Origin of the sequence: Pantoea sp. BAV 3049, assembly GCF_009765445.1 — a bacterium.
Classification (GTDB): Bacteria; Pseudomonadota; Gammaproteobacteria; order Enterobacterales; family Enterobacteriaceae; genus Erwinia.
This window is the reverse complement of sequence record NZ_WHOY01000031.1, coordinates 1345316-1402674: the sequence shown is the minus strand read 5'-3', so window position 1 is coordinate 1402674 and position 57359 is coordinate 1345316. Positions and strand designations below refer to the sequence as shown.

Here is a 57359-nt window from a genome sequence, read left to right as displayed (position 1 = left end):
TGGTGGTGCCGCAGTCAAAAAATACCGTGTCACCAGGCTGGATGAGTGCCGCCGCCAGCTGACCTAACCGGCGCTTCTTCTCCACGTTGTGGGTCTGCTGATCGGTAACAAAGTAGTGACCCTGGCTGTTTTTCGGATCGCTGACGATATACCCGCCAAGCAGCACCACCGCAGAAGGCTGTTCGCTGATATCGCGGCGGATGGTCATCTCGGAAACGCCAAGCAGCTGCGCCGCCTCTTTCAGGTGGATCTTGTCGGTTCGCTGCAGCGCGAGCGCCAGTTTTTTTACGCGCTCGTCGCGCCGGGTTTCCATGGTCGGTGATTCCTGATGATCGGTTAATAGCCTTCGCCGGTAGCGCTGCTGTCCTGCACGATGGTGACGCCTGAGCTGGTGCCAATGCGGCTGGCACCCGCCTGGATCATGATTTCTGCGGTATGCCGGTCACGAACTGCGCCTGATGCTTTCACTTTCACCTCCGGCCCGACCGTTTCATGCATCAGGCGAACGTGCTCTTCGCGCGCTCCGCCGGTGCTGAAGCCGGTAGAAGTTTTCACGAAGGCGACCTTCAGCTCCCGACAAATTTCACAGATTTTAATGATTTGCGCCTCGCTGAGCAGGCAGGTTTCCAATATTACCTTCAATGGGATCGGGCCGCAAACCTCCCGCACCGCCTGTATGTCAGCCGTGACCGCCTGCATCTCACCGCTTTTCAGCCAGCCGACGTTAATCACCATATCGATCTCCTGCGCGCCGGCCTCGATTGCGGCTTGCGCCTCAAAGGCTTTGGCGCGGGTCAACCCGGCCCCCAGCGGAAATCCGATCACTGAACAGACCCTGACGTTACTGCCCTTCAGCTTTTCCACGGCCAGCGGGACGTAGCCGGAATTCACGCAAACTGCATAGAAATGGTGCTGCAGCGCTTCTTCACACAACCGGTCAATTTGCTGAGTAGTGGCATCGGCAGCCAGCAGGGTATGGTCGATAAAGCTGGCATAGTCACGGGTGGATAACGTCATGATCTTCTCCTCGCAGTCAATGTGAATGTTAAAATAATAACATTTTCAGATTGCCGTCAATGCCTTGTTTATGGCGTTTATCTGGAATTTTTAGCGTGAGACAGCTGTCACAAAATTCACATATGATCGTTGTTATTGTTATTTCTAAAACATTTAATGAGCGGAATTTACAGGGGGAATCACAATGGATATTGCCGTTATCGGCTCGAATATGGTCGACCTGATCACCTATACCAACAGCATGCCGAAAGCTGGCGAGACGCTGGAAGCACCCGATTTCGCTCTGGGCTGCGGCGGCAAAGGGGCCAATCAGGCTGTGGCAGCAGCAAAGCTCGGCGCTGCTGTGATGATGGTCAGCAAAGTGGGCGAAGATCTGTTTGCTGAAAATACGGTGAAAAATCTGCAGCAGTTTGGCGTGGAAACTCGCCATGTGACTGTTGCAGCAGGAACTTCCAGCGGCGTGGCGCCGATTTTTGTCGATGACCAGTCGCAGAACCGCATCCTGATCATCAAAGGGGCTAACGCGCACCTCTCTCAGGCTGACATTGATGCTGCCGCAGCGGACCTTAAGCGTTGCCGCCTGATGGTGCTGCAACTGGAGATCCCGCTCCCCACGGTTTATTACGCCATCGATTTTGCCCGCCAGAACGATATTCAGGTGATCCTCAATCCGGCCCCGGCGGTTGCCGGGCTGGATATCGATTATGCCTGCCAGTGCGACTTTTTTATGCCGAATGAAACCGAGCTGGAGATCCTCACCGGCCTGCCAGTCGGCAGCGAAGAGGAAGTGCTGCGCGCCGGGCAGATGCTGCTGGCCCGTGGCCTGAAGAACCTGATTATCACTCTGGGCAGCCGCGGTTCGGTATGGATGCAGGGAGACACCGTCCATCGCTTCAGCCCGACGCCGGTCAAAGCCGTGGACACCAGCGGAGCAGGGGATGCCTTTATCGGCTGCTTTGCCCACTGCCTGGTAGAGCACGGCGATATTGCCCGTGCAATGGAGTCTGCTTCGGCTTATGCCGCCTGCAGCGTAACCGGTCGGGGAACCCAGCGTTCCTATCCCGATGCCGATACTTTTCACCGTTTTCTCAACGCCTGAGGATTCGCTATGCACCAGAACATTGTCCAGCAGCCTGACGGCTACCTGAATAAGACTCCGCTGTTCCAGTTTATTCTGCTGTCCTGCCTGTTCCCGTTGTGGGGCTGCGCCGCCAGCCTGAATGATATTTTGATCACCCAGTTCAAAAGTGTCTTCGCCCTGAGCGATTTTGCCAGTGCCCTGGTGCAGAGTGCCTTCTACGGTGGCTACTTCCTGATTGCGATCCCGGCCTCGCTGGTGATCCGCAGTACCAGTTACAAGGTGGCGATACTGCTGGGGCTGGCGCTGTATATCGCTGGCTGCGTGCTGTTCTATCCAGCCTCGCACATGGCGACTTACACCATGTTCCTCGCGGCGATCTTCGCTATAGCTATTGGCCTTAGCTTCCTGGAAACCGCCGCCAATACCTACAGCTCGATGATTGGTCATCGCGACCATGCCACGCTGCGCCTGAACGTCAGCCAGACCTTCTATCCAATAGGTGCGCTGATGGGCATCGTGTTGGGTAAATATCTGGTCTTCCAGGATGGCGACAGCCTGCACAGCCAGATGGCGGGCATGAATCCCGAACAGTTGCACCAGTTCCGCCTGACGATGCTGGAGCACACGCTGGAACCCTATAAATACCTGGTGATGGTACTGGTGGTGGTGATGGTGCTGTTCCTGCTGACGCGCTATCCGCACTGCAAGCCGCAGAGCGCGGAGAAAAAGCTGCCAGGGCTGGGAGAAACCTTCAGCTATCTGGCGAAAAACCGCCACTTTAAGCGCGGTATTGTCGCTCAGTTTGTCTATGTCGGGATGCAGGTGGCAGTGTGGTCGTTTACTATCCGCCTTGCGCTGAACCTGGGCGCAACTAACGAGCGTTACGCTTCTAACTTTATGATTTACAGCTTTATCTGCTTCTTTATCGGCAAGTTCGTCGCCAACTTCCTGATGACCCGATTCCGGGCTGAGAAGGTGCTGATTGCCTACTCGGTGGTTGGAGTGATCACGCTGGCCTATGTGATGCTGGTGCCGAACTTTACCGCCGTCTACGCCGCTGTGTTTGTCAGCGTGCTGTTCGGGCCGTGCTGGGCAACCATCTATGCCGGTACGCTGTCGACCGTTGATAACAAATACACCGAAGTCGCCGGCGCCTTTATCGTCATGGCGATTGTTGGGGCTGCATTTGTTCCTGCGCTACAGGGGCTGGTTTCTGACCGTCTGGGATCGATGCAGCTGGCCTTTAGCGTTTCGCTGCTGTGCTTTGCCTGGGTCGGTTTTTACTTCTGGGGCGAGCTGCGCCACAAAAAGCAGCCTGCCGCCACTGGCCGTCTCGCTGAGGAGGCTCGATGAAAACCCGACTTCCTCTGCACCGTTCACTGTTCGGCGACACGCCGCGCACGCTGCTGGAAAACGGTGACTTCAGCGTCAAACTGTTTCGCTATCCCGCCGGTATTGAAGCCGTGCGGCTGGAAAACAGCCGCGGCCATGTGATTGTGCTGCCTTTCTATGGGCAGATGATCTGGGATGCGGAGTTTGACGGGCAAACCCTGACCATGGGCAACGGCTTTACTCAGCCGCTGCCGGGTCAGGATATTATCGACACTTACGGCTGCTTTGCCTTCCATTCCGGCCTGCTGGCAAACGGCTGCCCGGCTGCAGATGACACTCATGCTCTGCACGGTGAAATGGCCTGTGCACGCATGGACAGCGCCTGGGTTGAGCTGGAAAATGACCGCGTGGCGCTGCGGGGTGAAACCAATTATATCAAAGGGTTTGGGCACCATTATCGTGCTTCACCTGGCGTGACGCTGCTGGCGGGGCGGCCACGGTTACGTATAGAGATGGTGGTGAGCAACCTCTCCGGCAGCGCGATGCCGTTGCAGTATATGTGCCATATGAATTATGCGTATGTGGAGAACGGCACCTTCAGCCAGAGCATCCCGGACAGTGCTTTCCAACTGCGCACGTCGATTCCCGGGCATGTCCATCCCACGCCAAACTGGCTGGATTATACCCGCCAGCTGCAGGCTTCGCCTCAGGCGTTCGACGGGCTGAACCGGCCGGAGATGTACGATCCGGAAATCGTCTTCTTTGCCGATAATCTGGCGCAGTACGGCAGCAAAGCGGAGTTTCAGCTGCACTCTCCGGAGGGCTACGGTTTCAGCACCATTTTTGATACCGCCCAGTTCAACTATGCCACGCGCTGGATCCTGCACAATGCCGACCAGCAGGTTGCCGCTTTCGTTTTACCAGCCACCTGCCGTCCGGAAGGATTTAATGCCGCGAAGCAGGCGGGAACGCTGATCTCGCTGGAGTCCGGCGAGCAGAGGCAGTTCTGCGTGGAAACCGGATTAATCGAGTAGCGTCGATAAGGTGGCGGGTGTTTCCGCCATCTCCTTTAGCAGGCAGACCAGCTCCACCCGTAATCGCCACTCTTTCCCGTCCAGTTGCCTGAAACAGCGAAGCCAGCGTACCCGACGCATATCGCTGGAATATGCACATTTCGTCACTGACTCCTTTCCCGAATGGCATCAATGCCGCAAAAATTCCATGTCATAATCTGACGAATAAATCATCACAGCCCCCCTGAATCATCCCTTTTGAAATTGATCATACTGGATAGCCGCTATGTCGAATAAAACGCTGTATGAGAAATTAATTGAGTCGCACGTGGTCCGTGAGCTGGACGATGAAGGCCATGTTCTGCTCTATATCGATCGCTCGATCCTCAACGAATATACCAGCCCGCAGGCTTTCAGCGGGCTGAGAGAGAGCGGGCGGGTTGTCCGTCACCCGGCAACCATCTTGCTCAATGTCGACCACGTGAACCCCACCAGACCCGAACGTGACGCAGAGATGACTGATGAAGGCGGGCAGCTGCAGGTGGATTATTTCAGGCAGAACGCCGCTGATTTTGGCATCGAACTCTTTGACGTACTGGATCCCCGACAGGGCATTGAGCACGTGGTCGCCCATGAACAGGGCATGGTGATGCCGGGCATGGTGATTGCCGCTGGGGACAGCCATACCACCACCTACGGCGCTTTTGGTGCGCTGGGATTTGGGATTGGCACTTCAGAAATTGAGCATTTACTGGCCACGCAAACACTGGTCTACCGCAAGCTGAAAACGCTGCTGGTGACGGTCAGGGGCGAGTTGCCCTATGCCTGTTCGGCCAAAGATATCATCCTCGAACTGCTGGAACGAATCGGCGCGTCGGGTGCCACCGGCTATGCGATTGAATTTGATGGCGAGGCGATTAGCGCCCTGAGCATGGAAGGGCGAATGACGCTCTGCAATATGGCCGTGGAAGCCGGAGCGCGTGGCGCAATTATCGCGCCAGACCAGAAAGTCTTTGACTACATTGCAGGCAAACCGCAGATGCCGGTAGGCGAGCTGTGGCAGCAGGCGCTCAGCGAATGGGCAACGCTACGCAGCGACCCGGACGCCGTATTTGATAAAACGGTGCAGATAGACTGTAGCGAGCTGGAACCCAAAGTCACCTGGGGGATCAGCCCGGATCAAACGACCACCATCTCCGGATCCGTCCCCGATCCGGAAAAAGAATCCAACCCGGCTAAACAGCAGGCGATCCGTAAGGCGTTGCAGTACATGGGACTGACGGCCGGAACGCCGCTTCGTGATATTCAGATCACCCATGCATTTATTGGATCCTGCACCAATGGCCGTATTGAAGATCTGCGTTCGGCTGCGGCGGTGATCCAGGGCCGCAAAATTGCCAGTCACGTCAGGGGCATCATTGTGCCGGGATCGTCGCAGGTTCGTCGTCAGGCCGAAGAAGAAGGGCTGGCGCTGCAGTTTATCAACGCCGGTTTTGAGTGGCGTCAGTCGGGATGCTCAATGTGTCTGGCAATGAATGAAGATGTGCTTGCGCCCGGCGATCGCTGTGCTTCAGGAACCAACCGCAACTTCCCCGGTCGGCAGGGCGTCGGGGCGAGAACTCACCTGATGAGCCCGGCGATGGTCGCGGCAGCCGCCATCAGTGGCCATCTTGAAGATGTGCGTACCGTACTGAATACCGGAGGAAAAAATGGAGTCATTTAAACAGGTTTCCGGCGTGGTCGCGCCGCTGCCGGACGCGAACATCGACACCGATGTCATTATGCCCAAGCAGTTCCTGAAAGGAATCGATCGTCAGGGGCTGGATAAAGGGGTGTTTTTCGACCGCCGTTTTACTGCGGAAGGTGAGCTGAACGCCGACTTCATTCTGAATCAGCCCGGCTGGCAGGGGGCAACCTTTTTGCTGGTTGGCCCCAATTTCGGCTGTGGTTCCAGCCGGGAACATGCGGTCTGGGGATTAAGGCAGTTGGGGATCCGCGCACTGATCGGCACCAGCTTTGCCGGGATTTTTGACGATAACTGTCAGAAGAATGGCGTGCTCACCGTCTCGCTGGACGAGGGGGCTTATGAGCGCCTGAGCCAGTTGGTCGCGAACCCGGACAGCAATACGATTACCGTTTCGCTGGAGAAAGGAGAAATCACCGCAGGTGCGGCGACGCTGGTGTTTTCCGTCAGTGCGCTGAAGCGGGCAATGCTGTCAGGCGGCGAAGATGCTATCGGCTGGACAGGGCAATATCTTGCCGACATTGAGCAGTTCGAAGCGCGGCATTATGCCGGGAAGCCCTGGCTGAAACGCCCGACGCTCAACCCTCGCCGTTAACGAAGGAAGGATCGCATGAGTGCTATTACCGAACGAGGCGTTTCCTCCTTTGTTCCCGGATTCAGCCTGAAAGACGTTAGTCTGGCGAACGGCATTACCCTCAGAGTCGCGGTGGGAGGTGAAGGCCCGCCGCTGCTGCTGCTCCACGGCCATCCGCAAAACCATCTGACCTGGCGTAAAATCGCGCCGGAGCTGGCAAAAAATCACACCGTTATCATGGCCGATCTGCGGGGATATGGCGACAGTGATAAACCTGCCAGCGATGAGCAACACCGGCCCTATTCAAAACGGGTTATGGCACAAGATTGCGTGTTACTGATGGCCGCGCTGGGCTACCCGACTTTTGCTTTTGTGGGGCACGACCGGGGCGCGAGGGTGGGGCACCGGCTGGCCCTGGATCACCCGCAGTGCGTATCCTGTTGCACCTTCATCGATATTGCGCCGACAGCAACCATGTATGCGTTAACGGATCAGGCGTTTGCCACGCGCTATTTCTGGTGGTTCCTGCTGATCCAGCCTGCGCCAGTCCCCGAAACGCTGATTCAGCACGACCCGGCATTTTTTTTGCGCAAGCATATAAACGGCCAGTTAAAAACGCCCGGGGCAATGTCAGAGGAGATTTTCAGCGAATATCTGCGCTGCTATCAGCAGCCGGAGATGATCCACGCTGTCTGTGAAGACTATCGGGCGGCAGCCACGACTGACTTGCAGGATGATGCGGAGGATCAGGATAAGCGCATTCAGTGTCCTTTGTTACTGCTGTGGGGCGAACTGGGAACCGTCGGACAGCTTTACGATGTGCTGGCGACCTGGCGTGATAAAGCCCTCAACATTCAGGGTGAAGCACTGCCCTGCGGACACTCTCCGCAGGAAGAGATCCCCGAACTCTTCCTGCATAAACTTCAGCCATTCCTGAAAACAGTGTTATAAAACCCTATTATCCACTCTGTTTCCGGCGACTATGAAGAGCACCCCAGCAGGAAAAAACCACCTTCAGCCAGTGGCGGGCTGGCCTTCGATTGAAGATCTGCATGTTTTTGTCACGGTGGCCCGCAATGGCGGGTTCGCCAGAGCGGCGCTGGAATTAGGCCTCTCTCCCTCTTACATCAGCAAGCGTATTGCCACTCTGGAGAAACGGCTGGGCACCCGGCTTTTTTTTCGCAATAACCGCATTATGCGGCTCACACCGGAAGGCGAGAAGGCGCTGGAAGGAGCGGTGCAGATTGTCGGCAGCGTGGGGGATTTTGTCAGCGATCTCAACGGGCTGCGCGGCGAGCTGACCGGTAATATTATCCTCAGCTGCTCGTTCGGCTTTGGCCACGAATACCTGTCGCAGGCCCTGTCAGAACTGATGCTGCTGCACCCGGGACTCAACGTGAAGCTGGTGCTCAGCGACAGGGAGGTGGATCTCATCGATGAGGGCGTAGATATAGAAATTCTGGTAGGGGATGACATCAAAGACCTCTACATTGCCAGGCGGCTGGCAGCGAACCGGCGGATATTATGCGCGTCGCCGGACTATCTGCAGCGAGCCGGAACGCCTGCGAATGCAGACGAACTTGGCCGTCACGAATGCCTGATTATCCAGGAAAGAAGCTCGGCTTATGGTCACTGGGCGCTCACTAATGGCAGGGAGAATATTCTGTGTCGCGTCAACAGCCGCCACTCCTCCAACAGCGGCAGCGTGGTGCTGGCCTGGGCGTTGCGGGGACACGGCATTGTGCTTCGTTCGGCCTGGGACGTGGCAAAATATGTGCAAAGCGGCGAGCTGGTCCAGCTGTTACCCGAGTGGTATCAGGAAGCGAATATCTGGGCGGTTTATACGCAACGCTCATCCAGCTCCCTGCGGATTAAAACCTGCATTGATTTCCTGAGCGACTATTTTGCCAAACGCCTGCCGGAGGCAGGCGTAACGGGGCAGGCACGCTGAGCTGTCCGTTAATGAGGACCAGGGTCGTGAGGATAAACCCTGGCTTCTGACTTAAATCGCCACCAGACCCCGGACGCCGTCTGCCTCCATGCTTTCCCCACGACCGCGCTGGACGATTTCGCCGCGCGACATCACCAGATAACTGTCGGCCAGCTCGGCGGCAAAATCATAAAACTGTTCAACCAGCAGGATCGCCATATCGCCTCGCTGGGCGAGCTGGCGGATCACCGCACCAATCTCTTTGATCACCGACGGCTGGATCCCTTCCGTCGGTTCATCCAGGATCAGCAACTGTGGCTTGCACGCCAGCGCACGGCCAATCGCCAGCTGCTGCTGTTGCCCACCTGAAAGATCGCCCCCGCGCCGCTGTTTCATCTCTTTAAGCACCGGAAACAGCTGGTAAATCTCTTCCGGCACCTGCCTGGCCTGCGAACCTGAAAACCGTGCCAGTCCCATCAGCAGGTTTTCTTCCACCGTCAGCCGGGGAAAAATCTCGCGCCCCTGAGGAACATAGGCAATCCCGGCCTGCACCCGCTGGTGCGGTTTACGCCCGTTGAGGGTTTTATCCTGCCAGCGAATGGTACCGGACTTTGCCGGGATCAGCCCCATCAGGCATTTCAGCAGCGTGGTTTTGCCCACGCCGTTACGGCCCAGCAGGCAGGTGATCTCGCCGGGCTTCGCGTCAAATGAGAGGCCGCGCAGGATGTGGCTGCCACCATAATATTGATTCAGTTCAGATACTTGTAACATATCAGCGTCCCAGATAAACGTCGATAACCTGCTCGTTAGCCTGCACTTCGCGCAGCGAACCTTCCGCCAGCACCTGGCCCTGATGCAGCACCGTGACGTGGTCGGCGATGGTTTCGACAAAACCCATGTCATGCTCCACCACCATTAGCGAGTGCTGGCCTGCCAGGCTACGGAACAACTCGGCGGTGTAGTCGGTTTCCGCATCGGTCATGCCCGCTGCCGGTTCATCCAGCAGCAGCAGATGCGGGTCCTGCACCAGCAGCATGCCGATTTCCAGAAACTGCTTCTGCCCGTGTGACAGCAGGCCTGCCGGACGATGACGTTCCGCGCCCAGCCGCAGCAGTTTCAGCACCTCATCAATGCGGTCCTGCTGCTCGCCGTTCAGCTTGCTGCGCAGGCAGGCCCACACCGATTTGTCGGTTTTCAGCGCAATCTCCAGATTCTCAAATACCGTCAGGGCTTCAAACACCGTCGGCTTCTGAAATTTGCGGCCAATGCCGATGCGGGCAATTTCCACCGGCGAAAGGGTGGTGAGATCGGTGCTCTGATCGTAAAACACCCGGCCATTATCCGGCCTGGTTTTCCCGGTGATCACATCCATCAGCGTGGTCTTACCCGCGCCGTTTGGCCCGATAACACAGCGCAGTTCGCCAACGCCGATTTGCAGCGACAGGTTGGTCAGCGCCTTAAAGCCATCAAAAGAGACGTTGATGTTTTCCAGCTGCAACACCGGATCTGTCTGTTGGCGATGGCGGTCCGCCGGATGGGGCTGCGTAAAAAGTTGCTCAGTCATGCTTCCTCCGGCGGAGCAGGCCAATCACGCCCCGTGGTAAAAACAGCGTCACGAGGATAAACATCAGGCCCAGGAAAAACAGCCAGTATTCAGGGAAAGCCACGGTAAACCAGCTTTTGGCCCCGTTAACGATCCCGGCACCGAGCAGCGGACCAATCAGCGTGCCGCGTCCACCGAGAGCGACCCAGATTGCCGCCTCAATGGAGTTGGTGGGTGACATCTCGCTGGGGTTGATAATGCCGACCTGCGGCACATACAGCGCCCCGGCCAGCCCACAAAGCATCGCTGACAGCGTCCAGACGAACAGCTTGAAGCCTTTCGGATCGTAGCCGCAGAACATCAGGCGATTCTCGGCATCGCGCACGGCGGTCAGCACCCGGCCAAACTTACTGCGGGCCAGCGCAAAACCAATCCCGAGGCTGGCGACCAGCAGCAACACGGTGGCGACGAACAGCCCGATGCGGGTGCTGGGGGCGGTCACCGGGAAGCCGAGCAAAGTGGTGAAGCCGGTAAAGCCGTTGTTGCCGCCAAAGCCGGTTTCATTGCGAAAGAACAGCAGCATCCCGGCATAGGTCAGCGCCTGGGTCATGATCGAGAAATAGACCCCTTTGATTTTCGAGCGGAAGGCAAACCAGCCAAACACCAGCGCCAGTACGCCCGGCACCAGTACAATCAGGCATAATGCCCATGCAAAGTGCTGCGTTCCTGCCCAGAACCACGGCAGGTGGTCCCATGACAGAAAGGACATAAAGGCGGGCAGCCCGTCTCCGGCGGCCTGGCGCATCAGATACATCCCCATCGCATAGCCGCCCAGCGCGAAGAACAGGCCGTGCCCGAGCGACAGCAGCCCGGCATAGCCCCATACCAGATCCAGCGCCACGGCGACGATGGCATAGCAGAGGATTTTGCCGATCAGCGTCAGGGTATAGATCGACATCGCCAGCGGGTTATCCACAGGCAGCAGCGCGAGAAAGGGCAGCACCAGAAGGATCAGCAGGGCCAGCAGGCCGAGGCCGAGACTCAGGCGCGGCGCTTTTTGCGCCAGGGTGAGCGTCATGGGTTGTGCCATCAGTCAATCACCCTCCCTTTGAAGGCAAACAGGCCCTGGGGGCGTTTCTGAATAAACAGAACGATCAGCACCAGGATCAGAATCTTGCCGAGCACCGCACCGATTTGCGGTTCCAGCACTTTGTTCAGAATGCCCAGCCCGAAAGCGGCGACCACCGTTCCGGCCAGCTGTCCGACACCCCCGGTGACCACCACCAGGAAGGAGTCGATAATGTAGCCCTGGCCCAGCTCCGGGCCGACGTTGCCCAACTGCGACAGCGCCACGCCGCCCAGCCCGGCGATGCCGGAACCCAGCCCGAAGGCCAGCATATCCACCCGCCCGGTTGGCACGCCGCAGCAGTCAGCCATCGCGCGGTTTTGCGTGACGGCCCGCACGTTCATTCCCAGCCGGGTTTTATTCAGCAGCAACCAGGTGAGGAGCAGCACACCAAACACGAACAGGATTACCGCAATACGATTGTACGGCAGCACCAGGTTTGGCAGCACCTGCAACCCGCCTGACAGCCACGGCGGGTTGGCGACCTCCAGGTTCTGCGCGCCGAACAGCACCCGCACCAGCTGGATCAGCATCAGGCTGATCCCCCAGGTTGCCAGCAGTGTTTCCAGCGGGCGGCCATACAGGTGGCGGATAATGGTTCTTTCCAGCGCCATCCCAATCGCGGCGGTGACCAGAAAAGCCACCGGCAGCGCCAGCAGCGGATAGAATGCAAGCCACTCCGGAGCGAAGCGCTGGAACAGCGTCTGCACCATCCACGTGGAGTAAGCGCCGAGCATCAGCATCTCGCCGTGCGCCATGTTAATCACGCCCAGCAGGCCGTAAGTGATCGCCAGTCCCAGAGCGGCCAGCAGCAGCACCGAGCCCAGCGACAGGCCGGTAAACGCCTGACCAAGCAGATCGCCCAGCATCAGCCGCTGTTTAATCTGTTTCAGGCTGTCGACGGCGGCGGCGCGCACTCCGGCATCCGGTTCGTTTTGAGGTTGAGTCAGGCGGTTAAGCGCGGCCTGAGTCTGTGGATCGCTGGTTTCACCCAGCAGTTTCACTGCCTTCAGCCGCACCTGCGGGTCGGCATCACCGATCTGCAATCCGGCCACGGCCTGAGCCAGTACCGCATGCACGCCGCTGTCTTTTTCGGCGGCCAGACGCTGAGTCAGCAGCGGCAACTGATCGGCCTGCGCGTCGTTTTGCAGCTCACGGGCGGCGCTCAGACGGATCGCGACGGTATTACTGACCAGCTGATGGGCGGCCAGCGTGGTGGCAATCAGCACTCGCAGTCGGTTGTTCATAAACAGCTTTTTGGTGTCACCAGCCGGTTTTTCCACGTTGTCGAGCGGCGTCAGCTTGCCATCCGCCTCGCTGAACGGCTGTTTGTTTTCATCCAGCACCACATTTTCCTGATGCAGTGCCTGCAGGAAAGGAAGGCGTGCGGCATCCGGCGCGGCGGCCCATGCCTGCAAAAGTTTGATCTGATCTGTCCGGCTGGCGGTAGAGAAATCCGCTGCAGGCCCGGCAAGGGCGGACAGAGGCACCAGCAGGCACAGCGAAAGTAAGAGCGTAAAAAGTCGACGTATTATCATCGCAATGCCCATCATGTCAGGATTGGGATGCGGAGCGCACGACACGCCCCGCGCAGGAGCGGGAAAAATCCCGCCCTTAAAGGTTATTGCGTTGATTTAACAGGGTGATCGGGTTTCTTGTCGTTGCCCGGAATGTAAGGGCTCCACGGCTGCGCACGCACTGGTTTATCCGTCTGCCACACCACGTTGAACTGACCATTGTCTTCGATTTCGCCAATCATTACCGGCTTATGCAGGTGATGGTTGGTCTGATCCATGGTCAGGGTAAAGCCGTCCGGTGCTTTGAAAGTCTGTCCGGCCATTGCCGCACGCACTTTGTCCACGTCGGTAGTGCCTGCTTTCTCTACCGCCTGCGCCCACATATGGATGCCGACATAGGTCGCTTCCATCGGGTCGTTGGTCACCGCAGTAGTGTAGTTAGGCAGGTTGTGCGCTTTGGCCCAGGCACGGTAATCCGCTACAAACTTCTTGTTAACCGGGTTGTCGACAGATTCAAAGTAGTTCCAGGCCGCCAGGTTGCCGACCAGCGGTTTGGTGTCGATGCCGCGCAGCTCTTCTTCTCCCACCGAGAAGGCAACAACCGGCACGTCGGTGGCTTTAATGCCCTGGTTAGCCAGTTCTTTATAGAACGGCACGTTAGAGTCGCCGTTGATGGTAGAGATCACTGCAGTTTTACCCCCGGCCGAGAATTTCTTGATGTTGGAGACGATGGTCTGGTAATCGCTGTAGCCAAACGGCGTGTAGATTTCTTCAATATCACTTTCCTTCACGCCTTTGGCGTGCAGGAAAGCACGCAGGATTTTGTTGGTGGTGCGTGGATAAACGTAGTCGGTACCCAGCAGAAAGAAGCGTTTCGCGCTGCCGCCGTCTTCGCTCATCAGGTATTCCACCGCCGGGATCGCCTGCTGGTTAGGGGCAGCGCCGGTATAGAACACGTTAGGCGACATCTCTTCACCTTCATACTGCACCGGATAGAACAGCAGGCCGTTCAGTTCTTCAAACACCGGCAGCACGGATTTACGGGAGACCGAAGTCCAGCAGCCAAACACCACGGCCGCTTTGTCCTGAGTCAGCAGCTGGCGGGCTTTTTCGGCAAACAGCGGCCAGTTGGACGCCGGATCGACCACCACCGGTTCCAGCTTTTTCCCCAGCACGCCGCCCCTGGCGTTGATCTCGTCAATGGTCATCAGCGCCACGTCTTTCAGCGGCGTTTCCGAGATGGCCATGGTGCCGGAAAGCGAGGATAAGATGCCGACTTTAATGGTGTCCGCCGCCTGCGCACCCCACGCTAAACCCATACTCATAACCGTTGCCGAAAGTGCAAATACCTTCAGTAATGAACGTCTTTTCATCTGGCGAACCCCTGATATCGTTGAATTATGTGGGTGAATCCGGTTGAAGTCTTGCCTGCTGCAGCCTGTGTAATGTGATCTTTCTGACCTCGGCCTTACTGACGGAGATATGGGCGGTCAGAATCAGCTGTGCCTCCTCGCTTTGTTGTTGTGATACCGCCTGCAAAATTCGGGCGTGTTCGTTGTATGTCGCTTCGATCCGGTCCTCACGGGTAAAGTCGAGGCGACGGATGATGCGAATTTTTTCGGTCAGTTCGGCATGGATGTGGGCCATTTCGCTGTTGCCTGCCGCCGCGACTATCGCCATATGGAAGGCCTCGTCGTGCAGGGAAACGGCTTTGCCATCCTGCAGCCGGAGATCATCCATCCAGAAGCGTTTCAGTTCGCTGAGCAGATCGCTGGCTCGTCCGGCTGGCATGGCGCAGAGGCGGCGAACCGCCTCGCACTCCAGCACAATACGCAGGTCATACAACTCCTCGAAATACTCGAAGTCGAACTGGCGCACCTGCCAGCCGCTGCGGAACCACACCTCGACGTAGCCTTCACGCTCCAGCCAGAACAGCGCCTGTCGCACCGGGGTGCGGCTGACATCCATGCGTTCCGCCATCTCGCTTTCGCTGAAGCGGTCGCCCGGCATCAGGCGAAAGTCGAAGATGTCGTTTTTAATGGTCTGGTAGACCTTTTCCGCCAGCGCTTCCGGACGGCCCTTGCTACGTCGGGCGTAAAGCTCCTGCATGCTCACCTCTTTATTCCAGCCACAGCAGCGCGTCGCCAGGGCTGACCGGACGGCCTGGCTGGCAGCCGATGCGCTTCACGCGGCCAGCCTGCGGCGCATGGATTGCCAGCTCCATCTTCATCGCTTCAACGATGATCACCGGCTGCCCGGCGACCACTTCATCGCCCGGCCTGACCAGCACTTTCCAGATGTTGCCGTTCAGATCTGCGCTGACCTGTAGCGCGCTTTCATCCTCTTCCGCTGGCAGCAGGTTCTCTTCACTGGTCAGCGGCGCGCCTTCCTCTTCCAGCGCCCACAGCGCCACTTCCGCTTCGAAGGCGGTGGCCTGGTTCTGACGGAAATCGGCAATAGCGGCGGCATTGTCACTGAGGAACTGCTTATGCTCAGCAAAATCAAACACCGTCTCTTCAATGGTGATGGTGGCGCGGCCTTCGCGGAAATCTTCGCGCAGCACGTCCAGCTCGGCTTCGCTCACCGGGTAGAAGCGCACCTGATCGAAGAAGTGCAGCAGCCAGGGTTCGTTAGCGGCGAACTGCTCGTTTTTCAGGAATTTGTTCCAGATTGGCAGCGTGCGGCCCACCAGCTGATAGCCACCCGGAGAGTCCATGCCGTAAATACACATGTACATGCCGCCGATGCCGACAGTGCCTTCCGCAGTGAAGGTCCGCGCCGGGTTGTATTTGGAGCTGAGCAGGCGATGGCGTGGATCGATCGGAACCGCACAAGGTGCGCCCAGATAAACATCGCCCAGACCGAGGATCAAATAGCTGGCATCAAAAATGGTCTGGCGAACTTCTTCGCGAGTGGCCAGTCCGTTGATGCGCTGGATAAAGTCGACGTTATTTGGCAGCCAGGGAGCGCTGGCCCGGACGGTTTCTTTGTAACGTTCAACCGCACCCAGCGTGGCGCTGTCTTCAAAGGCCATCGGCATATGGACAATGCGCGAAGGCACTTTCATCTGACTGACGTCGCCGAGGTTTTTTTCCAGTTCCAGCAGCAGGGTCAGCAGCTGTTTCTGGCTGAGGATCCGGCTGTCGTAGCGGATTTGCAGCGAGCGGACGCCTGGCGACAGCTCTTCAATGCCCGGCTGGCCGGTTTCGCGCAGCGCGGTCATCAGCAGATGGACACGCAGGCGCAGTGCCAGATCCAGCACGTTGTCGCCGTATTCCATCAGGATGTAGTTGTCGCCTGCCTGACGGTAAACCGCCGTCGGGGTGAACGCGGTAGCTTTGAGCGCGGCCAGCACGGTGGCGGAACCGTGGTCTGTTTCCGCCAGCGACGGCACTTCAAAGAGAGGTTTCACCGCACCATGCAGCGTCTGAACGCTCTGTGCCTGCACTTTTTCCAGCGCGTGTGCTTCATCAAAACTGACCGGATGGAAGCGGATGCGGTCGCCTGGTTTGACCTGGCCGACTTTCCACAGTTCGGCTTTGGCGATAGTGACCGGGCAGACGAAGCCACCCAGGCTTGGTCCGTCACGGGTGAGGATCACCGGGAAGTCGCCGGTAAAGTTCACCGCGCCAATCGCGTATTCACAGTCGTGAACGTTGGAAGGGTGCAAACCGGCCTCGCCGCCGTTGGCGCGGGTCCAGCTCGGTTTTGGCCCTGCCAGGCGCACGCCCAGGCGGTTGGAGTTGTAGTGGACCTGCCACTCACTGGTAAAGAATTCGTCGATGGATTCCTGGGTGAAGAAATCCGGTGCACCGTGCGGCCCGTACAGCACGCCAATGCTCCATTCGTCGCTGTAGGCCGGGATCAGCGAGGCATCCACAGCCTGCGGTTCGCTGACCGGAGCCGGAGTGGTGCAGGCCGCCAGTTCAGGTTGAGAGATCGCCAGCATGTCCGCCACGCGCAGAGTGCGACCGGCATGGCCACCAAACTGGCCGAGGGCAAAGGTCGAGCGGCTGCCGAGGTATTCCGGCACGTCAAAGCCGTTGCGCACCGCCAGATAAGTGCGGCAACCCATCTGAGCACGGCCCAGCGTCAGGGTTTGTCCTGCTTTCACTGAGACTGGCTGCCAGTAACTGACCGGTTCGCCATCCAGCGTGGCCGGGCATTCAGCCCCGGTCAGGGAGATAATTGTGTCGCTGTGGAAGCGCAGCGTCGGCCCCTGCAACGTGAATTCCAGCCCGGCGGCCTCTTCGGCGTTGCCGACGATGCGGTTCGCCAGCCGGAAGGCAAAGTCATCCATCGGGCCGGAAGGCGGCACGCCGATATCCCAGTACCCCAGACGACCCGGGTAATCCTGAATGCTGCTCCAGGTGCCGGGCTGCAGCACTTCGACTACTGCAGAAGCCGGGGTGAAGCTGTCCAGCATCCGCGTCCAGACTTTGCCGCTGCGGAAGGTTTCAGTTGCCACTATCTGACGCAGATAATCAAGGTTGGTGGCGATGCCGTGCAGGCGTGTTTCACTCAGCGCCTGGGCCATTTTTGCCAGCGCGGCTTCGCGGTTTTCCGCATGGACGATCAGTTTGGCGATCATCGGATCGTAGAAGGCCGACACTTCGGTGCCGGTGGAGATCCAGCCATCCACCCGCACGTTTTCCGGGAAGCAGACCTCGGTCAGCACGCCGGGGCTGGGCTGAAAGTTTTTCAGCGGATCTTCGGCGTAGATACGCACTTCAATCGAGGCACCCTGCGGAGCCTGCACCATGCGCGTCCAGTCCAGCTCATCACCTGCCGCCACGCGCAGCATGCACTCCACCAGGTCCAGCCCGGTGACGCATTCCGTGACCGGATGCTCAACCTGCAAACGGGTATTCACTTCCAGGAAGAAGAACTCATCGCGCTCAGCATCATAGATGTATTCAACCGTACCGGCGCTGCGGTAGCTGACCAGTTCGCCCAGCTTAACCGCAGATTCCAGCAGCGCAGCGCGGGTGCTTTCCGGCAGGTTCGGGGCAGGTGTTTCTTCCACCACTTTCTGATTGCGACGCTGCAGGGAGCAGTCGCGTTCGCCAGGAGCGATTACTTTGCCTTTGCCGTCGCCAAAGATCTGCACCTCAACGTGGCGGGCACGATCGATGCAGCGCTCCAGGAATACGCCAGCATCGCTGAAGAACTGTTCGCCAAGGCGGCGGACGCTTTCCCAGGCGCTGCGCAGTGCATCAGCATCTGCACAACGTGTCAGGCCTATACCGCCGCCGCCAGCGGTGCTTTTCAGCATCACCGGGTAGCCAATTCTGTCTGCGGCGCTCAGTGCTTCTTCCAGCGAGTCGAGCAGTGCTGTACCCGGCGTCATTGGCACGCCTGCGGCGGCGGCCAGTTCACGGGCGCGGTGCTTCAGGCCAAACTCGCCGATCTGATGCGCAGTGGGGCCGACAAAGGCGATCCCGGCTTCTTCACAGGCGGCAGCAAACGGCAGGCTCTCGGAGAGAAAACCGTAGCCTGGCCAGATGGCCTGTGCGCCAGTTTCTTTCGCTGCGGCAAGAATTTTATCGATGCGCAGATAGCTGTCAGTGGCTTTCTCGCCGCCCAGCGCAATGGCAATGTCCGCATCTTTGACGTGCTGGGCATTTTTATCCGCATCGGAATAAACCGCCACGCTGGTGACGCCCAGTCGCTTGAGGGTGCGAATTGCACGGCAGGCAATTTCGCCACGGTTGGCAATCAGGACGATATTAAACATTCGGGGTCTCCTTGCGGGTCAGCCAGTTACGCCAGCCGCCAAAATCAGTGATGTCGGTCGCATCGGGAAGCACTGCAGGTTCACAGATAAAGCCTTTCACCAGGCGGCCATCGGCCAGCTCCAGCGTGCCAATACCCAGCGGGGAAGGGATCTCTGCCACGAACTCGCCGAAGCGTGCCAGCGGGATATCCCACAGCTCAACGATGATCGACGCGCCGTCGCTGCCTTTTACCAGGCCCGGTTTGGGCGGTTTGGTATTCGCCAGCGCGTAGAGGCGATAGCAGGCGGCGGTTTTGGTCTCTTCAACCAGTACCGCATTGCGGGTGGTCAGCTGGTGGTTGAGCGGCATCCCGGTCAGATGAGCGCCAACGACGGCCACGCGAACATGCAGCGGCGAGGCTGGCAAAGAGGCGTGGCTGGCAGGCTGAGCATTGCCGGTTGCACCGAGGCTCAGGGCCTGACGGGCCTGCCATTTCTGGCCGAAGGCCGCCAGTGCACGGTCATACCAGGCTGGGGCGATCAGGGTGATCCCGGCTGGCAGGCCATCCTCGCGGAACGGGCCGGGCAGTGCCAGCGCGGACAAATCGGCCAGGTTGGTGAAGTTGGTATAGGTGCCGAACTGCGAGTTGTAGCGAACCGGCTCCTGTTTCATCTCTTCCAGCGTGTGGATGGTGGGAGAGGTCGGGACAACCAGTGCATCAAACTGGCTGAGGATTTGCTGGATCTGGCGGCTCAGTTCTGCCCGCAGATATTCCGCTTTATAAGCATCCACGGCGCTGTAGTTTTTCCCGCTGGCGACGATGCCGTACACCACCGGATCCATCTCGTCTTTGCGATCCAGCATCTCGCCGACGGCGACGGTACGTTCAGCCACCCACGGGCCGTAATAAAGTTGTTCAGCCAGCTGGTGGAAGATCGAGAAATCTATCGGATGTAGCGTGGCCCCTCCTGCCTGCAACGCGGTCAGTGATTTTTCCCACGCGGCTTCAGCCTGCGCATCGTCAAAGAAGGTCGGGTAAGCCGGGATCGCCAGCTTCGGCGCAGCGGGCAGGGCCGCCGGAGCCAGGCCTGGATTCGCGCGGGAGTAGGCATCGCTGGCGTCATAGCCTCCGGCGCAGGTGGCAGCGAGGAACGCATCTTCCACTGTCAGGGCAAAGAGGGAAATGGTGTCGTTCAGGCGGCAGGCCGGAACCACGCCGGTGGCGGAGAGCCAGCCTTTGGTTGGTTTCAGGCCAACGATATTGTTGAATCCGGCAGGCACGCGGCCGGAGCCTGCAGTGTCGGTTCCCAGCGCAAAACACACCAGGCCACGGGCGGTCACGGAAGCCGAGCCTGAGCTGGAGCCGCCGCTGACATACGCAGGATCAAAGGTGTTTTGCACCGCACCAAACGGCGAGCGGGTGCCGACCAGGCCGGTAGCGAACTGATCGAGATTGGTTTTACCGATCACCACGGCACCGGCTGCCTTGAGATTAGCCACTGCGGTGGCGTCGGCTTCGGCTTCATAGGCAAAGGCCGGGCATGCTGCGGTGGTCGGCCATCCCGCCACATCAATGTTGTCCTTGACCGCGAACGGCACGCCGAACAGCGGCAGCGAGGCCGGATTTTGCTGCCAGACCGCCAGCAGGGGTTCCAGCTGAGCGCGCAGCTGGGCCGGGGTAGCGAGGTACAGCCAGGCATTATCCGCAGTGGATAAACCGGACAGCAGCGACTCCAGCGTAGCCAGCACATCCTGAGGATGCTGCTGATGGTGCTGCTGCCAGTCGTTCAGGGTGAAGCCGGTGGTCAAAGCCATAGGTTGAATTCCATCTGGTATACAAGATTGAATTCAATTGAGCAAAAGTTGTGCCATCTGAGCAGGTATATGTAAATAAATGATTTTTATTCTGAAAGGGTGCTGAGGTGCACGATGGATGGGCAGGGAGTGAACAAAAATGGGGCAGGGGAATTTTTTGAACGCGCGGGACAGATACTGCATGACGACCTGGGCAAATTGTTGAAACGGGCGGAAAGAGTTCCGCCCGTGAAAACAATCTGTTGAAGGAGCGACTGTTCGCCCTGATTTCACTGGATTACGATTTGCGCCACTTACGGGTCAGCGGTTTCTCAATCTCGACAATCAGGAACAGCACGGCAGCTACAGCCAGCGGCACCAGCCAGAAGGTCAGCGGCAGCGGCACGGTGCCAAACAGCGTATTCATAAATGGCAGATAGATTATCGCCAGCTGCAGCAGTACCAGCACGCCGCTGACCAGCCAGATCCCGCGGTTCTGCAGCAGGCCACGGCTCAGCGAGAAGCTCTCAGTATCACGGCAGTTCAGCATGTACACCCACTGCGCGGTCACCAGCGTTTGCAGCAGCACGGTGCGGATAAATTCCGCGCTGTAGCCGCGAGGCTGCAGCCAGGCTTCCAGCATAAAGGCGCTGACCGCAATCAGGCTTCCCACAAAGCCCACGCGCCAGATGGCATAGCCATCCATCACGTGCCGTTTGGCATCACGCGGTTTCCTGCGCATGACGTTTTTGTCGGCTTTCTCAAAGGCCAGCCCGAACGAGAGCGTGGCGGAGGTCGCCATGTTCATCCACAGGATCTGCACCGGCGTCAGTGGCAGCAGGTTGCCCATCAGCATGGCAATCACGATCAGCAGACCCTGCGCCAGGTTGGTTGGCATGATAAACAGGATGGTTTTTTTCAGGTTATCGTAAACGCGACGGCCTTCTTTCACCGCGTTGGCGATGGTGGCGAAGTTGTCATCGGTCAGCACCATATCGGCGGCTTCTTTGGTCACCTCGGTACCCTTGATGCCCATCGCGATGCCGACATCGGCCTGCTTCAGGGCAGGCGCATCGTTAACGCCGTCACCGGTCATGCCAACCACTTCACCTTTATCCTGCAGCGCTTTCACCAGGCGCAGTTTATGCTGCGGGCTGGTACGGGCAAAGATGTCGTAGCGGATCGCCGCATCGGCCAGTTCACTGTCCGTCATGTGCTCCAGCTGATAGCCGGTCAGCGCGTTGCGACCGTCGCCGATCCCAAGCATTCTGCCGATGGCCATGGCGGTTTCCTGATGGTCACCGGTGATCATTTTCACGCGGATACCGGCACGATGGCAGTCAGCAATTGCCGCCACGGCTTCCGGACGCGGTGGGTCCATCATTGCAGCAATCCCGCAGAAGATCAGGCCGCTTTCAAGGCACTGGTGGGTCAGCGCAGGCTGGCTGTCATCCACCGGTTTAAAGGCGCTGGCGACCATACGCAGCCCTTCACGGGCGAAGCGGGCAATCTCATCTTCCCAGTGCTGCTGATCGAGCGGTTCGCTGCCTGTTGCTGTCATCTGTGATCCACACAGCTTCAGCAGCACGTCTGGCGCACCGGTCACTAAAATTTGCTGCTCGCCACCAATCTGGTGGTGGGTTGCCATATATTTCCAGGCCGAATCGAAAGGAATTTTATCAATCAGGCGGATCTGTTCTTCGGGCAGATGCCCCTTCGCCGCCAGCACTTTCAGCGCACCGGCAGTCGGACCCCCGGTAATGCCCCAGTGCCCCTGAGCGTCCTGAATCATGGTGCTTTCATTGCACAGATCAACGTTACGCAGGAAGCGGGCCAGCAGAGGGCTGGATGCCACATCAACAGGGTGCTGCCCCTCTTCACTGAGAAACCGGCCTTCAGGGCGATAGCTGTTGCCTTCCACCCGCACGTTGTTACCAGCCAGCAGCACGGCTTTTACCGTCATCTCATTCATGGTCAGCGTGCCGGTCTTGTCACTGCACACCACGGTCATCGCGCCAAGCGTTTCCACGGTTGGCAGCTTGCGGATAATCGCCCGCTTACGCGCCATTGCCTGTACGCCGAGGGAGAGAATAATGGAGATGATGGCAGGCAGACCTTCCGGTACGGAAGCTACCGCCAGCCCAATCAGCGACAGCAGCAGTTCGCCCATAGGCATATCGCGCAGCAGCAGACTAAAGACAAACAGCGCGGCCATCATCGCCAGAATGATCAGGAAAATCGCGTGGCCCAGCTTGTCCATTTGCACCAGCAGCGGCGTGCGCAGCGGCTGGATATCCGCCATCATATGGTTGATTTTCCCCAGCTCGGTATCACCGCCGGTGGCAATCACCACGCCGGTGGCGCTGCCTGCGCTGACGGTGGTACCGGAGAAGGCGAGGTTATCGCGATCGCCAATCATCACCTCAGCTGCGATCTCACCGGTTTGCTTGGTCACCGCGGTGGATTCGCCGGTCAGAATGGCTTCTTCCACCCGCAGATTGTGCGCCTCAATCAGGCGTAAATCGGCCGGGATACGGTCGCCAGCCCGCAGGGTCACAATATCTCCCACCACCAGTTCGCTGGCTTCAATAGTCTGAATCTGACCGCCACGCATCACCTGTGTCTGGGCAGGCAGCATATTTTCAATGCTTTTCAGTGACTTTTCGGCGTTGTTTTCCTGCACAAAGCCAATCAGTGAATTAATCACCGCCACGCCAAGGATCACCGCGGTATCCACCCAGTGTCCCATTATGCCGGTCAGCACTGCGGCAGCCAGCAAAACGTAGATCAGCACATCGTTGAAATGGGCCAGAAAGCGCATAAGTGCGCTTTTGCCTTCACGCTGTGGCAGCTGGTTTGGGCCATCTTCGGCCAGGCGTTTTTGCGCTTCTTCCACGGATAATCCCGCTTGAGCGCTGGTCAATCTCTTCAGTACCGTTGCAGTATCGTACCGGTACCAGGCTACGGCAGTTTTCTGACGGGAAGAGGCTGGAGGTAATCGCGACATAGATATTCCTTCAGGTGAGTTGTTTAGAATGTTTGCTAAGGGAGGCTATGCTGAAGGAAGCCTGATATGAGCTTATTGATCCGAACCACTCTTTTTTCGGAAACATTCTGCAATATGCTGCTGGTTTAGTGGCCGTTTAGAGTGCGGGCGTAGAGTAAATTTTTGTGCTTAACATAGCGACAAGTGCTTTGCCTGGTTAGCATGAAGGAAGTTGTACGAGTCATAACGGATAAAGCGAGGCGTTAACGTGGGGAAAGTCATGGCGGACAAGTGGCAGTTGTGGATAGCAGGGGCCTGTTTAACAGTGATGGCAGGTATGGCACATGCGGACTCTCTGGATGCCCAGCGCAGCCGTTATCTGCAGATTAAGCAGGCATGGGACAGCAATCAAATGGACACGGTGGCGCAGCTGATGCCCACACTGCGTGATTACCCTCTTTATCCCTACCTTGAATACCGCCAGCTGGCTCAGGATCTGGATCAGGAAAGCGGCTTTGTGGTCAGCGACTTCATTAAAAAATACCCCACTTTGCCGCCGGTTCGCTCTCTGGCAGCGCGTTTTGTGAACGAACTGGCTCGCCGTCAGGACTGGCGTGGACTGCTGGTGTTCAGCCCGGAAGAGCCGAAACCGGTAGCGGCCCGCTGTAACTGGTACTACGCCAAATGGGCGACCGGCCAGCAGCAGGTGGCTTATGACGGCGCCAAATCCATCTGGTTGCGTGGAACCTCCCTGCCGGGCACCTGTGACAAGCTGTTCAGCGTCTGGCAGGGGGCCGGGGAGCAAACGCCGATTACCACGCTGGAACGTATTCGCCTGGCGATGAAAGAGGGAAACAGCAACCTGGTGAATTTCCTGGCCGGTCAGCTTCCGCCGGATTACCAGACCATGGCTAATGCGATCATGGATCTGCAAAACAATCCACAAAACGTCGAGTCGTTTGCCCGTAGCGTGGGGCCGACCGATTTCACCCGCCAGGCCACTTCCGTCGCCTTCGCCAGAGTGGCGCGGGGAGATGCGGAGAACGCCAGGGCAATGATCCCTTCGCTGGTTCGCCTGCAGAAGATGAGCGAGCAGGAAGAGCAGGATCTGAACGAGGCGGTGGCCTGGCGGTTGATGGGCAATGACATCACGTCCGAACAGGCGCGCTGGCGTGACAACGTGGTGATGCGCAGCGACTCGACCTCGCTGATTGAGCGGCGGGTAAGGATGTCGCTGGGCAATAACGATCGCCGTGGCCTGAATACCTGGATTGCGCGTCTGCCGGTGGAAGCCAAGCAGAAGGATGAGTGGCAGTACTGGCAGGCCGACCTGCTGATGGATGAAGGGCGGAAAGAAGAGGCCAAAACGATTCTGCGCAAGCTGATGCAGGAGCGCGGTTTCTATCCGATGGTGGCCGCACAGCGTCTGGGCGTCGATTATACTCTGCAGGTGGATAAAGCGTCTGAGCCGGACAGCAGCCTGACTCAGGGGCCGGAGATCGCCCGCGTGCGCGAGCTGATGTACTGGGGAATGGACAACCTTGCCCGCTCGGAATGGAGCTATCTGGTCGGCAGCAAAACCAGCAGCCAGCAACAGCAGCTGGCCCGCTATGCTCATGAGCAAAACTGGTGGGATCTGAGCGTGCAGGCGACCATCTCCGGCAAGCTTTGGAACAGCCTGCAGGAACGCTTCCCGCTGGCTTATCAGGATCAGTTCAACCGCTACAGTCAGGGGAAAGCGATCCCGATCAGCTACGCCATGGCAATTGCCCGCCAGGAGAGTGCCTGGAACCCGAAAGCCCGCTCGCCGGTTGGCGCTTCCGGCCTGATGCAGGTGATGCCCGCCACGGCGCAGCATACGGTGAAGGTTTACCGTCTGCCTGGTTACAGCAACAGCAGCCAGCTGCTGGATCCTGAAACCAATATTCAGATCGGCACGCAGTATCTGGAGTCGGTTTACCAGCAGTTTGGCCAGAATCGGATCTTCTCCTCGGCGGCTTATAATGCCGGTCCGTCAAGGGTGAGAACCTGGTTGGGGAACAGCGCAGGGCGGCTGGATGCCGTGGCCTTTATCGAGACGATCCCGTTCTCGGAAACGCGCGGCTACGTGAAGAACGTGCTGGCCTATGATGCCTACTACCGCTATTTCATGAACAAACCGGATAAGATTCTGGCCGACAGCGAGTGGCAACGCCGCTACTGATCCACGGTGGCCTGTGCTATGCTGCTGTACTAGTTTAAGAGTATGGGCCACACATGACCGAATCTTCCGTTCCCGTAACCATGGAACCGCACAACGAAGAGTGGCAGCGTTTTGTTACGCTGCTGCAGCGTGCTTTCAGCAACGAGCTGCATCTGCCGCTGTTGCAACTGATGATGACGCCGGACGAGCGCGAAGCGCTGGGCACGCGCCTGCGGATTATTGAAGAGCTGATGCGTGGCGAACTGAGCCAGCGCGAGCTGAAAAACGATTTGGGCGTGGGCATTGCCACTATCACGCGCGGCTCAAACAGCCTGAAAAGTGCGCCGCCAGCGCTGAAGGCCTGGCTGGAGGCACAGCTGCTCAACGGGTCAGATAAGATCTGAGTCGTCGTGCTCTTTCAGCTGGTAAATTTTGTTATGGAAGGGGCACAGTGCCAGGATCAGCGCCTGATGATAAACGCTGGTGCGCGTCAGGTGCCCGGCGGTGAATGCACCGATGGCCCCGCCTTTTTGTTTGATGTTATCAATGCCGGTCAGGCGCGCCATCTCTTCGCCCAGTTCACGGCCTTCATGGATGCCCTTCATGACAATGGCAGGCAGCGTAAAGCTGGCCGAACGGGACTCTCCACGCAGTTTATGGTTTTCCACCACCATCCAGGCAAAGGCGGTGTCTTCTTCGATCCCGGCTTCAATCGCTACCCAGAAGTCCGCTTCCGGCCGAACCTGACGGGCATTCATCACCCGCTGGCGTGCGCCAGTTCTCGTTTCTGCGTTTGTCAGGGGTTGCAGTGCCACGCCGCTGTCGACCTGGACACCCTCAATATGGCAGGATCCTTCTCCGAAAATATCGCTGAACGCCAGAGAAATTGCCTTAATTTTGGCGGGATTGATGGTAGCAGCGACAACATGGTACATAATTGTTTGAACCCTTTACGCAAATTTGTCGCAGTATAACGGAAAATAGCAATGTTACAGGTCTATCTTGTTCGCCACGGGGAAACGCTTTGGAATGCAGCGCGACGCATTCAGGGACAGTCGGACAGCGCGCTGACTGAGAAAGGAGAGCAGCAGGCACATCAGGTGGGAGAACGGGTGAAGCACCTGGGAATTACCCACGTTATCTCCAGTGATTTGGGCCGCACTAAGCGTACTGCCGAAATCATTGCTGATGCCTGCGGCTGTCATGTCCAGCTTGACCCGCGCCTGCGTGAGCTGAACATGGGCGTGCTGGAACAGCGCCCGCTGGATTCGCTGACCGAAGAGGAAGAGAGCTGGCGGAAGACGCTGGTGGACGGGACGGAAAATGGCCGCATTCCCAACGGCGAATCGATGACGGAAATGGCCACCAGAATGCATGATGCGCTCAATGCCTGTCTCAAACTGCCAGCCGGAAGCCGTCCGCTGATTGTCAGTCACGGTATGGCGCTGGGCGTGCTGGTCAGTACGCTGCTGGGCCTGCCTGCTCATGCCGAACGTCGGTTGCGCTTACGCAATTGTTCCCTCTCCCGCGTCGATCACCAGCAGAGCGCCTGGCTGGCAGAAGGCTGGGTGGTGGAAACGGCCGGGGATGTGTCACATCTGGCTGAACCCGCACTGGACGAACTGCAACGCTAGGAGCGGGACGAAATGAATTCGTTCCCTTCGGAATGTTATTCGTTGCGGTTGGATCTGCGGAACAGCGCCGGGTGTTTCTGCATGGGCGGAATAATGTATTCCGCCCGTCACGTTACGCGGGTTATGCCTCTTCCGGAGTGCGGATCGGGATCAGATACTCGCAGCGGATATCCGTTGGCGGCTCGGCACGTTTCTTACCGCCGTGGGTATAGAAACGTTCGATATCCTGACCATGACGTCGCGTCAGCTTGAGTGTTGGCATGCAGGTACCGTAAATCAGCAGGATAAATTCCTGAAGATTATTTCGCGGTCCCTCGTAGGTGAACTGCACATATTCCCCCCCTTCCAGCAATACCGTTTGCGTAGATTGCATCGGCTGAGACAGCTTGTCTGACGGCACCGCCGTGGTGTAGAGGATCTCCTGCTCGTCGTCTTTTTCCACGCTCGGGCGGGACTGATGCAGGCCATACAGCACCGGTGGCACCATATCGGTCTCGGTCAGGAACTGACGCCAGAAGTGCAGGCGCATCTCATCACGGTAGCTGGAGATCTGTTCAAGGGTGCAGGTGTAGCTCTGCGTCTGCCCAATCAGCACCGTTTCCGGCAGGCTGACATAGGTCGCTTCCGGCACGTGGAAGTCGCCCAGGCGGATTGGCGGACGCAGCCCGAACGAGTTCCAGTCTGACGAGCGGCGATAGTACGCCGGGGTCTGGTTAAACTGCTTTTTAAACGCACGGGTAAACGTCTGCTGTGAGTCAAAGCGATACTGCAAGGCGATGTCCAGAATCGGACGGCTGGTAAGACGGAGCGCCACTGCGGCTTTCGACAGGCGACGCGCGCGGATATAGGCGCCAATCGCATGCCCGGTAACTTCTTTAAACATTCTCTGCAGATGCCATTTTGAATACCCGGCCTTGGTCGCCACGTTGTCCAGGGACAGCGGCTGGTCAAGGTGGCTTTCAAGCCAGACTAGCAAGTCGCGAATGATACCGGCTTGATCCATAAATCGTCCTCATCCTACTCAAGATTGGTGCAACGGAAAACAATTTCACGTCGTGCTTAAGCCACACGTTCAACAAGTGTGTTATACCAGTGCGCGTTAGATATGCGGTTATCGCCTTCAACTGAGTGAAAGCCTGAAGAAGGTTAACTTACAATGTCATCTATTTTCTTTGCAATGGTAACGTTATGACAATGAGAAAATTGTTAATAATCACGTCTGTAATTTTAACATCCCTTTCCGCCCGGGCAGAGGTGGTGGGCTCTGTGGATACGGTGTTTAAGATGTTTGGGCCAGACCATAAAATCATTGTCGAAGCGTTCGACGACCCTGATGTAAAAAATGTAACCTGTTATATCAGCCGGGCAAAAACCGGTGGCATCAAGGGGGGACTGGGTCTGGCGGAAGATACCTCAGACGCGGCCATTTCCTGTCAGCAGGTCGGTCCGGTTGAACTCAGCGACAAAATTGCCCAGGGCAAATCAGAGGGCGAGGTGGTGTTTCGTAAGCGTACTTCACTGGTGTTTAAAAAGCTGCAGGTGGTGCGGTTTTACGATCAAAGACGTAATGCGCTGATCTATCTGAGCTATTCCGATAAAGTCGTGGACGGGTCGCCTAAAAATGCCCTGAGTGCCGTGCCTATTATGCCGTGGAATAAATGATCTGAAAAGAAAAAGGGCCAGAACAAAGGCCCTCTGACTTTCTGCAGGGCGGGTTTAGTCCTGCAGATCGCCGCAGAAGCGGTAACCTTCGCCGTGGATGGTGGCGATGATTTCCGGCGTATCCGGCGTGGATTCGAAGTGCTTACGAATACGGCGGATAGTCACGTCTACGGTACGGTCATGCGGCTTCAGCTCGCGACCGGTCATTTTCTTCAGCAAATCGGCGCGAGTCTGGATCTTGCCCGGGTTTTCGCAGAAATGCAGCATGGCGCGGAATTCACTGCGCGGTAGCTTGTACTGTTCGCCCTGTGGGCTGACCAGAGAGCGACTGTTGATATCCAGTTCCCAGCCGTTGAAGCGATAGCTTTCAACCAGCTTGCGTTCTTCGCTGTGAGGAGCGAGGTTCATGGTGCGAGAAAGCAGGTTACGGGCGCGGATAGTCAGCTCACGTGGGTTGAAAGGCTTGGTGATATAATCATCGGCACCAATTTCCAGGCCCAGAATTTTATCAACTTCATTGTCGCGGCCGGTCAGGAACATCAGGGCTACGTTAGCTTGTTCACGTAATTCACGCGCCAGCAGCAGGCCATTTTTGCCTGGCAGGTTGATGTCCATAATCACCAGGTTGACGTCATTTTCCGTCAGAATCTGGTGCATTTCTGCGCCATCCGTAGCTTCATAAACCATGTAGCCTTCGGCCTCAAAAATACTTTTGAGAGTATTACGAGTAACTAATTCGTCTTCAACGATAAGTATGTGCGGGGTCTGCATGTGTTCGCTACCTAAATTGCCAACAAAACGATATGGGGCATACAGCTGCTAAACTACCTGATAAAAACAGGGGCGTCATCATACGCATTGCAACAGCCGTACAGAATATGTCAAAAAGCCATCAAGGACCGGGCGGCGCAGTCTGTCAAATAAGGGCTCCACCCCGTCACGGCACGATCAAAAATGGCGTATATCCTAACCTCATTAACAGCAACATAACAGCACAAGCCACGAGCAACAGGCAATAATTAAGGCTTAATTGACTTATATCAAATCAATTGTAGCACGTTAACTCTTTTATGAAAAACTCTTCCCAGAATGCCAGCTTAGCTCACAAAGTTGATTATTTAACTGCGGTTCGCTGGCCCAGTTTGTGAACATGGCAGAGCTAAATTTTAACATTTGTTAATTCTTTGAACTAAATGGGATTATAGTGAGATAAATGTTTTTATCTCTGATTTAAGGGAAATAATGCCATAGTTTTTGATTATGACAAGTTATGATTTACCTATATTTTTAATAAATGGTTAAAAATATCATGCTTTTTTTTAACCCGAACCCATGTCAGCATTAACGGTTTCATTCAACAGCAGACAGGCGACTATGCGCTTTCCCCTTATCCTTGTTTCACCCGCCCGTCCTGAAAACGTGGGTGCGGCCGCCCGTGCCATGAAAACCATGGGCTTTGACGAGTTGCGTATCGTCAACAGCCTGGCCCATCTTGAACCCGCGGCTCGCTGGGTTGCCCATGGTGCGGGAGACATTCTGGACAATGTCACCCACTGGGACACGCTGTCAGCTGCGCTGGCCGATATTGATTTCAGTATTGCCACCACAGCCCGCAGCCGGGCTAAGTTTCGTTACTACGCCACTCCACAGCAGGTTGAAGCACTGCTGCAGGAAAAGCAGCAGTGGGTGAAAAGCGCCGCGCTGGTGTTTGGCCGCGAGGATACCGGACTGACCAATGAAGAGCTGGCGCTGGTTGATGTGCTGACCGGTGTCCCGATGGCTGCCGATTACCCTTCGCTGAATCTGGGGCAGGCGGTAATGGTTTACTGCTATCAACTCTCGGCCCTGCGTCAGGTGACTGCTTCGCAGGAACTGCCGGCAGACGGACACCAACTGGCGGCGTTAAGGCAGCGGGTGGAGCGCCTGCTGGACAGCCTGGCAGTCAGCGATGACCAGAAGCTGGTGGATTGGCTGGCGCAGCGTATTGGCCTGCTGGAGCAGCGTGATACTGCTATGCTTCACCGTCTGCTGCATGACGTAGAAAAAAAACTTATAGATAAAAAATCTGATTAAATTTCCGAATTCAGCAAGTGATCCTGATGTTATGGCTATAGCTAAAAGATCAGAACTGCATTTTGCGAAATTCCCGTCAGGCTGGTTATTCAGCGGTTCTGCCGCAAGGCGATAAAAAAATTGACTTAGCGGGGCATATGCTTTACTTCTGAAAGCCGACAGAATTTACAGACAGACGATAAATCTAAAATGCGTACAAACAGCCTGATGACAACAATCATTATTACCACCACCATTACCACAGGTAACGGTGCGGGCTGACGCATACAGGAAGAATCAAAAATAAGCCCGCACCTGAACAGTGCGGGCTTTTTTTTTCGGGAAAAATTCAGGAGAGCTTGAACATGCGAGTGCTGAAATTCGGTGGAACCTCAGTAGCCAATGCGGAACGATTCCTGCGTGTGGCTGACATATTGGAAAGTAATGCGCAGCAGGGACAGGTTGCTACCGTATTGTCCGCGCCGGCAAAAATCACCAACCATCTGGTGGCGATGATCGAGAAGACTATTAGCGGGCAGGACGCACAGCCCAACGTCAGCGATGCGGAGAACATTTTTGCCTCGCTGCTGCAGGGACTGGCCGCAGCGCAGCCGGGCTTTAATTACGACAGGCTGAAAGCAGTGGTGGATCAGGAGTTCGCCCAGTTGAAGCAGGTATTGCACGGCATCAGCCTGCTTGGCCAATGTCCGGACAGCGTGAACGCGGCCATTATCTGTCGCGGCGAAAAGCTCTCCATTGCGATTATGGAAGGTCTGCTGCAGGCTCGGGGTCACGACGTCAGCGTGATTGATCCGGTTGAGAAGCTGCTGGCCGTCGGGCACTACCTTGAATCCACCGTAGATATTCCTGAATCCACCCGTCGTATTGCTGCCAGCAAAATCCCTGCAAAAAATATGGTGCTGATGGCTGGTTTCACTGCCGGAAATGATAAAGGCGAACTGGTGGTGCTGGGCCGAAACGGCTCCGACTACTCCGCTGCCGTACTGGCCGCCTGCCTGCGTGCTGACTGCTGCGAAATCTGGACTGATGTCGACGGTGTGTATACCTGTGACCCGCGTCAGGTGCCGGATGCGCGGCTGCTGAAATCAATGTCTTACCAGGAAGCGATGGAGCTTTCCTACTTTGGTGCCAAGGTACTGCATCCCCGCACCATCACGCCAATTGCTCAGTTCCAGATCCCATGTCTGATTAAAAACACCGCCAACCCACAGGCTCCTGGTACGCTGATCGGTGGTGACAGCTCCGATGATGACAACCCGGTTAAGGGCATCACCAACCTCAACAATATGGCGATGTTCAACGTCTCCGGGCCGGGAATGAAGGGCATGATCGGCATGGCAGCCCGTGTATTCGCGGCAATGTCCCGCAGCGGAATCTCTGTGGTGTTGATCACCCAGTCTTCTTCTGAATACAGCATCAGCTTTTGTGTGCCGCAGAGTGACCTGCTGCGCGCCCGTCGCGTGCTGGAAGATGAGTTTTACCTTGAGCTGAAAGACGGCCTGCTGGAGCCGCTGGACGTGATGGAAAACCTCGCGGTGATCTCCGTGGTTGGTGACGGTATGCGTACCCTGCGCGGCATTTCTGCCAAGTTCTTCTCGGCACTGGCGCGCGCCAATATCAATATCGTGGCGATTGCCCAGGGCTCGTCCGAGCGCTCAATCTCCGTAGTGGTCAGCAACGAAGACGCCACTACGGGCGTGCGGGTTGTGCATCAGATGCTGTTTGCCACCGACCAGGTTATCGAAGTTTTTGTGATTGGCGTCGGAGGTGTGGGGGCGGCCTTGATCGACCAGTTGCATCGCCAGCAGGCGTGGCTTAAGAATAAGCATATTGACCTGCGAGTCTGCGGGATCGCCAATTCGAAAGCATTGCTGACCAACGTGCACGGTATTGCGCTGGAAAACTGGAAGGAAGCCCTGAAGGAAGCGAAAGAGCCCTTTAATCTGCAGCGACTGAACCGCCTGGTGAAAGAGTATCACCTGTTGAATCCGGTGATCGTTGACTGTACCTCCAGCCAGACCGTGGCCGACCAGTATGCCGATTTCCTGGCTGATGGCTTCCACGTGGTGACGCCGAACAAAAAGGCCAATACCTCCTCCTGGAATTACTATCAGCAGATGCGCGCAGCCGCGGCGAAATCCCGCCGTAAATTCCTGTACGATACTAACGTGGGCGCGGGCCTGCCGGTAATCGAGAACCTGCAGAATCTGCTGAATGCCGGTGACGAGCTGATCCACTTTTCCGGCATCCTCTCCGGTTCGCTCTCCTTTATTTTTGGTCAGCTGGACGAAGGCATTTCGCTGTCTGAAGCGACCCGCGTTGCGCGTGAAATGGGCTTTACCGAGCCGGACCCGCGCGACGATCTCTCTGGCATGGACGTGGCACGCAAGCTGCTGATCCTGGCACGTGAGGCGGGTTACCAGCTGGAGCTGAGCGACATCGATATTGAAGATGTCCTGCCAGCAGAGTTCACCGCTATTAAAGATGTGGAAACCTTTATGGCCCGTCTGCCAGAGCTGGATGACGCCTTTGCAACCCGCGTGGCCAGCGCGGCGCAGGAAGGCAAAGTGCTGCGCTTTGTCGGGGCGATTGAAGAGGGCGGCCGTTGCCGGGTGAAAATAGATGCCGTGGACGAGCACTCTCCGCTGTATAAAGTGAAAAATGGTGAGAATGCGCTGGCCTTCTACAGCCGCTATTATCAGCCGATTCCGTTGGTTCTGCGCGGCTATGGTGCGGGCAACGATGTGACCGCTGCGGGCGTGTTTGCCGATCTGCTGCGTACCTTGTCATGGAAGTTGGGAGTTTAACGATGGTCAAGATTTATGCCCCTGCCTCAATTGGCAACGTCAGCGTAGGCTTTGATGTGCTGGGTGCGGCAGTGTCTCCGATAGACGGTACCCTGCTGGGCGACTGCGTGACCGTGGAAGCGGCCAGCGAGTTCAGCCTGCGCAACGAGGGGAGTTTCGTCAGCAAGCTGCCGACCCATCCGCAGGAAAACATTGTCTGGCAATGCTGGGACCGTTTCTGTGAAGCTATCGGGGAGCGCGTGCCGGTGGCGATGACGCTGGAGAAAAACATGCCGATTGGTTCGGGCCTGGGATCCAGCGCCTGCTCCGTGGTGGCAGGTCTGATGGCGATGAACGAGCACTGTGGCAAGCCGCTGAACGACACCGAACTGCTGGCCCTGATGGGCGAGCTGGAAGGGCGGATTTCCGGCAGCGTTCATTACGATAACGTCGCGCCTTGTTTCCTGGGCGGTATCCAGCTGATGCTGGAAGAGAACGGCATTATCAGCCAGCAAGTCCCAGGCTTTGCTGACTGGCTGTGGGTGATGGCCTATCCGGGGATAAAAGTTTCCACGGCTGAAGCGCGGGCAATCCTGCCAGCACAGTACCGTAAAGAAGACATTATTAAACACGGTCGCTATCTGGGCGGGTTTATCCATGCCTGCCACACGCAGCAGCCTGAGCTGGCGGCGAAGCTGATGCGCGATGTGATTGCTGAGCCATACCGCACTAAACTTTTACCAGGGTTTGCTGAAGCCCGTCAGGCCGCGCAGGACATTGGCGCGCTGGCCTGCGGCATTTCCGGCTCTGGTCCAACGCTGTTTGCCGTCTGTAATCAACCGGATACGGCGCAGCGCATGGCAGAGTGGCTCCGCCAGCACTATCTGCAGAATGATGAAGGCTTCGTCCATATTTGCCGGATCGACACGGCAGGCGCACGTAAACTGGGATAACGCATGAAACTGTATAATCTTAAGGATCACAACGAGCAGGTTAGCTTCTCGCAGGCGGTGAAACAGGGTCTGGGTAAACAGCAGGGGCTTTTTTTCCCCCTTGAGCTGCCGGAATTTGAACTGACCGATATCGACGAAATGCTCGAAATGGATTTCGTCAGCCGTAGCAGCAAGATCCTCTCGGCTTTCATTGGCGACGAAATCGCCCCGCACCAGCTGCACGAGCGCCTGAAGAGTGCTTTTGCCTTCCCGGCTCCGGTGGCGAAAGTCACTGATGATATCGCTTCGCTGGAGCTGTTCCACGGCCCGACGCTGGCCTTTAAGGACTTCGGCGGTCGCTTTATGGCGCAGATGCTCTCCTATGTCAGCGAAGCGGATGAGAAAATCACCATCCTGACTGCCACTTCCGGTGATACCGGCGCTGCGGTGGCCCACGCCTTTTACGGCATGGACAACGTCCGTGTGGTGATCCTGTATCCGCAGGGCAAAATCAGTCCGCTGCAGGAAAAACTGTTCTGTACGCTGGGCGGCAATATCCAGACCATCGCCATCGACGGTGATTTCGATGCCTGCCAGTCTCTGGTGAAACAGGCCTTTGATGATGAGCTGCTGAAAAAGGCTATCGGCCTGAACTCTGCCAACTCGATCAATATCAGCCGCCTGCTGGCACAAATTTGTTATTACTTCGAGGCGGTGGCCCAGCTGCCGCAGGAAAAACGTAACCAGCTGGTGATTTCCGTGCCGAGCGGTAACTTTGGCGACCTGACGGCCGGTCTGCTGGCGAAGTCTCTGGGCCTGCCGGTGAAGCGTTTTATCGCAGCCACCAACGCGAACGACACCGTTCCGCGCTTCCTGACCGGGGGGGAATGGCTGCCAAATGCAACCGTTGCCACGCTGTCGAACGCCATGGACGTCAGCCAGCCGAACAACTGGCCGCGTGTGGAAGAAATCTTCCGTCGCAAAACCTGGCGTCTGACCGATCTGGGCTATGGCGCAGTAGATGATGAAACCACCAAAGCCACCATGCGTGAGCTGGCGGATCTGGGGTATATCTCCGAGCCGCACGCGGCTATTGCTTACCGCCTGCTGCGCGATCATCTGCAGGAAGGGGAGTTTGGCCTGTTCCTCGGCACGGCGCACCCGGCCAAGTTCAAAGAGAGCGTGGAAGAGATTCTGGATCAGAAACTCCCCTTGCCGGAAGCTTTAGCCGAGCGGGCCGATCTGCCGCTGTTGTCGCACAACATGGCGGCTGATTTCGCCGAACTGCGCGACTTCCTGCTGCACAAATAAGCCCGAAGGCCCTGACTTCCTGGTCGGGGCCAGTGTTAACTGTTTGCTCCCCTCTACTGCCCGGCTGCCTGACTGGCCGACGCGACAGCGCCGCGTACCTTGCTGTGTGCCTGATAGATCTGATTCACCATTTTATAAGTCAGCCCGAATGCGGCTGCCGTCCCGGCGTTGTTGAACAGGCTGGAGAGCAGCTGTGGCGCTTTGCCTTTGGTCAGGGCATTGAATCCCTGCTGTGAAAGTAATGTGGTTGAGTTAGCGATGTTATTCCAGCTCAGGCGGGCTATCGAATGATCGAGCAGACGGCCGTAATCTTTCATCGGCAGAGAAGGGGAGAGCTTTTGCGAATCGCCCACCTGCTTCGCGTCGTAGTGTTTCCCTAAAAAGGCATCACCCGTTTCAATTACCGAGTTACAGGCGGCACGGATCGAGGAAACGATCGCTGCCATTTCGTGCAGCTCTTTGCCACTGAGGCGCTGACCTGCGGCATCGCGCAGTTCAGGCCCGGAGACGCTGTAACCCTTCGGCAGCGCTTTCTGAATCAGACCATCCTGTAACATGCCCATAGCCAGCGTATTCAGCGTATACCATGCACCGTTGGTACTCATATTATCATCACTGACCCCAAAACTGGCTTTGCCATCCCGCGAGGCAACCATACTGCCCGTGGCCTGCAGTGATTCACGTGTGGCGGCGTAAATGACGTTTCGTAACTGAGTGCTGAGCACGCGAGCCGTCAGGCCAGAATTCCCCGAAATTGCGCCAGCTAATGACATCCCCACGTTGAGTAATTCTGCGGCAATCTGCTGTCCGGTTACCCGACTTGAATCCGTTGCGGTTTGCGCGCTCAAACGTGCCCACTCTTCAGGTTTATCGCGGCGGATAACGTCGGCCTGGTTGGGACTGAGGCCAAATTGTCCCCGTACGGCAACGTCATTATTTTGCGGATCGCGTGCCAGTCTCGGTTCACGGATATGCTGATGGGCGGCGATATTAGCCAGCGAAAGGGCGACCTGCAGTCCAACCGCAGCCGCGGGATGCTTCTCCGCCAGATGGGGCAGCATCAGGTTATAGGCTTCGATAAACGCCTCTTCACGCATCATCGTTGGCAGCCCACAGGTGATCATCTGCTGAAGGGCATGGCCGCCCAGCGCGCCCCAGGCTTTATTTTGCAGCGGGGCAGCGGTGAATTTTCCCAGGCTGATGGCTGAAGCTTTGGTGTCATTCCAGCCGGTCCGCCCTGCTATTTTAGCGCCTTTCCACCCGGCGTTTCCGACGGTTTTGCCCCCGCTCCAGGCCATGTTCCCGCCCGTTTTCATCCCGCCCCAGGTGGCATTACCCGCCGTTTTCGCACTTCCCAGCGCGTAGCTTCCGCCACTTTTCATGCCTTCCAAGGCCGCACGGGAACCGCGTCCTGCGCTCTCCTTCATCCCGGAAAAAAACTGGGTCGCGCTGCCTGCTGCTCTGGCTGCCCGTCCCGGCCGGTTATCCGGCTGCGGGCCACTCTCAATGTCGCCCCGGGGGCCGGGTGTGGTCATTTCATATTGACCGGGAACGTGCCGGATCGAGTTACTCATGGTTCTCCTCCTTAGTCAGTTCACGGCGGTCAAACGCCACGCACAGGGTCATAAAGTCAGCCAGCCATCCGGCAAAAGCCTCAGCGTCCAGCCCGGTGGTGTCCCAGCGGCAAACCAGACAGATTTTCTCGCCACTCAGTGCGAACGCGCAGTTGGTTAACACCTGAAGCTCGCTGTTGACGGAGAGCAGTTCTTTGGCGGAAAGAGTCAGGTTCAACGGCGTGGAGAGAGACAGGTGGCGCTGATCGGCACAGGCGATGATTTCAATCGATCGTTCAGGAAAGTGCAGTAAACCAAAACAGCCATCCTCAATATAGCGGGTGGTGGGCAATCCCAGCAGCCCGATCGTTTGTTGCAGCAGCGGATGATGCCATTCCGTCTGCAAAGCCTGCTGTGCCAGCGCATCGCTCTGCCTGGCGGTTTGCTGTTGCCAGCCGGCAATCCACTCTGGCAGCGGCGGAACGGGTTCCTCTGGCTCTGGCGAAATCTGACCCAGCGACAGCAGCAAATCCACCAGACTGGCGGCGAGCGAGTCAACATCATTCATGACCTCCGCCAGCGCATCAGCATCACCCACAGCATCGAAAGCCAGCCGCTTCAGCAGTAGCGTATTACCGTGTTCATCAACAGAGATCGCAATGCCACTCATCGCCATCGCCACATCATTCACCCGCAGCAGGGCTTCCTGCCAGCTTTCCGGATGCAGGGCCTGAGGCTTTTGCAGCCATCCGGCAACCAGCCATAAGGGGACTGGAACCTCGCTCTGACAGATCGTCACCAGATGCAGGGCAGTCAGCTTGATCACTCCCGTACGGGCAAACTCCTCCTGCCGGGGTTGATCGACGGCAAACTGGCTGGCGGCGGCCTGAAGCCAGGCTCGCGATGATTCAGGCAGGGCGTTTTCTGTCAGTGAGTCTCGGGTTTCAACCTGCGGATGTGACGCCTGCCAGACCCGGTCGCTGATGGTTTTAAGCAAATGTCGATCCATACCTGCCTCATGGCTAAATTGATGCGGTAAGGTCTGTGTGTTCAAAAAAGTGTCACAGTTCCTGGCATCAGTAAAAGGTATGGCTGGCGTAAATAGGGGGGAGGTAAAGGCAGCCGCACAAGGGGCCGGGCCGCCTTAGCGATAATCTGAAGTTATGGGGTTTCGTGGCGTTTAAAGACCAGTTCATGCTCATTGCTTTCGTCAGCAACGAAGAAATAGCCGTCAACATCGAATTTTTTCAGCTGGGCGGGTTTGCTCAGGCGGTGCTCGATGATATAGCGGCTCATGAGCCCACGTGCTTTTTTGGCGTAGAAACTGATCACTTTGAACTTGCCGTTTTTCTCGTCGAGGAACACCGGCTTGATGATGCGGCCGTTCAGCTTCTTTGGCTTCACCGCTTTAAAGTATTCATCGGAAGCCAGGTTGATCAACACATCATCACCTTGCTCTGCCAGCGCCTCGTTTAGCACTACGGTCAGACGATCGCCCCAGAAGCTGTAGAGATCTTTGCCGGCCGGATTTTCCAGCTTTATGCCCATTTCCAGACGATAAGGCTGCATCAGATCCAGCGGGCGCAGCAAGCCATACAGGCCGGAAAGCATACGCAGATGCTGCTGGGCAAAGTCGAAATCTTTCTCTTTAAAAGTCTCAGCCTGCAACCCCGTGTAAACATCCCCTTTAAAAGCCAGAATCGCCTGGCGGGCGTTGTCCGGAGAAAAGGGCGTTTGCCAGTTCTGGAAGCGTCCGGCATTCAGGTCAGCCAGCTTGTCGCTGATGCTCATCAGTTTGCCAATCTGCACTGGCGTCAGCTTGCGCGCCACCTCAATCAGTTTCCGGGAATCATCCAGCAGCGCCGGTTGGGTGAAGCGGTCGGTCGCCAGCTCGCTTTCGAAATCCAGCGTCTTGGCCGGAGAGATAACCATCAGCATGAGAGGTTCCTTATTAAATACGTCAGAGAAAGCAAAATCGGTGCTGTACTGTAGCAAAAAAGTGCGATGAAGGGACAAATCGCTGCCATTGACGGGGTTTAGCACTCAGTGTTCTGGCGGCAACCTTACCTTGCATGGAAGGTGGTGCGTGATATTATCCGTGACAGAGATTTTCAAGAACCCGATAACTCTACCTGATGAGAATGACAACTATGACGGACAAACTGACTTCCCTGCGTCAACTCACTACCGTTGTTGCCGATACCGGCGACATTGCAGCGATGAAGCTGTACCAGCCACAAGATGCCACTACCAACCCTTCCCTGATCCTGAGCGCCGCGCAGATCCCTGAATACCGCAAGCTGATTGATGAAGCGGTAGCCTGGGCACGCGATCAGAGCAGCAAAAAAGAAGAGCAGATCCAGTACGCTGCTGACAAACTGGCGGTGAACATCGGTCTGGAAATCCTCAAGCTGGTGCCTGGCCGTATCTCTACTGAAGTGGATGCGCGCCTGTCTTATGACACCGAAGGCAGCATCAATAAAGCCCGTTCCCTGATCAAACTGTATAATGATGCCGGCATCAGCAACGACCGCATCCTGATCAAACTGGCTTCCACCTGGCAGGGCATCCGTGCTGCTGAGCAGCTGGAAAAAGAAGGCATCAACTGTAACCTGACCCTGCTGTTCTCCTTTGCTCAGGCCCGTGCCTGCGCTGAAGCGGGTGTCTACCTGATCTCCCCATTTGTGGGCCGTATTCTGGACTGGTACAAAGCCAATACCGACAAGAAAGAGTACGCGGCGAATGAAGATCCAGGCGTGGTTTCCGTGTCTGAAATCTACACTTACTACAAACAGCATGGCTACGAGACCGTGGTGATGGGTGCCAGCTTCCGTAACGTGGGCGAAATCATCGAGCTGGCTGGCTGTGACCGTCTGACCATCTCCCCGGGCCTGCTGAAAGAGCTGGCTGAGAGCGAAGGTTCGCTGGAGCGTAAGCTGTCATGGTCTGGCGAAGTGAAAGCGCGTCCGGCGAAAATGACCGAATCTGAATTCCTGTGGCAGCACAACCAGGATCCGATGGCGGTGGATAAACTGGCTCAGGGCATCCGTAACTTTGCTATCGACCAGGGCAAACTCGACAAGATGATCGCTGATCTGTTGTAAGTTGTGACGTGGCCGGGGTAACCGGCCATGCTTTTCCCCCTCGCTGTACATCCCGCTTTGCAATAGTTTATGCTTTGCCCAGATCCCTCTTAAATCCCGCATCCGCGCTCCCGCGGTGGACGGAATCACAGTGACGACACCATGAATACATTACGCATAGGACTAATTTCCGTTTCCGACCGCGCTGTCAATGGCATTTACCAGGACGAAGGGCTTCCCGCGCTGGAAGCATGGCTGACCCAGGCGCTGGCAACCCCTTTTGAGATTGAAAAACGCCTGGTGCCGGACGAGCAGCCGATGATTGAGCAGGCAATCTGTGAGCTGGTGGACGAGCTGTTCTGTCACCTGGTGCTGACCACCGGTGGAACCGGTCCGGCCCGGCGTGACGTGACCCCTGATGCCACGCTGGCGATTGCCGATCGGGAGATGCCGGGCTTTGGCGAGCAGATGCGCCAGATCAGCCTGAACTTTGTGCCGACTGCGATCCTTTCGCGCCAGGTTGGAGTGATTCGCAAACAGTCGTTAATTATTAATCTTCCAGGCCAGCCAAAGTCGATTAAAGAGACGCTGGAAGGGCTGAAGGATGAGCAGGGCAAGGCGAAGGTTCACGGTATTTTTGCCAGTGTACCGTATTGTATCCAGTTGCTGGATGGGCCTTATGTTGAAACTCACGCGGCTGTGGTAGCAGCATTTCGCCCCAAAAGCGCCCGTCGTGAAACAAACGGCTAAAAATTCTCTGATTCAGGTATAAAATCCAGCGCGACTGGTGTGGCGGAAAATGAACGGTATAGTACGGTTAGCTTTACAGTAAATAACTAAACTTTTCTCCTCTACTTCTGGATGTGCCTGAATCATTATGCTTTCCGACAGCGCGCGCCGGTTAAACCGGCAGGATTATAAAACTCTTTCTCTGGCGGCGCTGGGTGGCGCACTGGAGTTCTACGACTTCATTATTTTTGTCTTCTTCGCAGCGGTGATTGGCGACCTCTTCTTTCCTCCTGATATCCCTGACTGGCTGCGCCAGGTGCAGACCTTTGCGATCTTTGCCGCCGGTTATCTGGCGCGTCCGTTGGGCGGCATCATCATGGCGCATTTTGGTGACAGCAAAGGCCGCAAGAAGATGTTCAGCCTCAGCATATTGCTGATGGCGCTGCCCACGCTGGCGATGGGATTACTGCCTGGTTATGCCACGCTCGGTATTGCCGCACCCATTTTGCTGCTGCTGTTACGCATGTTGCAGGGCGCAGCGGTGGGCGGTGAAGTGCCCGGAGCCTGGGTGTTTGTGGCCGAGCACGTACCGGTGAAGCGTATCGGTTTTGCCTGCGGCACGCTGACGGCTGGTCTGACCGCCGGGATCCTGCTGGGATCGGTAGTGGCAACGTTGATTAACAAAGGTTTTGGCCCGCAGGGTATTGTTGAAGGTGGCTGGCGTATTCCTTTCCTGCTCGGCGGTGTCTTTGGGCTGGTGGCGATGTACCTGCGCCGCTGGCTTAAGGAAACCCCGATTTTTATTGAGCTTGAGGCGCGTAAAGCACTGGCGGCTGAGCTGCCGCTAAAGGCCGTGGTGGTTAACCACAGGAAAGAGATCGCCGTCTGCATGCTGCTGACCTGGCTGCTATCGGCTGGGGTGGTGGTGGTGATCCTGATGACGCCAACCTGGCTGCAAAAGGTTTATAACATTCCTACTGCGCAGGCGTTGCAGGCTAACAGCCTGGCGACGATCGCGCTGATTGTGGGCTGTATCTGTGCCGGTCTTGCCGCCGATCGCTTTGGTGCCAGTAAAACGTTTATCTTCGGCAGCCTGCTGCTGGCTGCGTGTAGCTGGATTTTCTACCGGACGGTGGGCACACATCCGGAGCTGCTGTTCGCCTGTTATGCTCTGGTTGGCCTGAGCGTTGGCGTGGTAGGCGCGGTGCCTTATGTGATGGTGCGTTCTTTCCCGGCTGAAGTGCGTTTTACCGGGATCTCATTCTCCTACAATGTGGCCTACGCTATTTTTGGTGGGTTAACGCCGATCTTCGTCACGCTGATTATGGCCGTCACGCCACTGGCTCCGGCTTATTACGTGCTGGCGCTGTCGGTCATTGGCTTGTTGCTGGGGATTTACCTGAAGCGGGACTTCGCTCACCGCGATGTTATCGGGCAGGCGGACAGTTATAGCTAACAATAAAAAGACGCAAAAGGCGTCATCTGTGACAGCCCGACTCGTGCCGTTCATGGCACGAGACGCTTTATTCGCGGCCTGTGTTCCCCGCGCCATTGACACTGGTGTTGCCTGTTAAAAAGAGGCAAGGAACCAGAAGCCAGGGCAACGGCAGGCATTTTAAACCAGGCCTTTTACGCCTGGCTCATCTCACCCGCAGGAGCGGTTACACGGCCCGGTTCGCCAATTGGCAGCACGGTCCGGCCCAACTGCTCATTAATCACTTCAGCCATCGCCAGATAAATTGCGCTGGCACCGCAGACTATCCCTTCATAGCCAGCAAACATCAGCACAGCGTGATTACCGGTGATGTTGCCATAAGCCAGCAGGGCAAACAGCACTGTCAGGCTGGCAAAGACGAATTGCAGCGCACGGTTGCCCTTCAGGGCGCCAAAGAACATAAACAGGGTAAACACGCCCCACAGTGCCAGGTATGCGCCCAGCATGGTGGCATCAGTCGCCTCAGCCAGGCCCATCTTCGGCAGCACTAAAATTCCCACCAGGCTCAGCCAGAAGCAGCCGTAAGAGGTAAAGGCGGTCAGGCCAAAGGTGTTGCCTTTTTTATACTCCAGCAGGCCAGCCAGGATCTGCGCAAACCCGCCAAAAAAAATGCCCATACTGATGATAACGGCGGTCAGCGGGAAAAAGCCTGCGTTGTGCAGATTCAGTAAAACAGTGGTCATCCCGAAACCCATCAATCCCAAAGGACCTGGATTTGCCAGCTTGTTGGTATGCATAAACCCTCAGCGATATATGAAAAATGAAAATGGTGACGTCACGTCAGAACCGGCCCGAATGAGGAAAAAACCGCCAGCTTTCTCAGCGTGCGCGGCATGATAATGAGCAGACGCGCGGGAAACATTGATCTGGAGAGCGGTAAATTCGAAATTTTTTTTATCCGCCCCCTTGATGCCGAAGGGGATGGCCCCATCTTATTTGGCATCCGAGGATATGTGCCCGGAAAAAAAGCGCGGCGTCGGGAGTTGAAACGGCGAAAACAGACCGCATTTAGTGTGCATAACCTGATTTGAAATAAATTTAAGTGGGAGATGTTTAGATGGGTAAGATTATTGGTATTGACCTGGGTACGACTAACTCTTGTGTCGCGATTATGGACGGCGGCAAGGCTCGCGTGTTGGAGAATGCGGAAGGCGATCGCACCACGCCTTCCATCATCGCTTATACCCAGGATGGCGAAACCCTGGTCGGCCAGCCGGCCAAGCGTCAGGCAGTGACCAACCCACAAAATACCCTGTTTGCGATCAAGCGCCTGATTGGCCGTCGCTTCCAGGATGAAGAAGTGCAGCGTGATATCAAAATCATGCCTTACAAAATTGCCGGTTCCGACAACGGTGACGCCTGGATCGATGTGAAAGGCCAGAAAATGGCACCGCCGCAGATTTCTGCAGAAGTGCTGAAGAAAATGAAGAAAACGGCGGAAGATTACCTGGGTGAGCCGGTAACTGAAGCGGTTATCACCGTACCAGCCTACTTTAACGATGCGCAGCGTCAGGCAACTAAAGATGCTGGTCGTATCGCCGGTCTGGACGTGAAGCGTATCATCAACGAACCAACCGCAGCCGCACTGGCTTACGGTATGGATAAAGGCCAGGGCAACCGTACTATCGCGGTTTATGACCTGGGCGGCGGTACCTTCGATATCTCAATTATTGAAATCGACGAAGTTGACGGCGAAAAAACCTTCGAAGTTCTGGCAACCAACGGTGATACCCACCTGGGTGGTGAAGACTTCGACAGCCGTATGATCAACTACCTCGTGGCTGAATTTAAGAAAGATCAGGGCATCGATCTGCACAACGATCCGCTGGCGATGCAGCGCCTGAAAGAAGCCGCTGAGAAAGCGAAAATTGAACTGTCTTCTGCTCAGCAGACCGATGTTAACCTGCCGTACATCACTGCAGATGCGACCGGTCCTAAGCACCTGAACATCAAAGTGACCCGTGCGAAACTGGAATCCCTGGTCGAAGACCTGGTGACCCGTTCTATCGAGCCGCTTAAAGTCGCTCTGCAGGATGCCGGCCTGTCCGTGTCTGACATCAATGATGTCATCCTGGTGGGTGGTCAGACTCGTATGCCAATGGTGCAGGCAAAAGTTGCTGAGTTCTTTGGTAAAGAGCCACGTAAAGACGTCAACCCGGATGAAGCTGTTGCCGTAGGTGCTGCGGTTCAGGGCGGCGTGCTGGCTGGTGAAGTGAAAGACGTTCTGCTGCTGGACGTGACGCCACTGTCCCTGGGTATCGAAACCATGGGTGGCGTGATGACCTCGCTGATCAGCAAGAACACCACTATCCCAACCAAACACAGCCAGGTGTTCTCTACTGCTGAAGATAACCAGTCTGCAGTAACCATTCACGTGGTGCAGGGTGAGCGTAAACGTGCAGCAGATAACAAATCTCTGGGCCAGTTCAACCTCGACGGTATCCAGTCCGCACCGCGCGGCATGCCGCAGATCGAAGTTACCTTTGACATTGATGCGGATGGTATCCTGCACGTGTCTGCCAAAGACAAAAACAGCGGTAAAGAGCAGAAGATCACTATCAAGGCCTCTTCTGGTCTGAACGACGATGAAATCGAAAAAATGGTTCGTGACGCGGAAGTTAACGCGGAGTCCGACCGTAAGTTCGAAGAGCTGGTGCAGGTTCGCAACCAGGCCGATCATCTGTCGCACAGCACCCGCAAGCAGCTGGATGAAGCCGGTGACAAACTGCCAGCAGACGACAAGGCGCCAATCGAGGCAGCCCTGACCGAGCTGAACAGCGCGCTGAAAGGCGAAGACAAAGCAGACATCGAAGCGAAAATGCAGGCGCTGATGGAAGTCTCCAGCAAGCTGATGGAGTTTGCTCAGCAGCAGCAGGCTGCTGGCGGCGCAGCTGATGCAGCCGACGCTTCTGCGAAGAAAGATGACGATGTTGTTGATGCTGAATTTGAAGAAGTAAAAGACAACAAAAAATAATCGCCCTTGAGCGGGCACGGTGGCCTGCTAAGGGTCACTGCTTAAACCCACGGGCGTAGGAGTTTCTCCTCGCCCGTGCACGCATGTTAAGGGCAGGAACACCAGAATGGCGAAGAAAGACTATTACGAGATTTTAGGCGTTTCCAAATCAGCGGAAGAGCGTGAAATCAAAAAGGCCTATAAACGCCTGGCGATGAAATTCCATCCTGACCGTAATCCAGGTGATAAAGAATCCGAAGCCAGGTTTAAAGAGGTCAAGGAAGCTTATGAGATCCTGACCGATGCTCAGAAGCGTGCGGCTTACGATCAGTACGGCCATGCAGCCTTTGAACAGGGCGGTATGGGCGGTGGCGGCGGATTTGGCGGCGGCGGAGCGGACTTCAGCGATATCTTTGGCGACGTGTTCGGCGACATCTTTGGCGGAGGCCGCCGTCAGCAGCGTGCCGCGCGCGGAGCCGATTTACGCTACAACATGGAGTTGACGCTTGAAGAAGCCGTCCGCGGCGTGACCAAAGAGATCCGTATCCCTACGCTGGAAGAGTGTGACGTCTGCCACGGCAGCGGCGCGAAATCCGGTACGCAGCCACAAACCTGTCCGACCTGTCATGGACAGGGCCAGGTGCAGATGCGTCAGGGCTTCTTTACCGTGCAGCAGGCGTGTCCGACCTGTCACGGACGCGGTTCTGTGATCAAGGATCCTTGTAATGCCTGCCACGGTCATGGCCGCGTGGAGAAATCTAAAACGCTGTCCGTGAAAATCCCGGCAGGTGTGGACACTGGCGACCGTATCCGTCTGACCGGCGAAGGTGAAGCAGGTGAGCACGGCGCGCCAGCAGGCGATCTGTATGTTCAGGTTTCCGTGCGCAAGCACCCAATCTTCGAGCGTGAAGAGAACAACCTGTACTGTGAAGTGCCAATTAACTTTGCTATGGCAGCGCTGGGGGGCGAAATTGAAGTGCCAACCCTCGATGGCCGCGTGAAGCTGAAGGTGCCTTCAGAAACGCAGACCGGCAAGCTGTTCCGCATGCGCGGCAAGGGTGTTAAATCCGTTCGCGGTGGTGCGCAGGGTGACCTGCTGTGCCGCGTGGTGGTGGAAACCCCGGTCAGCCTGAACGAGAAGCAGAAGTCTCTGCTGCGTGAACTGGAAGAGAGCTTTGGCGGCCCGAGCGGCGAGAAAAACAGCCCGCGCTCCAAAAGTTTCTTTGACGGCGTGAAGAAATTCTTTGACGATTTAACCCGTTAATTTATACCCTTAAGCCGTTTAAGTACGCTTAGAAAGTCCCGGTCGAAAGTCCGGGACTTTTTTTATAATGTGCAAATACCGGAGACAGAGAGGGGTATAAAACTATTCGGAAATAGCGAAGTGTAAAGCGGGTATAAACTGTTTTTTACGAGCTGTCTAAGTGCGTATGCTATGCGCACTTTGTTTTTCTCTTTTACCAGGACGTTTCCATGAAACTGGCGCTTAAGCGACTCCTAAAAAATGAAGCAACCGGCGGTGTGGTTCTGATTATTGCGGCGGCAGTCGCCATGTTTCTGGCTAACTATGCCGGAACTCAGCAGTCTTATCAGGACGTGCTGGATATGCCGGTTGAATTCCGGTTCGGCTCTCTGGACATCAGCAAAGATCTGCTGCTGTGGATTAACGATGCGCTGATGGCATTGTTCTTCCTGATGATAGGGCTGGAGGTTAAACACGAGCTGATATCGGGTTCTCTCGCAACCCGTGAGCGGGCGATGTTCCCGCTGATTGCGGCAATTGGCGGCATGATTGCGCCTGGCGCAATCTTTGCCATGATGAACCACAGTGACTCTCTGGCAATCCACGGCTGGGCGATCCCAACGGCCACGGACATCGCCTTTGCGCTGGGTATCCTGGCGCTGTTAGGCAGCCGGGTGCCGCCTGCGCTGAAGATGTTCCTGATGGCGCTGGCAGTGATTGATGACCTTGGCGCGATCCTGATTATTGCCTTCTTTTATACTCAGGACCTCTCTGTCACCTCGCTGTGCGTGGCTGCTGGCGCGATAGTGGTGCTGGCTCTGCTGAACCGCTTTGGCGTGCGTAATCTGTCGGTCTATATGCTGGTGGGCATGGTGCTGTGGGTCGCGGTGCTTAAATCGGGCGTTCATGCCACGCTGGCTGGGGTTATCCTGGGCTTTTTTATTCCTCTTGAGAAAAAGAACGGCCACTCTCCGGCCATTCATCTGGCCCACAGTTTAGCCCCCTGGGTAACCTGGCTGATCCTGCCGCTGTTCGCCTTCGCCAATGCGGGCGTTTCATTGGCCGGTATCTCTCTGGACGGTCTGTTCTCTGCCGTTCCGCTGGGCATCATTCTCGGCCTGTTTGTCGGTAAGCCGCTGGGCATCACGCTGATCTGCTGGCTGGCGGTGAAGCTGAGGATCGCCGCGCTGCCGGAAAGCACGCGGATGCGGGACATTGCAGCTATCGGTGTGCTCTGCGGCATCGGCTTTACCATGTCGATATTTATCGCCTCGCTGGCCTTTGATGCCGCCCATATTGAAATGGTGAAGCTCGCCAAGCTCGGTATCCTCACTGGTTCGGTCGTCTCTGCCGTGGTGGGTTATACGCTGCTGCGAATCAAACTTCGCTGATGCTGAGCCGGTCAGTTTACGCTGACCGGCTTTTGTTCTTCCTCGCGGGAATCTGCCTGTGTCACAGATCAACTACAATCATCTCTACTACTTCTGGCAGGTATGCAAAACCGGTTCTGTGGTGGGTGCCGCTGAGGTACTCAACCTGACGCCGCAGACCATCACAGGCCAGATTAAGGCGCTGGAAGATCGGCTACAGGGTAAGTTATTTAAGCGTCAGGGCAGAGGGCTGGTGCCCTCTGAACTGGGTCAGCTGGTGTTTCGCTATGCCGACAGGATGTTCCTGCTCAGCAAGGAGATGCTGGATATTGTTAACTACCGCAAGGAAGCCAGCCTGCTGTTCGATGTTGGCGTGGCCGATGCGCTTTCTAAACGAATAGTCAGCCAGCTGCTGGAGACGGCGGTGGTAGCGGATGAAAGTATTCACCTGCGCTGCTTTGAATCCACCCATGAGATGCTGCTGGAGCAGCTCAGCCAGCACAAGCTGGATATGATCCTCTCCGACTGCCCGATTGACTCCACCCAGCAGGAAGGACTGTTTTCGGTCAAACTGGGTGAGTGCGGCATCAGCTTCTGGTGCCGCGATCCGCTGCCTGAGCTGCCTTTCCCGGCCTGTCTTGAACAGCAAAAACTGCTGATACCGGGGCGGCGTTCAATGCTGGGGCGCAAACTGCTTAACTGGTTCCAGACGCAAAATCTGGCGGTGGATATTCTCGGGGAGTTTGATGATGCGGCGCTGATGAAGGCTTTCGGGGCGGCTAACAATGCCATTTTTGTGGCGCCATCCAGCTATGCCGGGGATGTTTACTATGAAAAAGGGATCAGTGAACTGGGAAGGATAGAGAGCGTGGTGGAGGAGTATCACGTGATATTCGCCGAGCGAATGATCCAGCATCCGGCAGTCAGGCGCATCTGCGAGAAGGATTTTACCGAGGTGTTCCTTAAACCGCAGACATAAAAAAACCGCCAGAGGCGGTTTCTTTATCAGAGCGCGACAGACAGCGTGGCGATTAAGCCAGTTTGCCGATCTGTGCAGCCAGGTTTGCTTTATGGCGTGCCGCTTTGTTTTTGTGGATCAGGCCTTTAGCTGCCTGACGGTCCACAATTGGCTGCATTTCGTTAAATGCATTCTGTGCAGCTGCTTTATCGCCAACAGCGATAGCCGCGTACACTTTCTTGATAAAAGTACGCAACATTGAACGACGGCTAGCGTTGTGCTTACGACGCTTCTCAGACGTTACTGCGCGTTTCTTAGCTGATTTGATATTAGCCAAGGTCCAACTCCCAAATAGTTCTATGAGGACAATTCAAAGGCCGAGGAATATGCCTCGTTTGGCCCATGGTTGTCAATGGATTTGTGCAAATAAGCGTCGCTAAAAAAACGACACCTGGTTACGTTTCGATGGCGCAAGATTCTACCAGCTTCGTTCGGATGAATACAGCTTATTCAGAAGATAAATGCAGCTTAAAGCAAGAAGTCGCCTTTTACGGCAGAAAAAGCCCCGAAGAACAACGGAAAGCCGCATTCGCGGGTTAACCTTCACGACTGTACAAGGTATAATCCGCCGATTTCCACAAATTTGAGCCAGCCATGAAGTTTATCCGCGGCATACATAATCTCAGGGAGCAGCATCGCGGCTGCGTACTGACCATCGGTAATTTCGATGGCGTCCATCGCGGCCATCAGGCGCTGCTGACCCGACTGTGCGAAGAAGGCCGTCAGCGCAATCTGCCGGTGGTGGTGATGTTGTTTGAGCCACAGCCGCTTGAGCTGTTTGCGGTCGATAAAGCCCCGCCAAGGCTGACGCGCCTGCGTGAAAAAGTCCGTTATCTGAGTGAAGCCGGTGTGGACGCGGTGCTCTGTGTGCGCTTCGATCGACGTTTCGCTGCGCAGACGGCGCAAAGTTTTATCGCCGACCTGCTGGTCGATAAGCTTGGCGTCAGATTCCTCGCTGTTGGGGATGATTTCCGCTTTGGCGCTGGTCGCCAGGGGGATTTCCTGCTATTACAGAAAGCCGGTGCCGAGCATGGCTTTGATGTGATCAGCACCCAAACTTTCTGTGAAGATGGCAAGCGTATCAGCAGCACCGCGGTGCGACAGGCACTGGCAGAAGACGATCTGCCGCTGGCAGCCACGCTTTTGGGCCATCCCTTCAGCATTTCTGGTCGGGTGGTACACGGTGATGCGCTGGGCCGTACCATTGGCTTCCCCACGGCTAATCTGCCGCTGAAGCGTTATGCTTCGCCGGTAAAAGGGGTCTATGCCGTTGACGTTCATGGCCTTGGCGATAAGCCGCTGCCCGGCGTGGCCAACATTGGTACCCGTCCCACCGTGGCCGGGATGCGCCAGCAGCTGGAAGTTCACCTGCTGGATGTTGCAATGGACCTGTACGGTCGCCATATAGATGTGGTGCTCCGTGAAAAAATTCGTAATGAGCAGCGTTTTGCCTCACTGGACGCGCTCAAAGAGCAAATTGCTAAAGATGTGGTGACTGCCCGAACGTTTTTTGGGCTGAAAACACCGGTTTAAACAGAACCGAAATACGGAATCGAGAATCTGATGAGTGACTATAAATCTACCCTGAATTTGCCGGAAACGGGGTTCCCGATGCGTGGCGATCTGGCCAAACGCGAACCGGGAATGCTGCAACGTTGGTATGATGACAATCTGTACGGCATCATCCGCGAAGCCAAAAAAGGGAAAAAAACCTTTATCCTGCATGATGGCCCTCCTTACGCGAACGGCAGCATTCATATTGGTCACTCAGTTAACAAGATTCTGAAAGACATAATTGTTAAGTCCAAGGGGCTGGCCGGATTCGACTCGCCTTATGTCCCGGGCTGGGACTGCCACGGTCTGCCTATTGAGCACAAAGTCGAGCAGATGATCGGTAAGCCGGGTGAGAAAGTCAGCGCGGCCGAGTTCCGTGAAGCCTGCCGCAACTATGCTGCGGAGCAGGTTGAAGGCCAGAAAAAAGACTTTATCCGTCTGGGCGTGCTGGGTGACTGGGATCGCCCGTATCTGACGATGAATTTCAAAACGGAAGCCAATATTATCCGTGCGCTGGGTAAAATCATCGGCAATGGTCATCTGCACAAAGGCGCCAAGCCGGTGCACTGGTGCCTGGACTGCCGTTCCGCGCTGGCTGAAGCTGAAGTTGAGTACTATGACAAAACGTCCCCTTCCATCGACGTGATGTTTAACGCCGTGGACAAAGACGCGGCGCGTGCCAAATTTGGTGCTGACAGCGTTGAAGGCCCAATCTCCCTGGTCATCTGGACCACCACCCCGTGGACCATGCCAGCTAACCGTGCGATCTCTCTGCACCCGGAATTTGACTATCAGCTGGTGCAGATCGACGGTCGTGCGCTGATCCTGGCAAAAGATCTGGTTGAGAGCGTGATGAAGCGCGCCGGGATCAAGGAATGGCAGGTACTGGGTGAGGCGAAAGGCGCAGCTCTGGAGCTGATGCCTTTCCAGCATCCGTTCCTCGAACTGACCTCACCAGTGATTCTGGGTGAGCACGTCACGCTGGAAGCCGGTACCGGTGCTGTGCATACTGCGCCAGCTCATGGTCCGGATGACTATGTGATTTGTCAGAAATACGGCATTGAAGTGGCTAATCCGGTCGGGCCAGACGGTAGCTACCTGCCGGGCACTTACCCGACGCTGGATGGTGTGAACGTATTCAAAGCCAACGACATGATGGTTGAGCTGCTGCGTGAAAAAGGCGCGCTGCTGCACGTGGAAAAACTGCTGCACAGCTATCCTCATTGCTGGCGTCACAAAACACCAATCATCTTCCGTGCCACTCCGCAGTGGTTTATCAGCATGGATCAGAAAGGCCTTCGTGCGCAGTCGCTGAAAGAGATCAAAGGCGTGCAGTGGATCCCGGACTGGGGCCAGGCGCGTATTGAATCTATGGTGGCTAACCGCCCTGACTGGTGTATCTCACGTCAACGTACGTGGGGCGTGCCGATGGCGCTGTTCGTGCATAAAGAGACCGAAGAGCTGCACCCGGATACCCTTGAGCTGATGGAGAAAGTCGCTCAGCGCGTTGAGCAGGACGGGATTCAGGCCTGGTGGGATCTGGACGCGAAAGAGCTGATGGGGGCTGACGCAGAAAATTACGTCAAGGTACCGGACACGCTGGACGTCTGGTTCGATTCAGGATCAACCAGCTACTCTGTAGTGGATGCACGCCCGGAATTTGGCGGCCACACGCCGGATATGTATCTGGAAGGATCGGATCAGCATCGCGGCTGGTTTATGTCTTCTCTGATGATTTCAACGGCGATGAAAGGCAAAGCGCCTTACCGTCAGGTACTGACTCACGGCTTCACCGTGGATGGTCAGGGCCGCAAAATGTCGAAATCAATCGGTAACACCGTCTCTCCACAGGACGTGATGAACAAGCTGGGGGGCGACATTCTGCGTTTGTGGGTGGCTTCTACTGACTACTCCGGCGAGATGGCCGTCTCTGACGAGATCCTCAAGCGCTCTGCAGACTCTTACCGTCGTATCCGTAATACCGCCCGCTTCCTGCTGGCAAACCTGAACGGCTTTAACCCGGAAACGGACAGCGTGAAGCCAGAGGATATGGTGGTGCTGGATCGCTGGGCGGTAGGCCGTGCCAAAGCCGCGCAGGACGATATCATCGCTTCTTACGCCAGCTATGACTTCCATGAGGTTGTTCAGCGTCTGATGCAGTTCTGTTCTGTGGAGATGGGTTCATTCTATCTGGACATCATTAAAGACCGTCAGTACACCGCTAAAGCCGATGGTGTGGCGCGTCGCAGCTGCCAGACCGCGCTCTATTACATTGCGGAAGCACTGGTACGCTGGATGGCACCGATCATGTCGTTCACTGCAGATGAGATCTGGAACGAGCTACCGGGCAAACGCGAAAAGTATGTCTTCACCGAAGAGTGGTACGACGGACTGTTTGGTCTGGCGGATAACGAACCGATGAACGACAGCTACTGGGCCGAGCTGCTGAAAGTCCGTGGCGAAGTGAACAAGGTTATCGAACAGGCTCGTGCTGACAAGCGTGTGGGAGGTTCTCTGGAAGCGACCGTGACGCTGTATGCCGACGCGGCGCTGGCGCAAAAACTGACCAGCCTGGGAATGGAGCTGCGCTTTGTGCTGCTGACCTCCGGTGCGCAGGTAGCGGATTACGCGCTGGCCACAGAAGAAGCGCAGCAGAGCGAATTGCTGAATGGTCTGAAAATTGCCCTGCACAAAGCAGAAGGCGAGAAATGTCCACGCTGCTGGCATTACACTACTGATATTGGTCAGAGTGCTGAGCACCCGGACGTCTGTGGCCGCTGCGTCACCAACATTGCGGGCGCTGGCGAACAGCGTAAGTTTGCCTGATGAGTAAGCCAATTTTCTCGACCGGTTTACGCTGGATCTGGCTGGTGCTGGTGGTGATTGTCATCGACTTCGCCAGCAAGCAGTGGATCATGAATACGCTGACGCTGCATGAGTCGATGCCGGTGATGCCTTTCTTCAACTTCTTTTATGCTCATAACTACGGCGCGGCCTTCAGTTTCCTGGCGGATAAAGGGGGCTGGCAGCGCTGGTTCTTCGCCGGGATTGCGGTGGCCATCGTGGTGGCGCTGCTGGTGATGATGTACCGTACCGAAGCCAGCAAGAAGCTGAATAACATCGCTTATGCGCTGATTATCGGTGGTGCTCTGGGCAATCTGTTTGACCGGGCTTATCACGGTTTTGTGGTCGATTTTATCGACTTCTACGTTGGCGACTGGCACTTTGCCACTTTCAATATCGCTGACTGCGGCATCTGTATCGGTGCTGCACTGATTGTGCTGGAAGGTTTTCTTTCTCCTGCCAGCAAGCAAGCTAAAAGTTAAGGGCAGGGCATGACTGATTCTGTACAGCGCAACAGCGCGGTTCTGGTGCATTTCACCTTGAAACTGGCTGACGGTTCAACGGCGGAATCCACGCGCAATAATGGTAAGCCAGCGCTGTTCAGCCTGGGCGACGGCAGCCTGTCCGAAGGACTGGAAGCCGAGCTGCTGGGGCTGAAAGTGGGCGAGAAGAAAGCCTTTTCGCTGGAGCCGGAATCGGCTTTCGGCCATACCAGCCCGGACCTTATCCAGTATTTCTCCCGTCGTGATTTTACCCAGGCGGGCGAACCGGAGATTGGCGCGATTATGTTGTTCAGCGGGATGGATAGCAATGAAATGCCGGGAGTGATCCGGGAGATCTCCGGTGATTCTATCACCGTGGATTTCAACCATCCGCTGGCCGGACAAATTATCCACTTCGATGTTGAAGTACTGGAGATCGATCCGGTACTGGAGGCGACAAATGCAAATCCTGTTGGCTAATCCCCGCGGCTTTTGTGCCGGTGTCGATCGTGCCATCAGCATCGTGGAGCGTGCGCTGGAAATGTACGGCGCGCCTATCTACGTGCGTCATGAAGTGGTTCATAACCGTTATGTTGTCAACAGCTTGCGTGAGCGCGGGGCGATCTTTATTGAAGATATCAGTGAAGTGCCCGATGGCTCGATCCTGATTTTTTCCGCGCACGGTGTTTCTCAGGCTGTACGTGCAGAAGCCCGTGCACGCGATCTGACTATGCTGTTTGATGCCACCTGCCCACTGGTGACCAAAGTACATATGGAAGTGGCTCGTGCCAGCCGTAAGGGCACCGAAGCCATTCTCATCGGTCACGCCGGTCATCCGGAAGTGGAAGGCACCATGGGTCAGTACAGCAACCCGAAAGGGGGCATGTACCTGGTGGAGTCACCGGCAGATGTCTATAAGCTGCAGGTAAAGGATGAACAGAACCTGAGCTTCATGACCCAGACCACGCTGTCGGTGGATGATACTTATGAAGTGATTGATGCGCTTCGTGAGCGCTTCCCGAAAATTATCGGGCCGCGTAAAGATGATATCTGCTACGCCACCACTAACCGCCAGGAAGCGGTGCGTACGCTGGCGAAAGATGCCGATGTGGTGCTGGTGGTGGGGTCCCGCAACTCCTCCAACTCCAATCGGCTGGCGGAGCTGGCTCAGCGTGCCGGGAAACTGGCGCGGCTGATCGACTCTGCTGAAGATATTCAGGAAGAGTGGATTAAGGGTGTCAGCTGTGTGGGAGTAACGGCTGGAGCATCTGCACCGGATATTCTGGTACAGCAAGTGATCCAGCGCCTGCGCGAGTTGGGTGGCGAAGCGGCTATCGAGCTGATTGGCCGCGAAGAGAATATTGTTTTCGAAGTGCCGAAAGAGCTGCGGGTTGATATTAAGGAAATCACTTAATATCAAAATACTCTTCCTGTAAGAGAGCTGGATGCATGATAAAAAGAGATTCAGTTTCAGATGACTGAATCTCTCTTTTTTTAATGGAAACCAGTTAATTGCTGTGGCGTCTGATTAAACAAGTCCTTCCACACCTGAGCCAACTTCTGCTCCTCAATAAAGAGGCCCGCTGAAACCCGCCATCGCCTTCGCGCCGTTCTGTTGCGGCGCGCTTTTCTCACTTTTTGCCGCAAGCGAATAAAATTTGTTTTACTGATAATCCATCGCGGCTGACATAAAATTCTTATTACTGGTTTTTTGTTGTGGCGCGAGGTTTAACACGTCGTTAACCTGACTGCGCTTTGCATGCACAGACACAAGGGATTTACTATGAAAGATGCACAGATCCGCCTTGCCATTGTTGGCGCTCCGGGACGCATGGGGCGTCAGTTAATTCAGGCAGCCCATGAGGCGGAAGGCGTGTGCCTGGGCGCCGCGCTGGCGCGTGAGGGATCCTCGCTGAGCGGCGTGGACGCCGGTGAGCTGGCAGGAATTGGCGTACTGGGCATTAAAGTCAGCGACAACCTGGCCGCCGTGGCGGATGACTTTGACGTGCTGATTGACTTCACCCGCCCGGAAGGGACGCTGAAGTATCTGGCCTTCTGCCGCCAGCATCATAAGGCGATGGTCATTGGTACCACCGGTTTTGATGAAGCGGGTAAAGCGGCGATCAAAGCGGCATCTGAAGATATCGGTATCGTGTTCGCGGCCAACTTCAGCGTTGGCGTTAACCTGGTGCTGAAGTTGCTGGAAAAGGCAGCTAAAGTGATGGGTGACTATGCTGATATTGAGATTGTTGAAGCCCATCACCGGCATAAAGTGGATGCCCCATCCGGCACCGCACTGGCCATGGGGGAAGCGATTGCTGATGCAATGGATTGGGATTTAAACGAGCACGCGGTATACACCCGCGAAGGTCACACTGGAGAGCGCAAAGCGCAAACCATCGGTTTTGCCACCGTTCGCGCCGGAGATATCGTTGGTGAACATACAGCGATGTTTGCAGATATTGGCGAGCGCGTGGAGATTACCCATAAGGCTTCAAGCCGCATGACCTTCGCAAAAGGTGCAGTTAAAGCTGCTGACTGGATTGGTTCTCGAAAATCTGGTCTTTACGATATGAGAAATGTGCTTGATCTCGATGATTTGTAAGTGTTGTGCACCATCGTGATGTGGTTATTTCAATCTTAACTTTATGATTGAATGGGCAATAATTTTATTGCCCTTTTTATTTTGTTATTTTTGATTGTTTCATTGTTTTTTAATCCCCTCTTTGTATTTGTTATTGTTATCCTCATTTTTGATCCGCTAAAAAGTTAATTTTGACCATTTGGTCCACTTTTTTCCTCCCGCTTCGCTGCTCTCATGCACAATTGTCCATGCAACCGGTTAAATGCCCGGGATAGTTGTTGTTTTCAGCGTAAATCATCCGAATTACCGGTCAGTTGAGTAAAAAAGTAAGAAAAACCGGGCTGCAGGGTAGACAATAACTGGGGCGATCATTAGAATGCGCGCAATTTGCCAAAAATCGAGAACTCAGGCGGTTTTTGCATTGATTTAAGGCTTCAACCTGAATTAATATGCAAATAATGTGACTGTTTATTCTCAGGAGGATGTTTTGATTAAGT

General features: G+C 56.1%; 50 protein-coding genes and 1 other annotated feature (2 of these 51 running past the window's edge). Of the genes, 30 read left to right on the top strand and 20 right to left on the bottom strand.

The window, feature by feature from the left end:
* Together deoR and deoC are read right to left on the bottom strand one after the other, a co-directional pair.
* A protein-coding gene (deoR, locus tag GSQ70_RS07225) for a DNA-binding transcriptional repressor DeoR (protein WP_158781924.1) crosses the window boundary here: on the bottom strand, positions 1 to 313 show its 5' end (the start). Its footprint begins 452 nt before the window's first position; 313 of the gene's 765 nt are visible here — the first part of the coding sequence; its start codon is at positions 311 to 313; its stop codon lies beyond the left edge, outside the window.
* Positions 314 to 336: 23 nt separating this feature from the next.
* Positions 337 to 1017 (bottom strand): deoxyribose-phosphate aldolase, encoded by a 681-nt coding sequence (deoC, locus tag GSQ70_RS07220; RefSeq protein ID WP_158781923.1) that lies wholly within the window; start codon positions 1015 to 1017, stop codon positions 337 to 339.
* A 184-nt stretch (positions 1018 to 1201) separates the two neighbouring features.
* On the opposite strand from deoC, the gene rbsK reads away from it, so the two are divergent.
* The 3 genes from rbsK to GSQ70_RS07205 are packed head-to-tail and all read left to right on the top strand — an operon-like array spanning position 1202 to position 4464.
* Positions 1202 to 2116 carry a ribokinase gene (gene rbsK / locus GSQ70_RS07215; protein WP_158781922.1) on the top strand — a complete coding sequence of 305 codons (915 nt, stop codon included), beginning with the start codon at positions 1202 to 1204 and terminating at the stop codon, positions 2114 to 2116.
* A 9-nt stretch (positions 2117 to 2125) separates the two neighbouring features.
* Positions 2126 to 3451 (top strand): L-fucose:H+ symporter permease, encoded by a 1326-nt coding sequence (gene fucP, locus GSQ70_RS07210; RefSeq protein ID WP_158781921.1) that lies wholly within the window; start codon positions 2126 to 2128, stop codon positions 3449 to 3451.
* Positions 3448 to 4464, top strand: coding sequence for an aldose 1-epimerase family protein (locus tag GSQ70_RS07205; protein ID WP_158781920.1), 1017 nt, complete (start codon positions 3448 to 3450; stop codon positions 4462 to 4464). The genes fucP and GSQ70_RS07205 overlap by 4 nt, the downstream gene beginning before the upstream one ends.
* On the opposite strand, the gene GSQ70_RS07200 is transcribed toward GSQ70_RS07205, so the two are convergent.
* On the bottom strand, positions 4453 to 4611 hold the full coding sequence (locus tag GSQ70_RS07200) for a hypothetical protein (protein ID WP_158781919.1): 159 nt from the start codon (positions 4609 to 4611) through the stop codon (positions 4453 to 4455). The two genes, GSQ70_RS07205 and GSQ70_RS07200, sit on opposite strands and share 12 nt — an antisense overlap.
* A 118-nt stretch (positions 4612 to 4729) precedes the next feature.
* On the opposite strand from GSQ70_RS07200, the gene leuC reads away from it, so the two are divergent.
* Genes leuC through GSQ70_RS07180 form a run of 4 tightly spaced genes read left to right on the top strand, consistent with a single transcriptional unit; the run spans position 4730 to position 8712 of the window.
* Complete coding sequence (gene leuC / locus GSQ70_RS07195) at positions 4730 to 6166, top strand: 3-isopropylmalate dehydratase large subunit (protein ID WP_158781918.1); 1437 nt, start codon at positions 4730 to 4732, stop codon at positions 6164 to 6166.
* Positions 6153 to 6782, top strand: a complete 630-nt coding sequence (gene leuD / locus GSQ70_RS07190; protein ID WP_158781917.1) for a 3-isopropylmalate dehydratase small subunit — start codon at positions 6153 to 6155, stop codon at positions 6780 to 6782. The genes leuC and leuD overlap by 14 nt, the downstream gene beginning before the upstream one ends.
* Before the next feature lie 15 nt (positions 6783 to 6797).
* Positions 6798 to 7712: an alpha/beta fold hydrolase gene (locus GSQ70_RS07185; protein ID WP_158781916.1), complete on the top strand. Its 915-nt coding sequence runs from the start codon at positions 6798 to 6800 to the stop codon at positions 7710 to 7712.
* 31 nt (positions 7713 to 7743) lie between these two features.
* Positions 7744 to 8712, top strand: coding sequence for a LysR substrate-binding domain-containing protein (locus GSQ70_RS07180; RefSeq protein ID WP_158781915.1), 969 nt, complete (start codon positions 7744 to 7746; stop codon positions 8710 to 8712).
* Positions 8713 to 8763: 51 nt separating this feature from the next.
* On the opposite strand, the gene urtE is transcribed toward GSQ70_RS07180, so the two are convergent.
* The 9 genes from urtE to GSQ70_RS07135 all read right to left on the bottom strand — a co-directional run bounded on the left by urtE (position 8764) and on the right by GSQ70_RS07135 (position 23395).
* Positions 8764 to 9462 carry an urea ABC transporter ATP-binding subunit UrtE gene (urtE, locus tag GSQ70_RS07175; RefSeq protein ID WP_158781914.1) on the bottom strand — a complete coding sequence of 233 codons (699 nt, stop codon included), beginning with the start codon at positions 9460 to 9462 and terminating at the stop codon, positions 8764 to 8766.
* Position 9463: 1 nt separating this feature from the next.
* Positions 9464 to 10255, bottom strand: a complete 792-nt coding sequence (urtD, locus tag GSQ70_RS07170) for an urea ABC transporter ATP-binding protein UrtD (protein ID WP_158781913.1) — start codon at positions 10253 to 10255, stop codon at positions 9464 to 9466.
* The gene (gene urtC / locus GSQ70_RS07165) at positions 10248 to 11324 is read right to left on the bottom strand and encodes an urea ABC transporter permease subunit UrtC (RefSeq protein ID WP_158781912.1); all 1077 of its coding nucleotides are present in this window, start codon (positions 11322 to 11324) and stop codon (positions 10248 to 10250) included. The genes urtD and urtC overlap by 8 nt, the downstream gene beginning before the upstream one ends.
* On the bottom strand, positions 11324 to 12898 hold the full coding sequence (gene urtB / locus GSQ70_RS07160; RefSeq protein WP_199257231.1) for an urea ABC transporter permease subunit UrtB: 1575 nt from the start codon (positions 12896 to 12898) through the stop codon (positions 11324 to 11326). Before urtB ends, urtC begins: the two co-directional genes overlap by 1 nt.
* Positions 12899 to 12981: 83 nt before the next feature.
* The gene (urtA, locus tag GSQ70_RS07155) at positions 12982 to 14250 is read right to left on the bottom strand and encodes an urea ABC transporter substrate-binding protein (protein WP_158781911.1); all 1269 of its coding nucleotides are present in this window, start codon (positions 14248 to 14250) and stop codon (positions 12982 to 12984) included.
* A gap of 25 nt (positions 14251 to 14275) precedes the next feature.
* Positions 14276 to 14986: a GntR family transcriptional regulator gene (locus tag GSQ70_RS07150; protein WP_158781910.1), complete on the bottom strand. Its 711-nt coding sequence runs from the start codon at positions 14984 to 14986 to the stop codon at positions 14276 to 14278.
* Between the two features lie 10 nt (positions 14987 to 14996).
* Complete coding sequence (gene uca / locus GSQ70_RS07145; protein ID WP_158781909.1) at positions 14997 to 18614, bottom strand: urea carboxylase; 3618 nt, start codon at positions 18612 to 18614, stop codon at positions 14997 to 14999.
* On the bottom strand, positions 18607 to 20409 hold the full coding sequence (atzF, locus tag GSQ70_RS07140; RefSeq protein ID WP_158781908.1) for an allophanate hydrolase: 1803 nt from the start codon (positions 20407 to 20409) through the stop codon (positions 18607 to 18609). Before atzF ends, uca begins: the two co-directional genes overlap by 8 nt.
* Positions 20410 to 20686: 277 nt before the next feature.
* Complete coding sequence (locus GSQ70_RS07135) at positions 20687 to 23395, bottom strand: cation-transporting P-type ATPase (RefSeq protein WP_158781907.1); 2709 nt, start codon at positions 23393 to 23395, stop codon at positions 20687 to 20689.
* 259 nt (positions 23396 to 23654) lie between these two features.
* Here GSQ70_RS07135 and sltY point away from each other — a divergent pair, with 259 nt between their 5' ends.
* A complete protein-coding gene (gene sltY, locus GSQ70_RS07130) occupies positions 23655 to 25577 on the top strand; it encodes a murein transglycosylase (RefSeq protein WP_158781906.1) in 1923 nt (640 codons plus the stop codon).
* Positions 25578 to 25630: 53 nt separating this feature from the next.
* Complete coding sequence (gene trpR, locus GSQ70_RS07125; protein WP_158781905.1) at positions 25631 to 25960, top strand: trp operon repressor; 330 nt, start codon at positions 25631 to 25633, stop codon at positions 25958 to 25960.
* Here trpR and yjjX read toward each other — a convergent pair.
* Positions 25946 to 26491, bottom strand: coding sequence for an inosine/xanthosine triphosphatase (gene yjjX / locus GSQ70_RS07120; protein ID WP_158781904.1), 546 nt, complete (start codon positions 26489 to 26491; stop codon positions 25946 to 25948). The two genes, trpR and yjjX, sit on opposite strands and share 15 nt — an antisense overlap.
* A 51-nt stretch (positions 26492 to 26542) precedes the next feature.
* Here yjjX and gpmB point away from each other — a divergent pair, with 51 nt between their 5' ends.
* Positions 26543 to 27190 (top strand): 2,3-diphosphoglycerate-dependent phosphoglycerate mutase GpmB, encoded by a 648-nt coding sequence (gpmB, locus tag GSQ70_RS07115; RefSeq protein WP_158781903.1) that lies wholly within the window; start codon positions 26543 to 26545, stop codon positions 27188 to 27190.
* Between the two features lie 121 nt (positions 27191 to 27311).
* Here the strand turns inward: gpmB and robA are convergent, their stop codons facing one another.
* Entirely contained in the window at positions 27312 to 28193 is an 882-nt protein-coding gene (gene robA, locus GSQ70_RS07110) for an MDR efflux pump AcrAB transcriptional activator RobA (protein WP_158781902.1), read from the bottom strand.
* A 185-nt stretch (positions 28194 to 28378) separates the two neighbouring features.
* Between robA and creA the strand changes: the two genes are divergently transcribed.
* Entirely contained in the window at positions 28379 to 28852 is a 474-nt protein-coding gene (gene creA / locus GSQ70_RS07105; protein WP_158781901.1) for a protein CreA, read from the top strand.
* Between the two features lie 54 nt (positions 28853 to 28906).
* Here the strand turns inward: creA and arcA are convergent, their stop codons facing one another.
* Positions 28907 to 29623, bottom strand: coding sequence for a two-component system response regulator ArcA (gene arcA / locus GSQ70_RS07100; RefSeq protein WP_158781900.1), 717 nt, complete (start codon positions 29621 to 29623; stop codon positions 28907 to 28909).
* 603 nt (positions 29624 to 30226) lie between these two features.
* Here arcA and GSQ70_RS07095 point away from each other — a divergent pair.
* The 5 genes from GSQ70_RS07095 to thrC all read left to right on the top strand — a co-directional run bounded on the left by GSQ70_RS07095 (position 30227) and on the right by thrC (position 35954).
* Positions 30227 to 30925, top strand: coding sequence for a tRNA/rRNA methyltransferase (locus tag GSQ70_RS07095; RefSeq protein ID WP_158781899.1), 699 nt, complete (start codon positions 30227 to 30229; stop codon positions 30923 to 30925).
* A gap of 189 nt (positions 30926 to 31114) precedes the next feature.
* Complete coding sequence (gene thrL / locus GSQ70_RS07090) at positions 31115 to 31186, top strand: thr operon leader peptide (protein WP_158785251.1); 72 nt, start codon at positions 31115 to 31117, stop codon at positions 31184 to 31186.
* Positions 31122 to 31243, top strand: a sequence feature (Thr leader region). Its footprint overlaps the gene before it by 65 nt.
* 26 nt (positions 31244 to 31269) lie before the next feature.
* The gene (gene thrA, locus GSQ70_RS07085) at positions 31270 to 33732 is read left to right on the top strand and encodes a bifunctional aspartate kinase/homoserine dehydrogenase I (protein ID WP_158781898.1); all 2463 of its coding nucleotides are present in this window, start codon (positions 31270 to 31272) and stop codon (positions 33730 to 33732) included.
* Positions 33733 to 33734: 2 nt separating this feature from the next.
* Positions 33735 to 34664 carry a homoserine kinase gene (gene thrB, locus GSQ70_RS07080; RefSeq protein WP_158781897.1) on the top strand — a complete coding sequence of 310 codons (930 nt, stop codon included), beginning with the start codon at positions 33735 to 33737 and terminating at the stop codon, positions 34662 to 34664.
* 3 nt (positions 34665 to 34667) lie between these two features.
* Entirely contained in the window at positions 34668 to 35954 is a 1287-nt protein-coding gene (gene thrC / locus GSQ70_RS07075; RefSeq protein WP_158781896.1) for a threonine synthase, read from the top strand.
* 53 nt (positions 35955 to 36007) lie between these two features.
* On the opposite strand, the gene GSQ70_RS07070 is transcribed toward thrC, so the two are convergent.
* The 3 genes from GSQ70_RS07070 to yaaA form a co-directional block, all read right to left on the bottom strand.
* A complete protein-coding gene (locus GSQ70_RS07070) occupies positions 36008 to 37528 on the bottom strand; it encodes a hypothetical protein (RefSeq protein ID WP_158781895.1) in 1521 nt (506 codons plus the stop codon).
* Positions 37521 to 38516 carry a type III secretion system chaperone gene (locus GSQ70_RS07065; protein WP_158781894.1) on the bottom strand — a complete coding sequence of 332 codons (996 nt, stop codon included), beginning with the start codon at positions 38514 to 38516 and terminating at the stop codon, positions 37521 to 37523. Before GSQ70_RS07065 ends, GSQ70_RS07070 begins: the two co-directional genes overlap by 8 nt.
* A 152-nt stretch (positions 38517 to 38668) precedes the next feature.
* Complete coding sequence (gene yaaA / locus GSQ70_RS07060; RefSeq protein WP_158781893.1) at positions 38669 to 39445, bottom strand: peroxide stress protein YaaA; 777 nt, start codon at positions 39443 to 39445, stop codon at positions 38669 to 38671.
* A gap of 212 nt (positions 39446 to 39657) precedes the next feature.
* Here yaaA and tal point away from each other — a divergent pair, with 212 nt between their 5' ends.
* From tal to GSQ70_RS07045, 3 genes are all read left to right on the top strand, one after another.
* Positions 39658 to 40611 (top strand): transaldolase, encoded by a 954-nt coding sequence (tal, locus tag GSQ70_RS07055; RefSeq protein WP_158781892.1) that lies wholly within the window; start codon positions 39658 to 39660, stop codon positions 40609 to 40611.
* A gap of 141 nt (positions 40612 to 40752) precedes the next feature.
* Entirely contained in the window at positions 40753 to 41340 is a 588-nt protein-coding gene (mog, locus tag GSQ70_RS07050) for a molybdopterin adenylyltransferase (RefSeq protein WP_158781891.1), read from the top strand.
* Between the two features lie 127 nt (positions 41341 to 41467).
* A complete protein-coding gene (locus tag GSQ70_RS07045; RefSeq protein ID WP_158781890.1) occupies positions 41468 to 42775 on the top strand; it encodes an MFS transporter in 1308 nt (435 codons plus the stop codon).
* 173 nt (positions 42776 to 42948) lie between these two features.
* Here GSQ70_RS07045 and satP read toward each other — a convergent pair whose 3' ends face one another.
* Positions 42949 to 43551 carry an acetate uptake transporter gene (gene satP, locus GSQ70_RS07040; RefSeq protein ID WP_158781889.1) on the bottom strand — a complete coding sequence of 201 codons (603 nt, stop codon included), beginning with the start codon at positions 43549 to 43551 and terminating at the stop codon, positions 42949 to 42951.
* 320 nt (positions 43552 to 43871) lie between these two features.
* Between satP and dnaK the strand changes: the two genes are divergently transcribed.
* The 4 genes from dnaK to nhaR all read left to right on the top strand — a co-directional run bounded on the left by dnaK (position 43872) and on the right by nhaR (position 49359).
* Entirely contained in the window at positions 43872 to 45788 is a 1917-nt protein-coding gene (dnaK, locus tag GSQ70_RS07035) for a molecular chaperone DnaK (protein WP_158781888.1), read from the top strand.
* Between the two features lie 106 nt (positions 45789 to 45894).
* On the top strand, positions 45895 to 47031 hold the full coding sequence (dnaJ, locus tag GSQ70_RS07030; RefSeq protein ID WP_158781887.1) for a molecular chaperone DnaJ: 1137 nt from the start codon (positions 45895 to 45897) through the stop codon (positions 47029 to 47031).
* 209 nt (positions 47032 to 47240) lie between these two features.
* Entirely contained in the window at positions 47241 to 48401 is a 1161-nt protein-coding gene (nhaA, locus tag GSQ70_RS07025; protein WP_158781886.1) for a Na+/H+ antiporter NhaA, read from the top strand.
* 58 nt (positions 48402 to 48459) lie between these two features.
* Complete coding sequence (nhaR, locus tag GSQ70_RS07020) at positions 48460 to 49359, top strand: transcriptional activator NhaR (RefSeq protein ID WP_158781885.1); 900 nt, start codon at positions 48460 to 48462, stop codon at positions 49357 to 49359.
* 52 nt (positions 49360 to 49411) lie between these two features.
* Here the strand turns inward: nhaR and rpsT are convergent, their stop codons facing one another.
* A complete protein-coding gene (gene rpsT, locus GSQ70_RS07015) occupies positions 49412 to 49675 on the bottom strand; it encodes a 30S ribosomal protein S20 (RefSeq protein WP_158781884.1) in 264 nt (87 codons plus the stop codon).
* Between the two features lie 317 nt (positions 49676 to 49992).
* Here rpsT and ribF point away from each other — a divergent pair, with 317 nt between their 5' ends.
* The 7 genes from ribF to carA all read left to right on the top strand — a co-directional run.
* Positions 49993 to 50931 (top strand): bifunctional riboflavin kinase/FAD synthetase, encoded by a 939-nt coding sequence (ribF, locus tag GSQ70_RS07010; RefSeq protein ID WP_158781883.1) that lies wholly within the window; start codon positions 49993 to 49995, stop codon positions 50929 to 50931.
* Between the two features lie 30 nt (positions 50932 to 50961).
* A complete protein-coding gene (gene ileS, locus GSQ70_RS07005) occupies positions 50962 to 53778 on the top strand; it encodes an isoleucine--tRNA ligase (protein WP_158781882.1) in 2817 nt (938 codons plus the stop codon).
* A complete protein-coding gene (gene lspA, locus GSQ70_RS07000; protein WP_199257230.1) occupies positions 53778 to 54278 on the top strand; it encodes a signal peptidase II in 501 nt (166 codons plus the stop codon). Before ileS ends, lspA begins: the two co-directional genes overlap by 1 nt.
* Positions 54279 to 54287: 9 nt before the next feature.
* Positions 54288 to 54758: an FKBP-type peptidyl-prolyl cis-trans isomerase gene (fkpB, locus tag GSQ70_RS06995; RefSeq protein WP_158781881.1), complete on the top strand. Its 471-nt coding sequence runs from the start codon at positions 54288 to 54290 to the stop codon at positions 54756 to 54758.
* Complete coding sequence (gene ispH / locus GSQ70_RS06990; RefSeq protein ID WP_158781880.1) at positions 54739 to 55692, top strand: 4-hydroxy-3-methylbut-2-enyl diphosphate reductase; 954 nt, start codon at positions 54739 to 54741, stop codon at positions 55690 to 55692. Before fkpB ends, ispH begins: the two co-directional genes overlap by 20 nt.
* Before the next feature lie 369 nt (positions 55693 to 56061).
* Positions 56062 to 56883 (top strand): 4-hydroxy-tetrahydrodipicolinate reductase, encoded by an 822-nt coding sequence (gene dapB / locus GSQ70_RS06985; protein ID WP_158781879.1) that lies wholly within the window; start codon positions 56062 to 56064, stop codon positions 56881 to 56883.
* 466 nt (positions 56884 to 57349) lie between these two features.
* Positions 57350 to 57359 carry the 5' end (the start) of a glutamine-hydrolyzing carbamoyl-phosphate synthase small subunit gene (gene carA, locus GSQ70_RS06980; RefSeq protein ID WP_158781878.1) on the top strand. Its footprint extends 1139 nt past the window's final position, so the window shows 10 of its 1149 coding nt (coding positions 1-10); the start codon lies at positions 57350 to 57352; the stop codon falls past the right edge of the window.

What these genes read in the sequence shown, in the direction of transcription:
- deoC (WP_158781923.1), bottom strand. Translation starts at nt 1,017, where the DNA reads ATGACGTTATCCACCCGTGACTATGCCAGCTTTATCGACCATACCCTG.
- rbsK (WP_158781922.1), top strand. Translation starts at nt 1,202, where the DNA reads ATGGATATTGCCGTTATCGGCTCGAATATGGTCGACCTGATCACCTAT.
- fucP (WP_158781921.1), top strand. Translation starts at nt 2,126, where the DNA reads ATGCACCAGAACATTGTCCAGCAGCCTGACGGCTACCTGAATAAGACT.
- GSQ70_RS07205 (WP_158781920.1), top strand. Translation starts at nt 3,448, where the DNA reads ATGAAAACCCGACTTCCTCTGCACCGTTCACTGTTCGGCGACACGCCG.
- leuC (WP_158781918.1), top strand. Translation starts at nt 4,730, where the DNA reads ATGTCGAATAAAACGCTGTATGAGAAATTAATTGAGTCGCACGTGGTC.
- leuD (WP_158781917.1), top strand. Translation starts at nt 6,153, where the DNA reads ATGGAGTCATTTAAACAGGTTTCCGGCGTGGTCGCGCCGCTGCCGGAC.
- GSQ70_RS07185 (WP_158781916.1), top strand. Translation starts at nt 6,798, where the DNA reads ATGAGTGCTATTACCGAACGAGGCGTTTCCTCCTTTGTTCCCGGATTC.
- GSQ70_RS07180 (WP_158781915.1), top strand. Translation starts at nt 7,744, where the DNA reads ATGAAGAGCACCCCAGCAGGAAAAAACCACCTTCAGCCAGTGGCGGGC.
- urtE (WP_158781914.1), bottom strand. Translation starts at nt 9,462, where the DNA reads ATGTTACAAGTATCTGAACTGAATCAATATTATGGTGGCAGCCACATC.
- urtD (WP_158781913.1), bottom strand. Translation starts at nt 10,255, where the DNA reads ATGACTGAGCAACTTTTTACGCAGCCCCATCCGGCGGACCGCCATCGC.
- urtC (WP_158781912.1), bottom strand. Translation starts at nt 11,324, where the DNA reads ATGGCACAACCCATGACGCTCACCCTGGCGCAAAAAGCGCCGCGCCTG.
- urtB (WP_199257231.1), bottom strand. Translation starts at nt 12,898, where the DNA reads ATGATAATACGTCGACTTTTTACGCTCTTACTTTCGCTGTGCCTGCTG.
- urtA (WP_158781911.1), bottom strand. Translation starts at nt 14,250, where the DNA reads ATGAAAAGACGTTCATTACTGAAGGTATTTGCACTTTCGGCAACGGTT.
- GSQ70_RS07150 (WP_158781910.1), bottom strand. Translation starts at nt 14,986, where the DNA reads ATGCAGGAGCTTTACGCCCGACGTAGCAAGGGCCGTCCGGAAGCGCTG.
- uca (WP_158781909.1), bottom strand. Translation starts at nt 18,614, where the DNA reads ATGTTTAATATCGTCCTGATTGCCAACCGTGGCGAAATTGCCTGCCGT.
- atzF (WP_158781908.1), bottom strand. Translation starts at nt 20,409, where the DNA reads ATGGCTTTGACCACCGGCTTCACCCTGAACGACTGGCAGCAGCACCAT.
- GSQ70_RS07135 (WP_158781907.1), bottom strand. Translation starts at nt 23,395, where the DNA reads ATGTCGCGATTACCTCCAGCCTCTTCCCGTCAGAAAACTGCCGTAGCC.
- sltY (WP_158781906.1), top strand. Translation starts at nt 23,655, where the DNA reads ATGGCGGACAAGTGGCAGTTGTGGATAGCAGGGGCCTGTTTAACAGTG.
- trpR (WP_158781905.1), top strand. Translation starts at nt 25,631, where the DNA reads ATGACCGAATCTTCCGTTCCCGTAACCATGGAACCGCACAACGAAGAG.
- yjjX (WP_158781904.1), bottom strand. Translation starts at nt 26,491, where the DNA reads ATGTACCATGTTGTCGCTGCTACCATCAATCCCGCCAAAATTAAGGCA.
- gpmB (WP_158781903.1), top strand. Translation starts at nt 26,543, where the DNA reads ATGTTACAGGTCTATCTTGTTCGCCACGGGGAAACGCTTTGGAATGCA.
- robA (WP_158781902.1), bottom strand. Translation starts at nt 28,193, where the DNA reads ATGGATCAAGCCGGTATCATTCGCGACTTGCTAGTCTGGCTTGAAAGC.
- creA (WP_158781901.1), top strand. Translation starts at nt 28,379, where the DNA reads ATGACAATGAGAAAATTGTTAATAATCACGTCTGTAATTTTAACATCC.
- arcA (WP_158781900.1), bottom strand. Translation starts at nt 29,623, where the DNA reads ATGCAGACCCCGCACATACTTATCGTTGAAGACGAATTAGTTACTCGT.
- GSQ70_RS07095 (WP_158781899.1), top strand. Translation starts at nt 30,227, where the DNA reads ATGCGCTTTCCCCTTATCCTTGTTTCACCCGCCCGTCCTGAAAACGTG.
- thrA (WP_158781898.1), top strand. Translation starts at nt 31,270, where the DNA reads ATGCGAGTGCTGAAATTCGGTGGAACCTCAGTAGCCAATGCGGAACGA.
- thrB (WP_158781897.1), top strand. Translation starts at nt 33,735, where the DNA reads ATGGTCAAGATTTATGCCCCTGCCTCAATTGGCAACGTCAGCGTAGGC.
- thrC (WP_158781896.1), top strand. Translation starts at nt 34,668, where the DNA reads ATGAAACTGTATAATCTTAAGGATCACAACGAGCAGGTTAGCTTCTCG.
- GSQ70_RS07070 (WP_158781895.1), bottom strand. Translation starts at nt 37,528, where the DNA reads ATGAGTAACTCGATCCGGCACGTTCCCGGTCAATATGAAATGACCACA.
- GSQ70_RS07065 (WP_158781894.1), bottom strand. Translation starts at nt 38,516, where the DNA reads ATGGATCGACATTTGCTTAAAACCATCAGCGACCGGGTCTGGCAGGCG.
- yaaA (WP_158781893.1), bottom strand. Translation starts at nt 39,445, where the DNA reads ATGCTGATGGTTATCTCTCCGGCCAAGACGCTGGATTTCGAAAGCGAG.
- tal (WP_158781892.1), top strand. Translation starts at nt 39,658, where the DNA reads ATGACGGACAAACTGACTTCCCTGCGTCAACTCACTACCGTTGTTGCC.
- mog (WP_158781891.1), top strand. Translation starts at nt 40,753, where the DNA reads ATGAATACATTACGCATAGGACTAATTTCCGTTTCCGACCGCGCTGTC.
- GSQ70_RS07045 (WP_158781890.1), top strand. Translation starts at nt 41,468, where the DNA reads ATGCTTTCCGACAGCGCGCGCCGGTTAAACCGGCAGGATTATAAAACT.
- satP (WP_158781889.1), bottom strand. Translation starts at nt 43,551, where the DNA reads ATGCATACCAACAAGCTGGCAAATCCAGGTCCTTTGGGATTGATGGGT.
- dnaK (WP_158781888.1), top strand. Translation starts at nt 43,872, where the DNA reads ATGGGTAAGATTATTGGTATTGACCTGGGTACGACTAACTCTTGTGTC.
- dnaJ (WP_158781887.1), top strand. Translation starts at nt 45,895, where the DNA reads ATGGCGAAGAAAGACTATTACGAGATTTTAGGCGTTTCCAAATCAGCG.
- nhaA (WP_158781886.1), top strand. Translation starts at nt 47,241, where the DNA reads ATGAAACTGGCGCTTAAGCGACTCCTAAAAAATGAAGCAACCGGCGGT.
- ribF (WP_158781883.1), top strand. Translation starts at nt 49,993, where the DNA reads ATGAAGTTTATCCGCGGCATACATAATCTCAGGGAGCAGCATCGCGGC.
- ileS (WP_158781882.1), top strand. Translation starts at nt 50,962, where the DNA reads ATGAGTGACTATAAATCTACCCTGAATTTGCCGGAAACGGGGTTCCCG.
- lspA (WP_199257230.1), top strand. Translation starts at nt 53,778, where the DNA reads ATGAGTAAGCCAATTTTCTCGACCGGTTTACGCTGGATCTGGCTGGTG.
- fkpB (WP_158781881.1), top strand. Translation starts at nt 54,288, where the DNA reads ATGACTGATTCTGTACAGCGCAACAGCGCGGTTCTGGTGCATTTCACC.
- ispH (WP_158781880.1), top strand. Translation starts at nt 54,739, where the DNA reads ATGCAAATCCTGTTGGCTAATCCCCGCGGCTTTTGTGCCGGTGTCGAT.
- dapB (WP_158781879.1), top strand. Translation starts at nt 56,062, where the DNA reads ATGAAAGATGCACAGATCCGCCTTGCCATTGTTGGCGCTCCGGGACGC.